Here is a 57,671-nt window from a genome sequence, read left to right on the forward strand (position 1 = left end):
GGGAGAGGGGGCAAGGCGAGGGCGTGACGCAAGTGCGGCAGCTGCGCCACGAAGGGCACCTCGTCATCCAGACAGCGCAGGTCGAGCAGCAGCCTGTCCTCGGCCACGCGGCCGATCACCGGCAGCGGCAGGCTGCGCAGGGCCGCGGCCAGTTCGTCGAGCGCGCGTCCGGTGCCCTTCTTCTGCTGCGGCTCGATGGCCAGGCCGGCCGAAGGCAGCCGCTCCACCGGCAGCGATCCGGAGCCGATCTGCCCCAGCAGCGGCACCACGCTCGCCCGAAAGCGCGGCGCCACCGCCTTGGCCACGGCGGGCAGCAGCGCCCGGGCCATGGCGTCGATGGCCTGCGCCGGCCGCGTCAGCAGGCGCAGCGTGGGCAGGTCCCGCGCCAGGCGCTCGGGGCGCAGGTACAGGCGCAGCGTGGCTTCGAGCGCCGCCAGCGGCAACTTGCTCATGCGCAGCGCACGCTTCATGGGGAACTGGCGGATGCGGCCCACCGCCTCGCGGCTGCCGACGACGAGCCCGGCCTGCGGGCCGCCCAGCAGCTTGTCGCCGCTGAAGGTGACCACGTCGCAGCCGGCCGCCAGCATCTCCTGCGGCAACGGCTCGCGCGGCAGCCCGTGAGCGCCCAGGTCCACCAGCGAGCCGCTGCCCAGGTCGGTGGCCAGCGGCAGGCCCTTCGCATGGGCAATGTCGGCCAGCGCCGCCTCGCCCACCGCCGAGGTGAACCCGTGGACCGCGTAGTTGCTGGTGTGCACCTTCATCAGGAGCGCGGTGCGTTCGTTGATGGCGCGTTCGTAGTCGTGCGGATGGGTGCGGTTGGTGGTGCCCACTTCGACCAGCGTGGCGCCGGCGGCGGCCATCACGTCGGGCATGCGGAAGGCGCCGCCGATCTCGACCAGTTCGCCGCGCGAGACGATGACCTCCCTGCCCCGGGCCAGCGCGGCGATGGAGAGCAGCACCGCGGCGGCGTTGTTGTTGACCACCGTCGCGGCTTCAGCGCCGGTGAGGGTGCACAAGAGCTCCTCGACGATCGAATCGCGGTCGCCGCGGCCGCCGGTGGCCAGGTCGTACTCGAGGTTGTTGGGGCCGCTCATCACCGCCAGCAGGTGCTGCAGGGCCGCGTCTGCCAGCAGCGCGCGGCCCAGGTTGGTGTGGATCACCGTGCCGGTGAGGTTGAGCACCGGGCGCATGCGCGGCGCGAGGCGCTGCGCCACGCGCTGCTGCAGCGCGTCGCCCAGCGCCTCGGGCGACACGGCCCGGGCGTCGAGCGAGCCGGCCTGCGCCTGCGCCCGCAGGCCCTCGAGCAGCGCACGGGCTTCGCCCACCACCAGCGTGTGGCCGTGTTCGGCCACCAGCGCGGCCACCGGCTCGCTGCGCAGCAGGCGGTCTACGGAGGGGAGGTCCTTGGCGGTGGCCTTGGAACCGTGCACCACGGATTCGTCGGGCCCGCGCATCAGGCGCCTCCCGGGTCCGGCGGCGGCTCGGCCGCCTCTTCGCCGAACAGCAGCATCAGGTTGACCCCGTGCCGCTGCTTGCCGGCTTCGGACACCAGCAGGTCGAGGGTGAGCGTGGCCAGGTCGTCGGCCACCGGCTCGACCAGCGGGTCGCGGCCGCGGTGGACGATCTTGAGGTAGTGCCCGCAGTCGTCGCAGGTCTCGGCCTGCACGGCGGCCTGGGCGGCGAGGTCTTCCTCGTCGTCGCCGGCCGGGCGCAGCGCCTGGTAGGCGATGGAGCGGGTGCCCTGGCAATGCGAGCACTTGATGCGCACCATGTGCCATTGGGTGGAGCACAGCGAGCAGTGCAGGTAACGCTGGCCCGGCGAATCGCCCGCGTCGCGCGTGATGCTGGCCGTGGGCCGGCTCGCGCAGCATGGGCAGGTGGTGGCGTCATCGGTGCGGCCGAAGGGCTGGCCGCCGCCGGTGTGGGCTGCCAGCACGGCAAGCACGAGGTGCGTCCAGTAGACCTGCAGGGCAGCGGCCACGAGCGGCGCCATGGCGAGGTCCAGCCCGTGGGGCGTGGCGTCGAGCAGCGCATCGGCCTGGGCTTCGAGCGCGTCGTCGGGCAGCACGCTCATCTCGTCGAGCACCGGCTGCATCGCCGGGGGCGCATGGGGTCGCACGCGCTGCACCAGCTGGCGCAGGCCGTCGCGCCAGGCCGGATCGCGCGGCCAGTCGGGCGGCGCCAGCGGCGCCGCGCCGGCACGCGCGGCGGCATCGAGCTGCTGCGCGGTGGGCAGCGGCACCGGCGGGTGCGCGGCCAGCCGCTGCTGCTGCGCCAGCGCCACCTCGGCCATGAACTGCAGGAAGTCCTGCATCGCATGGCCACGGCCGGCGAGCTGCCGCAGGCGCATGGCCCGCTCGGCGAACACGGTGGCGCGCTCCGGCCACAACAGGTAGGGCGTCTCGCCGCCGGCACGGGCAGCGATCTCCTCCGGCGACATCACACGGACGGTGGCGGTGGCAGTCATGCCGCGAGCTTCTCCTTGCGCTGCAGAAAACACAAGGGCGGGTGAGCCCGAAGGCCCGACCCGCCCGCCGGGGACCTTTTCACTTGCCCCGCGTCACTTCGCGATGCCACAGCGGGTGGTTCTTCGCCGCCCAGGCTTCGCTCACGTTGCCGCGCGTCATGGCGCGCAGCGTGCCCTTGACCCAGATCACGGCATACACGTGCACGATGATGCCGAGGATCAGCACCACCGCCGCCACCGAGTGCAGCAGCGACGCCGCCCGGATGGCCCAGATCGGGAAGTACGGCGCGAACCAGGGCCGCCAGAACACGAGGCCGGTGACCAGCAGCACCGCGAGGCTCCACAGCGTGACCCAGAACACCATCTTCTGCGCCCAGTTGTACTTGCCCACCGGCGGCATGCCGGCCTTGTTGCCCTTGAGCATCTCGCCCATCTTGCCGCGCCATTCGCGGTCGCCCGCGGTGAAGCGGTTGTCGCCCGCGAAGCGGATCACCATGCCGATGAAGAACACGAAGGTCAGCAGCCCGATGAAGGGATGCAGGATGCGTGTCCACGGGCCGCCGCCGAAGAGGTAGGAAAAGAAGAACAGCGACGGGTGGAAGAACGAAAGCCCGGACAGCGCCGCCAGGATCAGCAGCAGCGCCACTGCCCAGTGGTTGACCCGGTCGCCGTCGTCGTAGCGCTTGATGTAGCCGCGAGGCGTCGATGAGCTCATGTCTGCCCCTCGTCCGGCGAGTGCGCCGGACGATCCCCCGGGGGGATGCGGGCCGGCTTGGGAGCGGCCCGGCGCTCGGCCCGCTGGAGTGTCTGCCCCTCGTCCGGCGGGTACGCCGGCCGATCCCCCGGGGGGATGCGGGCCGGCTTGGGAGCGGCCCGGCGCTCGGCCCGCGACATCCAGATTGACGCAAGGTGTCTCATGTTCGCTCCTTCTCGTCTTCCTCGGCATCGGAGGGACCGACCTTCATGTAGTGGAAGAAGCCCCCCACCACCGCGCCCACCATCGCCGCCAGGGCCAGCGGCTTGGCGATGCCTTTCCACAGCGCGACCATCGGGCTGATGTGCGGGTCGGCCGGCAGGTCCTCGAGCTCGGGCTTGTCGGCATGCTTGAGCACGTACATCACGTGCGTGCCGCCCACGCCCTGGGGGTTGTACAGGCCCGCGTTCTGGAAGCCGCGCTCCTTGAGCTCCCCGACGCGCTTTTCGGCGTAGGCCACCATGTCGTCCTTCACGCCGAAGCCGATGGCGCCGGTCGGGCAGGTCTTCACGCAGGCCGGTTCGAGACCCACGCCCACACGGTCGGAACACAGCGTGCACTTGTAGGCCTTGTTGTCCTTCGCGCTGATGCGCGGTACGTCGAACGGGCAGCCCGAGACGCAGTAGCCGCAGCCGATGCAGTTCTCGGAGATGAAGTCGACGATGCCGTTGGCGTACTTCACGATGGCGCCCGGCGACGGGCAGGCCTTCAGGCAGCCCGGGTCCTCGCAGTGCATGCAGCCGTCCTTGCGGATCAGCCACTCGAGGCTGCCCTTGCCGGGCCCTTCGGGCTCGACCTCGAAGAACTTCATCACCGTCCAGGAGCTGGGCGTGAGGTCGGTCGGGTTGTCGTACACGCCGATGTTCTGGCCCACCTCGTCGCGCAGGTCGTTCCAGTTCATGCAGGCGACCTGACAGGCCTTGCAGCCGATGCACTTGGACTCGTCGATGAGCTTGGCGACCTGCGGCACGGCGGAGCGCACCTGCGGCGTGGGGGTGGTGGTGGCCGAGCGGGCCACCACATCCAGACTTTGCAGACTTGCCATGGTTCAGCTCCTCATGCCTTTTCGATGTTCACGAGGAACGCCTTGAACTCAGGCGTCTGCGAATTGGCATCGCCCACGAACGGCGTCAGCGCGTTGGCCAGGTAGCCGTTCTGCGTCACCCCCTTGAAGCCCCAGTGGATCGGGATGCCGACGTGGTGCACCTTCTTGCCGTCGACCTCGAGCGCGCGCATGCGCTTGGTGACCACGCAGGCCGCCACCACTTCGCCGCGGTTGGACCGGACCCGCACCTTGTCGCCCTGCCGGATGCCCTTTTCCCGGGCCAGCTCCTCGCCGATCTCGACGAAGGGCGCCGGCTGCACGATGGCGTTGCTGCGCGCGTGCTTGGTCCAGAAGTGCTGGTGCTCGGTGAGGCGGTAGGTGGTGGCCGCGTACGGGAACTCCTCCTTCTTGCCGAAGGCCTCGAGGTCGCCCTTGAACACCCGGGCGGCCGGGTTGCTCACCGCCTTCGGGTTGTTGGGGCACATGAGGTTCACGCCCACCGGCGTCTCGAACGGCTCGTAGTGCTCGGGGAAGGGCCCCTCGGCCATGCCGATGGCATGCAGCCTGGCCACGCCTTCCGGGTTCATGATGAAGGAGCCCACGCCCTGGTCGGGCGCCGCGTCCGCGCGCATGTCGGGCACGTCGGGGCCGGTCCACTTGCTGCCGTCCCAGCGGGCGTACGAGCGGGTCGGGTCCCACGGCTTGCCGCTCGGGTCGGCCGAGGCGCGGTTGTAGAGGATGCGCCGGTTGGCAGGCCACGAGTAGCCCCAGTTCTGGAACACGCCCAGCCCGCTCGGGTCGGAGGTGTCGCGCCGCGCGGTCAGGTTGCCGGCCTGCGGCCAGCAGCCGGCGTAGATCCAGTTGCCGCACGAGGTGGTGCCGTCGGCCTGCAGCAGCGCGAAGCCCGGCATCTGCTCGCCCGCCTTCACCGCCACCGGCCGCGGCGCCTTCGGGTCCTTCGGGTCGGGCGGCCCCAGCACGTCGGCCAGCGCGCGGCCGTTGATCTCGCGCAGCACCTCGCCGGGGTTGGGCACGTTGGCGTTGAGGTAGGGCCAGGTGAGCTTCTGCACCGGCTCGGGCAGCGCGCCGCCGTCCTTGGCATACATGTCGCGCAGCTTCATGAACAGGCGCGCCACGATTTCCGAGTCGGCCTTGGCCTCGCCGGGCGGGTCCACCGCCTTTTCCTTCCAGCTGATCACGCGGCTGGAATTGGTGAAGCTGCCGGTCTCCTCGGCAAAGCAGCTCGACGGGAAGCGGAACACCTCGGTCCTGATGTCGGCCGGGTTGGTGTCGTTGAGCGGCCCGTAGTTCTTCCAGAACTCGCTCGTCTCCGTTTCGAGCGGGTCGATCACCACCAGGTACTTCAGCTTCGAGAACGCCGCCGACAGCTTCTTCTTGTTGGGCACGGCCGCCAGCGGGTTGAAGCCCTGCACCAGCATGCCGTTCATCTTGCCCTGATGCATCAGCTCGAAGATGTGCAGGATGTCGTAGCCCGCGTCGCGCTTCGGGATCCAGTCGTAGGCGAAGTTGTTTTCCGCCGTCGCCGCGTCACCGTAGTAGGCCTTCATCAGGCTGGTGTGCCACTTCGGGAAGTTCTGGGTGAACGCCATCTGGTTCGGGCGCAGCGGCTTGCCGGTGCGCGCCTTCAGGTAGGTGTCGCGGTCGACGTCGGCATCGGTGGGGGCGCTCAGGTAGCCCGACAGCACTTCCGAGTAGGCGTTCATGTCGGTGATGCCCTGCACGTTGGCATGGCCGCGCAGCGCGTTCACGCCGCCGCCGGGGCGGCCCATGTTGCCCAGCAGCAGCTGGATCATCGCCATGGTGCGGATGTTCTGCGACCCCACCGAGTGCTGCGTCCAGCCGAGCGCATACATGATGGTCATCACGCGGCCGGGCACGGCGGTGCCGGCGATCTGCTCGCACACCTTGAGGAACTGCTCCTTCGGCGTGCCGGTGATCCGGCTCACCTGCTCGGGCGTGTAGCGGCTGTAGTGCTTCTTCAGCTGCTGGTACACGCACAGCGGGTCCTGCATCGTGTCGTCGACCTTGACGAAGCCGTCCTCGCCGACCTGGTAGCCCCAGGTCGCCTTGTTGTAGGACCGCTTGGCCTCGTCATAGCCGCTGAAGTAGCCGTTGTCGAAGGCGAACTCGGGCTTCGTGAGGAAGGTGGCGTCGGTGTTGAACTTGACGTACTCGTGGTGGACCTTGTCGTTCGACAGCAGGTAGTTGATGACCCCGCCCAGGAAGGCGATGTCGGTGCCCACGCGGATGGGCGCGTAGTAGTCGGCCACCGCCGCCGAGCGGGTGAACCGCGGGTCCACCACGATGAGCCGCGCCTTGCGGTGCTGCATCGCTTCGGTGACCCACTTGAACCCGCACGGGTGGGCTTCGGCGGCGTTGCCGCCCATGATGAGGACGAGATCCGTGTTCTTGATATCCGTCCACGAGTTGGTCATCGCTCCGCGACCGAAAGTCGGGCCCAGACTGGACACCGTCGGCGCGTGTCAGATACGTGCTTGCGTATCGAGCGCAACCATCCCCAGGCCGCGAGCGACCTTGACGGACAGGTAACCGGATTCGTTGGAGGCCGCGCTGGACATGAGGAAGCCGGTGGTGTTCCACCGGTTCACCGTCACGCCCTTGTCGTTGGCCTTGATGAAGTTGGCGTCGCGGTCGGCCTTCATGTGCCGGGCCACCCGCGTGAGCGCCTCGTCCCACGAGATGCGCTTCCATTCGGCCGAGCCGGCCTCGCGCACCTGCGGGTACTTCACCCGATTGGGGCTGTGGATCATGTCGAGCACGCCCGCGCCCTTGGGGCACAGCGTGCCGCGGTTGACCGGGTGGTCCGGGTCGCCCTCGACGTGGATGATCGACGACTGGACGTTTTTCGCCTTGTCGCCGAGCGTGTACATGACGAGGCCGCAGCTGACCGAGCAATACGGGCAGGTGCTGCGGGTCTCGGTGGTGCGAGCCAGCTTGAAGTTGCGCGTTTCGGCTAGAGCCTGCGTGGGCGAGAAGCCCATCGCCACCAGGCTGGATCCGACCAGCCCTGCGCCGCTGACCCGGAAGAACTGCCTCCGGCTGATGTCCACGAACTGACCTCCTGCGGGGTGGGTCCCGCGTCCCCTGGTTCTGGAATCGACGACCGCCCTGCAAGGCTTGCAGAGTCAAGCGGTTTTTACGCCCTGGCATAGGCCGGCGAATCAGGACGGACCCCTAGAACGGCTGTACGCATTGCGCACAACGGCATCACGCGAAGAGACGTCCACCCGGTGCCGCACGGCGCCGGTGCTGCTGTCACAACAGGGACATGCCAAAACGAACGACCGTGCTTAAACTGCCCCGCTACCAAGCCCGCGCCGACGCGTGCGGCGGCGGAGCGTGAAGGAGACAACCTCATGGACCTGAGCTTCACCGCGGAAGAACAAGCGTTCCGCGAAGAGATCCGTTCCTGGGTGCAGGCCAACCTGCCCAAGGACATTTCGCACAAGGTGCACAACGCGCTGCGTCTCACGAAGGACGATATGCAGCGCTGGGCAAAGATCCTCGGCAAGAAGGGCTGGCACGGCTGGGCCTGGCCCAGGGAGTTCGGCGGCCCCGGCTGGAATGCGGTGCAGCGCCACCTGTTCGAAGAGGAGTGCGCGCTGGCCGGTGCGCCGCGCGTGGTGCCCTTCGGCCCGGTGATGGTGGCGCCGGTGATCATGGCCTTCGGCTCGCCCGAGCAGCAGAAGCGCCACCTGCCCGGGATCATGAGCGGCGAGGTGTGGTGGAGCCAGGGCTACAGCGAGCCGGGCTCGGGCTCCGACCTGGCCTCCCTCAAGACACGCGCCGAGCGCAGGGGCGACAAGTACATCGTCAACGGCCAGAAGACCTGGACGACGCTGGGCCAGTACGGCGACTGGATCTTCTGCCTGGTGCGCACCAGCAGCGAAGGCAAGCCACAGACCGGCATCTCCTTCCTGCTGATCGACATGAAGTCGCCCGGCATCACCGTGCGGCCGATCATCACGCTCGACGGCGAGCACGAGGTCAACGAGGTGTTCTTCGACAACGTCGAGGTGCCCGCCGAGAACCTGGTGGGCCAGGAGAACCAGGGCTGGACCTATGCCAAGTACCTGCTGGCCCACGAGCGCACCAACATCGCCGACGTGAACCGCACGAAACGCGAGCTCGAGCGGCTCAAGCGCATCGCCCGGGCCGAAGGCGTGTACGAGGACGTGCGCTTTCGCGACCAGATCGCCCTGCTCGAGGTGGACGTGGTGGCGCTCGAGATGATGGTGCTGCGGGTGCTGTCGGCCGAAAAGAGCGGCAAGAAGTCGCTCGACGTGGCCGGCCTCCTGAAGATCCGCGGCTCGGAACTGCAGCAGCGTTACGCCGAGCTGATGATGCTGGCCGCCGGCCCCTTCTCGCTGCCCTTCATCCACGAAGCCATGGAGGCCGGCTGGCAGGGCGACTACGTGGGCGCGGCCCATTGCGCCCCGCTGGCGTCCACCTACCTCAACTACCGCAAGACCACCATCTACGGCGGGTCGAACGAAGTGCAACGCAACATCGTCGCGCAGACGGTGCTGGGAGTCTGACCATGGATTTCGACTTCACCGAAGACCAGGAATCGCTGCGCGACGCGGTGCGCCGCTGGGTCGACAAGGCCTACGACTTCGAGCGCCGCCGCGCCATCGTGAAGGCCGGCGGCTTCTCGCGCGAGGCCTACGGCGAGCTCGCCGGGCTGGGCCTCACCGGCCTGGCCGTGCCCGAGGCGCAGGGCGGCATGGGGTTCGGCCCCATCGAGGCGATGGTGGTGATGGAAGAGCTGGGCCGCGGCATCGTGCTGGAGCCCTACGCACAGGCCGCGCTCATGGCGCCTGCCCTGCTGAGCAGTGCGCCCTCTGCGCTGCAGTCGCAATGGCTGCCGAAGGTGGCCGACGGCTCGGCGCTTGTGGTGCTGGCGCACGTGGAACGTGCCGCACGATATCGCCTGTCGCACGTCACCACGCGGGCCACCCAGGCCGGCGGCGGGTGGACGCTCACCGGCGCCAAGAGCGTGGTGCCCGCCGGCGACCAGGCCGATGCATTCATGGTGCCGGCGCGCGTCTCGGGCTCTCATGGCGACGCCGGCGGCATCTCGCTGTTCCTGGTGGAGCGCAATGCCCCCGGCGTGGCCACGCGCGGCTACCTGCTGCAGGACGGCGGCCGCGGCGGCGAAGTGACCTTCACCCAGTCTCCTGCCGCGCTCGTCAGCAGCGAAGGCCTGCCGGCACTGGAACTCGGCGTCGACGTGGGCATCGCCGCGCTGTGTGCCGAGGCGGTGGGCGCGATGGACAAGCTGTTCGCGCTGACGGTGGACTACCTCAACACCCGCAAGCAGTTCGGCGTGCCGATCGGCACCTTCCAGGCGCTGCGCCATCGCCTGGCCGACATGAAGATGCAGCTCGAGCTCGGCCGCTCGATGAGCTATTTCGCATCGCTCAAGCTGGGCGAGGCCGCGGGCGCCCGCCGCCGTGCCGTCTCGCAGGCCAAGGTGCAGCTCGGGCAGAGCATGCGCTTCGTCGGCCAGCAGGCGGTGCAGCTGCACGGCGGCATCGGCATGACCGACGAATACGCGGGCAGCCACTATTTCAAGCGCCTCACCTGCATGGAAATGAGCTTCGGCGACACGCTGCACCACCTGGGCGAGGTGAGCGAGCGCATGCAGGACAGCGCCGGCGTGTTCGCCTGACCGCCAGGGCCCCGCTAACATGCAACGCCGCTTGGGTCGCCCAAGCGGCGTTTTTCATTGGAGGAGCATTCATGACCCTGCGCCGCCGCATCCTGCTGGCCCTCACGTCGCTCGTCTCGCTGCTGGCGGGCGGCTGCGCCACCACCGACGAGGAGCCGCCGCCGCCCATCGTGTTCGTGCACGGCAACGGCGACACCGCGGCGCTGTGGCACACGACGATCTGGCGCTTCGAGTCCAACGGCTGGCCGCGCGAGCGGCTGCATGCCGTCGACCTGCCCTACCCCACCGCGCGCGACGAGGACGACAAGCCCCAGGCCGGGCGCAGCTCCACCGCCGAGCACATGCAGCTCCTGGCCGGCGAGGTGCAGCGGGTGCGCATCGCCACCGGCGCCGAAAAGGTGGTGCTGATCGGCAGCTCGCGCGGCGGCAACGCCATCCGCAACTTCATCGCCAACGGCGGCGGCGCCAAGGTGGTGTCGCACGCCATCCTGGCCGGCACGCCCAACCACGGTGTCTGGAACAACCCGAAGCAGCTGCCGGGCAGCGAATTCAACGGCGCGAGCCCCTTCCTCACTGCGCTCAACAACCAGGGCGGCGCCGGCGTCGAGGTGACGCCCGGCGTGAAGTGGATGACGCTGCGCTCGGACGGCAACGACAAGTACGCCCAGCCCACCCTGAACGGCGTGCCCAGCAACGTCACCGCCGAGGGCCCGGCGCTCAAGGGCGCCGAGAACGTGGTGCTGCCGGCCCGCGACCACCGCGAGGTCGCCTTCCACCCGGAAGCCTTCGTGCAGATGTTCCGCTTCATCGCCGGCATGCCGCCCCTGACCGCCGCCATCGCGCCCGAGGCGCATGTGGTGCTCGACGGCAAGGTCACCGGCCTGGGCGTGAACGGCGTCGGCTCCGCTCCCAGCAACCTGCCGCTGGCCGGCGCCACGCTGGAGGTCTACCGCACCGACACCGCCAGCGGCGACCGGCTGGGCAATGCCCTGCACCGCAAGGTGATCGGCGACGACGGGCGCTGGGGTCCCTTCGTCGCCCAGCCCGACGCGGCCTACGAGTTCGTGGTCAGCGCGCCCGGCTATGCCACCACGCACATCTACCGCTCGCCGTTCCCGCGCTCGTCGAATGTGGTGAACCTGCGCGCCGAGCGGCTGGCCGAGGCCGACAAGGGTGCTGCCGCCGTGGTCACCCTGACCCGGCCGCGCGGCTACTTCGGCCTGCCGCGCGACCAGATCAGCCTCGACGGGCAGAGCCCGCCGCCCGGCATCCCGAGCGGCGTGGCGACGGTGTCGTCATCGAGGCTGAAACTCGCCGATGCGAGCCCGCGGCGCATCGTGGGCGAGTTCAACGGCGAGAGAGTCATTGCCCGGCCCTGGCCGGCCGCCGAAGGGCACGTGGTGACGCTGGAGCTGCATTACTGAGCCACTGCCCATGCGACTGTCCCAGATCCTCTTTTCCCAAGGCTTCGGCGCCCGCCGCGAATGCGAGGGCCTCGTCGCCCACGGCCTCGTCAAGGTGGCCGGCGAGGTCATCGACGACCCGCAGGCGGAGTTCGACGTGAGCCAGGGCCTGGCCTTCGAGGTCGACGGCCTGCCCTGGGTCTACCACGAGAAGGCGCTGGTCATGCTGCACAAGCCGGCCGGCTACGAGTGCTCGCTCAAGCCTTCGGCCTGGCCGGGCGTCCACACCCTGCTGCCCCTGCCGCTGCGCCGCCGCGGCGTGCAGCCGGTGGGCCGGCTCGACCAGGACACCACCGGCCTGCTGCTGCTGACCGACGACGGCCCGCTGCTGCACAAGCTCACCTCGCCCAAGCACCATGTGCCCAAGGTCTACGAGGTGACGGCCAGGCACCCGCTCAGCCAGCAGCAGGTCGACCGGCTGCTGGCCGGCGTGGTGCTCGACGACGACCCGAGGCCGGTGAAGGCAGATGCCGCCGAGCTCACCGGCGAGACCACGCTGCGCCTCACGCTCGTCCAGGGCAAGTACCACCAGGTCAAGCGCATGCTGGCCGCGGTGGGCAACCGCTGCGAGCAGCTGCACCGCAGCCGCGTCGGCGGCCTCGTGCTGCCCCACGACCTGCCCGCGGGCAAATGGCTCTGGGTGGACGACCCTTCGGCGATCTTTCGATAATCGCCCCCACCATGCGTGTCTTCCGCGGCTTCCACCACAGTGCCCTCGCTCCCGCCTGCGCGCTGACCATCGGCAACTTCGACGGCGTGCACCGCGGCCACCAGGCCATGCTCGCGCTGCTGCGCAACGAGGCCGCGCACCGCGGCCTGCCGGTGTGCGTGCTGACCTTCGAGCCGCATCCGCGCGACTATTTCGCCAGGCGCGCCGGCACGCCTGAAAAGGCGCCGGCCCGCATCGCCACGCTGCGCGACCAGCTGAGCGAGCTCGAACGCTGCGGCGTCGACCAGGTGGTGGTGCTGCGCTTCGATGAAGCCCTGGCCAGCCAGAGCCCGCAGCAGTTCATCGACAGCGTGCTGCGCAACGGGCTCGGCGCGCGCTACGTGCTGGTGGGCGACGACTTCCGCTTCGGCGCCCGGCGCGCCGGCGACTACGCCATGCTCGACGCGGCCGGCCCGGCCGCCGGTTTCGACGTCGCCCGCATGATGAGCTACGAGGTGCACGGGCTGCGCGTGTCGAGCTCGGCCGTCCGCGAGGCGCTGGCCGCGGGCAACCTGGAGCAGGCGGCCGTGCTGCTGGGCCGCCCCTACAGCATCAGCGGCCACGTCATCCACGGCCGCAAGCTGGGTCGCGAGCTGGGTGCCGACCCGGGCCGGTTCAACGGCTTTCGCACGCTGAACCTGCGCTTCCACCACCCCAGGCCGGCCGCCCACGGCATCTTTGCGGTGCGCACCCACGGGCTGGCCGACCAGCCGCTCGACGGCGTGGCCAGCCTGGGCGTGCGCCCCACCATCGAAGACGCCGGCCGCGTGCTGCTCGAAGTGCACTGCCTCGACTGGCCGGCGTCGCTGGGCCCCGAGGGGGGCTACGGTAAACTCGTCCGCGTGGAACTCCTGCACAAACTGCGCGACGAAGCCCGCTTCGAAGGCCTCGAAGCCCTCACGGCCGCCATCCGGCGCGACGTCGAGCAGGCGCGCGAGGTGCTTGCCGCACATGCAGCCGTGCGCCGCCAGACCACTCGCGATCGAATTCAGTGACTTGTGACCGGTGACCAGTGACCAGTGCTGGTCCACCGGCTGTCCCACTCGTCACCAGTCACTGGTCACCAGTCACTGTGCGCCCCCGGCGCACTCAAGCCATGAACGACAAGACCACCGAGGGTCAGGACTACCGCGCCACCCTCAACCTGCCCGACACCCCCTTCCCGATGCGGGGCGACCTGCCCAAGCGCGAGCCCGGCTGGGTCAAGCAGTGGGACGAACAAGGCATCTACAAGAAGCTGCGCGATGCGCGCTGCGGCAAGCCGAAGTTCGTGCTGCACGACGGCCCGCCCTATGCCAACGGCCAGCTCCACATGGGCCATGCGGTCAACAAGGTGCTCAAGGACATGATCGTCAAGGCCCGCCAGCTGGCCGGCTATGACGCGCTGTACGTGCCCGGCTGGGACTGCCACGGCCTGCCGATCGAGAACCAGATCGAGAAGACCTACGGCCGCAACCTGAGCCGCGACGAGGTGCAGGCGAAGAGCCGCGCCTATGCCACCGAGCAGGTCGCCCAGCAGAAGGCCGACTTCAAGCGCCTGGGAGTGCTCGGCGACTGGGAGCGGCCCTACCGCACCATGGACTTCGGCAACGAGGCCGGCGAGATCCGCGCGCTCAAGCGCCTGATGGAGCGCGGCTACGTGTACCGCGGCCTGAAGCCGGTGTACTGGTGTTTCGACTGCGGCTCGTCGCTGGCCGAGTTCGAGATCGAATACGCCGACAAGACCTCGCCCACGGTGGACGTGGCCTTCCTGTGCGCCGAGCCCGACAAGCTGGCCGCGGCCTTCGGCCTGCCGCGCCTGCACAAGGATGCCTTCGTGGTGATCTGGACCACCACGCCATGGACCATCCCGGCCAACCAGGCGCTGAACCTGAACCCTGCGCTCGACTATGCGCTGGTCGACACCGACCGCGGCCTGCTGCTGCTGGCCGAAGCGCTGGTCGAGAAGTGCCTGGCGCGCTACGGCCTGCAAGGCAAGGTGCTGGCCACCACCAAGGGCGCCAGCCTCGACCGGCTGGACTTCTATCACCCGCTCTCGCACGTGCATCCCGGTTTCAACCGCCGCAGCCCGGTGTACCTGGCCGACTACGCCACCGCCGAGGACGGCACCGGCATCGTGCATTCGGCCCCGGCCTACGGCGTGGACGACTTCAACTCCTGCATCGCGCACGGGATGAAGCACGACCACATCCTGAACCCTGTGCAGGGCAACGGCGTGTATGCGGCCGACCTGCCCCTGTTCGGCAACCAGTTCATCTGGAAGGCCAACCCGAACATCGTGCAGGCGCTGCAGGACGCCGGGCGGCTCATGGCCACCGACAAGCTGCCGCACAGCTACCCGCACTGCTGGCGCCACAAGACGCCGGTGATCTACCGCGCCGCCGCCCAGTGGTTCGTGCGCATGGACGAAGGCCAGGGCGTGTTCACCGTCGACAAGGCGCCCGGCACGCTGCGCCAGACGGCGCTGGCCGCCATCGACGCCACCTCGTTCTACCCGGAGAACGGCCGCGCGCGGCTGCGCGACATGATCGCCAACCGCCCCGACTGGTGCATCTCGCGCCAGCGCAACTGGGGCGTGCCGCTGCCTTTCTTCCTGCACAAGGTGACCGGCGAGCTGCACCCGAACACCCTCGAGTTCGTCGAACGGGCGGCGGCGCTGGTCGAGCAGGGCGGCGTCGAGGCCTGGGCCAAGCTCGACCCGGCCCAATGGCTGGGCGCCGAGGCCGCCGAGTACAACAAGAGCAGCGACATCCTCGACGTGTGGTTCGACTCGGGGAGCACCTTCTTCCACGTGCTGCGCGGCAGCCATGAAGGCGGGCGCCACGACCACGGCCCCGAGGCCGACCTCTACCTCGAAGGGCATGACCAGCACCGCGGCTGGTTCCACTCTTCGCTGCTGATCGCCTGCGCGATGGAAGGCCGCGCGCCCTACCGCGGCCTGCTGACCCACGGTTTCACCGTGGACAGCCAGGGTCGCAAGATGAGCAAGAGCCTGAAGAACGGCATCGAGCCGCAGGAGGTGAGCAGCAAGCTGGGCGCCGAGATCATCCGCCTGTGGGTGGCCGCCAGCGACTACTCCGGCGACATCGCCGGCGACGACAAGATCCTCGCCCGCGTGGTCGATGCCTACCGCCGCATCCGCAACACGCTGCGCTTCCTGCTCGCCAACACCTCCGACTTCGACCCGAAGGCCGACGCGGTGCCGCCCGACCAGATGCTGGAGGTCGACCGCCATGCGCTGGCGCGCGCGGCCGAGCTGCAGGCCGAGATCCTGGCCCACTACGAGGTCTACGAGTTCCACCCGGTGGTCGCCAAGCTGCAGGTGTACTGCTCCGAGGACCTGGGCGCGTTCTACCTCGACGTGCTGAAGGACCGGCTCTACACCACGGCGCCCAGGAGCCTGGCGCGCCGTTCGGCGCAGACGGCGCTGTGGCACATCACGCACGCCATGCTGCGCTGGATGGCGCCCTTCCTGAGCTTCACCGCAGAGGAAGCCTGGCCGATCTTCGCGCCCGGCACGTCGCCGTCCATCTTCACCGAGACCTACTGGAACTTGCCCAACCCAGACGAAGGCCTGCTGGCCAAGTGGCGCCGCATCCACGAGATCCGCGACGCGGTCAACAAGGAGATCGAAGCGGTGCGCACCACCGGCCAGGTGGGCTCGTCGCTGCAGGCCGAGATCACCATCACCGTGGGTGCCGAAGACCATGCGCTGCTCGCCTCGCTGGGCGACGACCTGAAGTTCGTGACCATCACCTCGAAGGCCACGCTCAAGCAGGGCAGCGAGCTGGTCGTCGAGGTGACCCCCAGCAGCGCCACCAAGTGCGAGCGCTGCTGGCACTGGCGCGACGACGTGGGCCACGATGCGGCCCACCCGACGATCTGCGGCCGCTGCACGAGCAACCTCTTCGGCGCTGGCGAAACCCGCAAGGTGGCCTGACAGGCGCACCCCCGGGAGCGGCTGGGGCCGCGGGTTGCATCGGCGCACACGGCCAGGCAGGCGCAACAAGCCACACTACACAGAACCGAACAATGGCAAAGAGAACCTTCAGCGCCTCAAGCAGCGGCGGCACGAGCCTCCTGCCCTGGCTGGGCCTCGCGGTCATCGTGATCCTGGCAGACCAGTTCACCAAGACGCTGATCCTCGGCTACTTCCAGCTGGGCGATTCACGCCACGTGACCGACTTCTTCAACATCGTGCGGGCCCACAACACCGGCGCGGCCTTCTCGTTCCTGGCCGGCGCTTCCGGCTGGCAGCGCTGGTTCTTCGTGGGGCTGGGCGCGGTGGCCACGATCTTCATCGTATGGATGCTCAAGAAGCACGGCCAGCAGCGCATGTTCGCCTGGGCGCTGTCGCTCATCATGGGCGGCGCGCTGGGCAACGTGATCGACCGGCTGATGCACGGCTACGTGGTGGACTTCCTCGACTTCCACTGGGGCGCGCGCCACTTCCCGGCCTTCAACGTGGCCGACAGCGCCATCACGCTGGGGGCGGTGCTGCTCATCCTGGACGAACTGCTGCGCGTGCGGCGCAGCTGAGGCTCGCCCACGGCGGTCTGGCTTGACGCAGCGCAAGCCGGCTCGCCCGGCCTCTCGTAGGCTGGGCCATGAGTTCAACGCCCACGTCCGGCACCAGCCCCTTCGATGTCGAGCTGCGGCCGCTGCGCCTCGCAGATCCGCTGCGCTGGCTGGCAGCCGGCTGGCGCGACTTCCTGCGCTGCCCGGGCCTCGGCCTCTTCTACGGCACCTGCTTCACCGTCATGGGCTGGCTGCTGGTGCTCGTGTTCCGGCATGCGCCGGCCTACACGCTGGCGCTGTCGGCCGGCTTCCTGCTGATGGGCCCGTTCCTGTGCCTCGGCCTGTATCAGGCGAGCCGCGCCCTGGAGCGCGGCGAACCCATCGACCTGGGCGACTCGCTGCTCGCCTTCGAGGCGCGCCTGGGCACCATGGGAATCTTCGGCGGCGTGCTGCTCATCCTCGAAATGGTGTGGGCCCGCGCCTCGCTGGTGGTATTTGCGCTCAGCTTCGAAGGGATGCCCGATTTCAAGGGCTCGCTGCTCGCATTGCTGGACCCCGCGAACCTGGAATTCATCGTGGCCTATGTGGCAGTGGGCGGCCTGTTCGCCGGGTTCATCTTTGCGGCCTGCGTGGTGAGCCTGCCGATGATCCTGGACCGCGACGTGGACGCGATCACCGCGTCCCTCACCAGCCTGCGGCTGGTGCTCGGGCAGCCGCGCGTGATGCTGCTGTGGGGCGCGCTGCTGACGGCCCTGGTGGTGCTGGCGATGCTGCCCGGCTTCCTGGGGTTGCTGGTGGTGGGGCCGTGGCTGGGGCATGCGAGCTGGCATGCGTATCGGCGGGCGGTGGCTAGCTAGCCAGCTAGGAAGCAACCGGGGTGAGCAACTGGAGCTTCAGCTTCGAGAACGAACGAAACCCGCGACCGAAGGTGACCGGATGTCGTCAGGAAGGTCCAGCGTCGTACGCATGGCAGGAACCCATAAATGTGGTTGGCTGCATGACTGTAGCTAGCTGGTCTTGTCCTGCTCAACCTTTCTCCAGAATCGCCTTCGCCACCCCCCGCAGGATATGCACCTCCTCCTGCGACAGGTCCACCCGGTTGACCAGCTGGTTCAGCCGGGGCAGCAGCTTCTTCGGCGCCTTCGGGTCCAGGAAGCCCAGGTGCACCAGCGCCTCTTCCCAGTGCGCCAGCAGCCCCTGCACGGCCACGCCGTCGGCCAGCTTGGGGTCGGGCGTGCGGCCCTTCACCGCAAAGCCGCCCAGCGCCTGGCGCCACTCGTAGGCCATGACCTGCACCGCCTGCGCGAGGTTGAGCGAGCCGTAGTCCGGATGGGTGGGAATAGAGAGGCAGGCATGGCAGCGGTACACGTCGTCGTTGCTCATGCCGTAGCGCTCGGAGCCGAACACGAAGGCCACCCGGTGCGGTGAGCTTGCGAGCTCCGGCAGCAGCGCACGCGGGGCATGGGTGGGCGGGCCGAAGTCGCGCGGCGTCATGGCCGTGGCGCAGGCGTAGCTCACGCCTTCCAAGGCCTCGGGCAGCGTCTGCACCACCCTGGCGCGCACCAGGATGTCGGCCGCGCCGCTGGCCATGGCGACCGTTTCCTCCTGCACCAGCACGTCGGCAAAACGCGGCGCCACCAGCACCAGGTCCGAAAAGCCCATCACCTTCATTGCGCGGGCGGCGGCGCCCACGTTGCCGGCGTGGCTGGTGCCGATGAGGACGAAGCGGGTGGTGTCGGCGGGAGGCTTGCTTGCGGAGGCGGGCATCGGTCACAGCGCGCGGAAGACGCGGCCGGTTAAAATCCGCGTCCATTATCTGGCGCCACTCCCCCCGGTCCGACCGACGAGCTGGCGCCTTGCTCTTTCCTCCCCGCCAGCCGTCCTTTCCGCAGCCCCAGGTCCCCACGCCCATGTCCCAAGCCGCCCTCCACCCCATGCTCAACATCGCCGTCAAGGCAGCGCGCGCCGCCGGGTCGATCATCAACCGGGCCGCGCTCGACGTGGAGAAGCTGCAGGTGCAGGCCAAGTCGCACAACGACTTCGTCACCGAGGTGGACCAGGCAGCCGAGCAGGCGATCATCGAGACGCTGCTGACCGCCTACCCTGGCCACGGCATCCTGGCCGAGGAAACCGGCCGCACGCATGGCGCGAAGGACAGCGACTACCTCTGGATCATCGATCCGCTGGACGGCACCACCAACTTCATCCACGGCTTCCCGGTGTATGCGGTGTCCATTGCGCTGGCCTTCCGCGGCCAGGTGCAGCAGGCGGTGGTGTACGACCCGGCGCGCAACGACCTGTTCTACGCCTCCAAGGGCCGCGGCGCCTACCTGAACGACCGGCGCATCCGCGTGTCCAAGCGCAGCCGCATGATCGAGTCGCTCATCGGCACCGGCTTCCCGTTCCGCAAGGGCGACAACTTCAAGCGCTACCTGAAGATGTTCGAGGACGTGATGCAGGTGTGCGCCGGCCTGCGCCGCCCGGGCGCTGCTGCGCTCGACCTGTGCTACGTGGCGGCCGGCTACTACGACGGCTTCTTCGAGACCGGCCTCAACCCCTGGGACGTGGCCGCGGGCTCGCTGATGATTACCGAGGCCGGCGGCCTGGTGGGCAACTTCACCGGCGAGGCGGACTTCCTGTTCCAGCGCGAGGTGGTGGCCGGCAACCCCAAGATCTACGCTCAGCTGGTGCAGATCCTCGGCCCCTACACCCGCGTCATCAAGGACGACGACACGACCAGCAAGGCCGCCGCCGCTGCGGCCACTGAAGGCTCGCCCGAGGAAGCGCTGGCCCAGGCCCTGAAGGCCGGCGAGCAGAAGGCCGAGGACAAGCCGGCGCCCGCGAAGAAGGGGCCGGTGCGCATCCGCAAGGCCGACATCGAGGCCGGCAAGGACAAGGACGCTCCGTTCTGAACGCCGAGGGGCCCGCCAGATGCTGAAGCAGACCGCGGTGGACTTCGCCGGCCACACGCCGATGATGGCGCAGTACCTGCGCATCAAGGCCGACTTCCCCGAGACGCTCGTGTTCTATCGCATGGGCGACTTCTACGAAGTCTTCTTCGAAGACGCGCGCAAGGCCAACCGCCTGCTGGACATCACGCTCACCCAGCGCGGCCAGTCCAACGGCGAGCCGGTGGTGATGGCCGGCGTGCCGGTGCATGCCCTGGAGGCCTACCTCGCCAAGCTGGTGAAGCTGGGCGAGGCGGTGGCCATTGCCGAGCAGGTGGGCGACGTGGCCACGGCCAAGGGGCCGGTGGAGCGCAAGGTGGTGCGGGTGGTGACGCCCGGCACCGTGACCGACACCGAGCTGCTGAACGAACGCGCCGACACGCTGTTGCTGGCGCTGGCATCGCATGGCCCCCAGCAGCGCTCGAGCTACGGCCTGGCGTGGCTGGCGCTGTCCAGCGGACAGCTCGGCCTCACCGAATGCGGCGAGCGCGAGCTCGCCACCTGGCTGGCACGCCTGTCGCCGGCCGAGGTGCTGTTCACCGGCGACGAAGCACCCGCCGCGCTCCGGCTCACCCGTGCCACCCTCACCCGCCGGCCGGCCTGGCAGTTCGACAAGGCGCTGGGGCAGCGCAAGCTGTGCGAGCAGCTGCGCGTGCAGAGCCTGGCGGGCTTCAACGCCCAGGACCTGCCGCTCGCGCATGCCGCGGCCTCGGCGCTGCTGGCCTTTGCCGAGCACACGCAAGGGCAGGCGCTGGCCCATGTGCACACCCTGGCGGTCGAGCGCGCCAGCGATCTGCTGGAGCTGCCGCCGGCCACGCACCGCAACCTCGAACTCACCCAGACGCTGCGCGGCGAAGAGGCGCCCACACTGCTGTCGCTGCTGGACACCTGCCGCACCGGCATGGGCAGCCGTCTGCTGCGGCACTGGCTCACACGGCCGCTGCGCGAGCGCAGCACCGCGATGGCCCGGCATGCCGCCATCGGCACGCTGATGGAACGCGGCTTCGAGCCGCTGCGCGAGGTGCTGCGCCATGTGAGCGACGTGGAGCGCATCACCGCGCGCATCGCGCTGCGCCAGGTGCGCCCGCGCGAGCTGGCCGGCCTGCGCGAAACGCTCAAGTCGCTGCCCGCGCTGCGCGCCACCGTGCCCGCCGACGCCAACGGCCTGCTGTCTGCGCTGTCGGGCGACCTCGTGCCGGATGCCGGCATCGGCTCGCTGCTGGCGGCCATTGCCGAAGAACCCGCGGTGCTGCTGCGCGACGGCGGCGTCATTGCGCCGGGCTTCGACGCCGCGCTCGACGAGCTGCGCGCCATCAGCCAGAACTGCGACGCCTTCCTGCTCGACCTCGAGACGCGCGAGCGCACCCGCACCGGCATCGGCAACCTGCGGGTGCAGTTCAACAAGGTGCACGGCTTCTACATCGAGGTGACGCAGGGACAGCTCGACAAGGTGCCGATGGACTACCAGCGCCGGCAGACGCTGAAGAACGCCGAGCGCTTCATCACGCCGGAACTCAAGGCCTTCGAGGACAAGGCGCTGTCGGCGCAGGAGCGTTCGCTCTCGCGCGAGAAGCTGCTGTACGAGCAACTGCTCGACGGCCTGCAGCCCCACCTGCATGCGCTGGGCGCGCTGGCGCGTGCGCTCGCCTCGCTGGATGCCCTGGCTGCGCTGGCCGAACGCGCCGCCACGCTCAACTGGCGCCAGCCCGAGTTCGTGCCCCACCCGTGCCTCGACATCGAGCAGGGCCGCCATCCGGTGGTCGAGGCACGCCTGGCAGAGACCGGCAGCGGGCCCTTCATGCCCAACGACTGCCGGCTCGACGCGGCGCGCCGCATGCTGGTGATCACCGGCCCCAACATGGGCGGCAAGTCGACCTTCATGCGGCAGGTGGCGCTGATCGTGCTGCTGGCGGCCATGGGCTCCTACGTGCCGGCGGCGGCCTGCCGGCTGGGGCCCATCGACGCGATCCACACCCGCATCGGCGCGGCCGACGACCTGGCCAATGCGCAGTCGACCTTCATGCTCGAGATGACCGAGGCGGCCGCCATCATCCACGGCGCCACCGAGCAGAGCCTGGTGCTGATGGACGAGATCGGCCGGGGCACCTCCACCTTCGACGGCCTTGCGCTTGCCGGCGCCATTGCCAGCCACCTGCACGACCGCAACCGCTCGTTCACCCTGTTCGCCACCCATTACTTCGAGCTGACCGAGTTCCCGGCCCGGCACGAGCGCGCCGTCAACGTGCACGTGTCGGCCGCCGAGTCGGGCGACGACATCGTGTTCCTGCACGAGATCCAGCCCGGCCCCGCCAGCCGCAGCTACGGCGTGCAGGTGGCGCGCCTGGCCGGCATGCCGGCCCTGCTGGTGCGGCAGGCACGTGCCACCCTCGAGGCGCTGGAGGCGCAGCAGCGCGCGGCCGACGCGCAGATCGACCTGTTTGCCGCCCCGCCGCCGCTGCCCGAGGCTGCCGAGCCATCGGCGGTGGAGGCCGCGCTGGCCGGCATCGAGCCTGATACCCTGTCACCCCGTGAAGCGCTGGAGGCGCTGTATCGCCTCAAGTCGCTTCACCAAGGAGCCTCGTCATGACCTACTGCGTGGGCATGCGCCTGAACAGCGGGCTGGTCTTCCTGTCGGACTCGCGCACCAACGCGGGCCTCGACCAGATCAGCACCTTCCGCAAGATGACCGTCTACGAAAAGCCGGGCGACCGGGTGATGGTGTTGCTGTCGGCCGGCAACCTGGCCATCACGCAGGCGGTGCGCCAGGTGCTGCAGGCCGAAAGCATCGAAGGCGACGACGGCCCGATCTCCATCTGGACGGCCAAGAGCATGTTCGATGCGGCGCGCATCGTCGGCAGCGCCATCCGCAAGGTGCACGCACGCGATGCCGACGCGCTGAAGAAGCACGGCATCGAGTTCAACGTGAACCTCATCTTCGGCGGCCAGATCGCCGGCGAGACGATGCGGCTGTTCAACATCTATGCCGCGGGCAACTTCGTCGAAGCCGGCATCGACGGCGTGTGCTACTTCCAGATCGGCGAGTCCAAGTACGGCAAACCGGTGATCGACCGGGTGGTCACGCCCGAGACGCCGCTGGACGAGGCGGCCAAGTGCGCCCTGGTGTCGATGGACTCCACGCTGAAGTCCAACCTGTCGGTCGGCCTGCCGCTGGACCTGCTCGTCTACAAGGGCGACACGCTCAAGGTCGACAGCGTGGTCAACATCGACGAGGGCAACGCCTACTTCCGCATGATCCGCAGCTCCTGGGGCAAGCGGCTGCGCGAGGTGTTCGACTCGCTGCCCGACCCCACCTGGCACGGCGAGGCCAGCGAATATCCGTTGACGCAGGCCCCGGTGGCGCAGCAGGCGCAGGCGATGAACCCCTTGTCCATCGTGCGCGCCCCTGATGCCTGAGCAAGACAGCAAGCCGGCGATCGTCTTTTCGCACGCCAACGGCTTCCCGGCCGGCACCTACCGCCTCATCTTCGAGGCGTGGCGTGCGGCGGGTTATGAAGTCCACGCGATCGAGAAGCTGGGCCACGACCCCGACTACCCCGTCACCAGCAACTGGCCGCACCTGCGGCGGCAGCTGGCCGACTTCGTCGAGCGCCAGTTGGGGCGCCCGGCGTTCCTGGTGGGCCATTCCCTCGGCGGCTTCCTGAGCCTCATGACGGCGATCCGCTTTCCGCAGCTGGCGCGCGGCGTGGTGCTGCTGGACTCGCCGGTGATCTACGGCTGGAAGGCGCGCGCCCTCCAGTTCGCCAAGGCCACCGGCTGGAACGAGCGGGTGTCGCCCGGCCGCGTGTCGCGCAAGCGGCGCAACCGCTGGTCCGACCCCGACGAGGTGTTGAAGCACTTCATCGAGAAGCCGGCCTTCGCCCGCTGGCACCCTGACGTGCTGGCCGACTATGTGAAGGCCGGCACCGAAGCCGACGAACACGGCCGGCGGCTCGCCTTCGACCGGCAGGTGGAGACCGACATCTACAACACCCTGCCGCACCACATGGGGCGGCTGGCGCGACGCTACCCGCCTTCATGCCCGGTGGCCTTCGTGGGCGGCACGATCTCCAACGAAGTGCGGCAGGTGGGCATGGCAGCGACGCAGCGCGTCACCCAGGGCCGCCTGTCGTGGATCGAGGGCGGGCACCTGTTCCCGTTCGAGAAGCCGGCCGAGGCCTCCGCCGAGGTGCTGCGGTGGCTGGGCGAGTTCCAGCAAGGTTCCGAAACAAGGGCCGGCGCCTGAGCCCCGAGGAGCGGCCGATATAATGCCGCTTTACCACCAGGGCATTCTCGGCTGAGGATGCTGCACGACATGACCAAGTTCGTCTTTGTCACCGGCGGTGTGGTGTCCTCCCTCGGCAAGGGCATTGCGTCTGCATCTCTGGCGGCGATCCTCGAATCGCGCGGCCTCAAAGTCACCCTCATCAAGCTCGACCCGTATCTCAACGTGGATCCGGGCACGATGTCGCCTTTCCAGCACGGCGAGGTGTTCGTCACCGACGACGGCGCCGAGACCGACCTCGACCTGGGCCATTACGAACGTTTCATCACGACGCGGATGAAACGTTCGAACAACTTCACGACCGGCCAGATCTACAAGAGCGTGCTCGAGAAGGAGCGCCGCGGCGACTACCTCGGCAAGACGGTGCAGGTGATCCCGCACGTCACCAACGAGATCCAGGAATTCGTCAAGCGCGGCGCCGCCTACGGCACGCAGGATGCCGTGGACGTGGCCATCGTCGAGATCGGCGGCACGGTGGGCGACATCGAGTCGCTGCCCTTCCTCGAGGCCGTGCGGCAGATGAGCCTGAAGCTCGGCCCCAACAACACGGCCTTCGTGCACCTCACCTACGTGCCCTGGATCGCCGCGGCCGGCGAGCTCAAGACCAAGCCGACCCAGCACACCGTGCAGAAGATGCGCGAGATCGGCATCCAGCCCGATGCGCTGCTGTGCCGCGCCGACCGGCCCATCCCCGACGACGAGCGCGAGAAGATCTCGCTGTTCACCAACGTGCCCGAATGGGGCGTGATCTCCGTGTGGGACGCCGACACCATCTACAAGGTGCCGCGCATGCTGCACGAGCAGGGACTCGACGGGCTCATCTGCGACAAGCTGCGCCTGAACACGCCGCCGGCCAACCTGACGCGCTGGGACGCCCTGGTGCACGAGGTGGAGCATCCGAAGGCCGAGGCGGTGATCGCGATGGTGGGCAAGTACACCGACCTGTCGGATTCGTACAAGTCGCTCAACGAGGCGCTGCGCCACGCCGGCATCAAGAACCATGCGCGGGTGCGCATCGAGTACGTCGACTCCGAGACCATCACGCCCGACAACGTGGGCCAGCTCGGCCGCTTCGACGCCATCCTGGTGCCCGGCGGCTTCGGCAAACGCGGCGTCGAAGGCAAGATCTGCGCGGCGCGCTATGCCCGCGAGCACCGCATTCCCTACCTCGGCATCTGCCTGGGCATGCAGGTGGCCACCATCGAATACGCACGCCACAAGGCCGGCCTCGAGAACGCCAACAGCACCGAGTTCGACGAAAGCACGCCGCATCCGGTGATCGCGCTGATCGACGAATGGCAGGACCGCGACGGCAGCATCCAGAAACGCGACGCCAACTCCGACCTGGGCGGCACCATGCGCCTGGGCGCGCAGAGTTCCGACGTGAAGCCCGGCACGCTGGCGCACGACATCTACGGCGACGTGGTGACCGAACGCCATCGCCACCGCTACGAGGCCAACGAGCATTACCTGCAGCGCCTGCAGGAGGCCGGCCTCGTCATTTCGGCCATCACCCAGCGCGAGAAGCTCACCGAAGTGGTGGAGCTGCCGCGCAGCGTGCACCCGTGGTTCGTGGGCGTGCAGTTCCACCCCGAGTTCAAATCCACGCCGTGGGATGGGCACCCGCTGTTCAACAGCTACATCAAGGCCGCGCTGGCGCATCAGGCCGCCGGTGTGGCGCAGAAGGCTGCGGCCTGAGGACACCCTATGAAGCTCTGTGGCTTTGAAGCCGGCCTGGACAAGCCGTTCTTCCTGATCGCCGGCCCCTGCGTGGTCGAGTCCGAGCAACTGCAGATCGACGTGGCCGGGCAGTTGAAGGAGATCACCGCCGCGCTCGGCATCCCCTTCATCTTCAAGTCGAGCTACGACAAGGCCAACCGCTCGTCGGGCACCTCGTTCCGCGGCCCCGGCATGGAAAAGGGCCTGGAGATCCTGGCCCAGGTGAAGCGGCAGCTGGGCGTGCCGGTGCTGACCGACGTGCACACCGAAGCCGAGATCCCGCAGGTGGCCTCGGTGGTCGACGTGCTGCAGACGCCGGCCTTCCTGTGCCGGCAGACCGACTTCATCCGCGCCGTGGCGCAGTCGGGCAAGCCGGTCAACATCAAGAAGGGCCAGTTCCTCGCCCCCGGCGACATGAAGAACGTCATCGACAAGGCCCGCGCCGCGGCGCGCGAGAAGGGCCTGCCGGAAGACAGCTTCTTCGCCTGCGAGCGCGGCGCGAGCTTCGGCTACAACAACCTCGTCTCCGACATGCGCTCGCTGGCCATCATGCGCGAGACCGGCGCGCCGGTGGTGTTCGACGCCACCCACAGCGTGCAGCTGCCGGGCGGCCAGGGCACCAGCTCCGGCGGGCAGCGCGAGTTCGTGCCGGTGCTGGCGCGCGCAGCCATCGCAGTCGGCGTGGCGGGTGTGTTCATGGAGACCCACCCCGACCCGGCCAAGGCGCTGAGCGACGGGCCGAACGCGGTGCCGCTCAAGCACATGAAGGCCCTGCTCGAAACCCTGGTGGCGCTCGACCGCGTGACCAAGCAGAACGGGTTCCTCGAGAACAACTTCAACGCCTGACGCCCGAGCGGTCCGACATGCCCAGCGCCTACATCATCGCCAACGTCACCGTCACCAACCCGACCCAATACGAGGACTACAAGAAGTTCTCGACGCTGGCGATGCAGGCCCACGGGGCCGAGCCGTGCGTGCGCGGCGGTGCGGTGCAGGTGCTCGAAGGCGACTGGCAGCCCGACCGGGTGGTCGTGCTGAAGTTCCCCTCGGTGGAGGCGGCCCGCCGTTTCTACGACTCCACCGAGTACGCACGCGCAAAGGAGGCCCGCACCGGGGCTGCCGTCATGCGCATGATCGTTGTGGAAGGGCTCTGACGAGCCCTTCTTTCCATCCACGCAAGCAGTACCAGAGAGAGACAGAGGACAAGCGAATGAGTGCCATCGTTGACATCGTCGGCCGGGAGATCCTGGACAGCCGCGGCAACCCGACCGTCGAGTGCGACGTGTTGCTGGAATCGGGCGTGATGGGCCGCGCGGCCGTGCCGAGCGGTGCGTCCACCGGCAGCCGCGAAGCCATCGAGCTGCGCGACGGCGACAAGGGCCGCTACCTGGGCAAGGGCGTGCTGAAGGCCGTCGAGCACATCAACACCGACATCTCCGAAGCCGTGCTGGGCCTCGATGCCTCGGAGCAGGCCTTCCTCGACAAGACCCTGATCGACCTGGACGGCACCGACAACAAGTCGCGCCTGGGCGCCAACGCCACGCTGGCAGTGTCGATGGCGGTGGCGCGTGCCGCGGCCGAAGAGTCCGGCCTGCCGCTGTACCGCTACTTCGGCGGCATGGGCGGCATGCAGCTGCCGGTGCCGATGATGAACGTCGTCAACGGCGGCGCGCATGCCAACAACAACCTCGACCTGCAGGAGCTGATGATCATCCCGGTGGGGGCGCCCAGCTTCCGCGAGGCGGTGCGCTACGGCGCCGAGGTGTTCCATGCGCTCAAGAAGATCCTGCACGACAAGGGCATGAGCACCGCCGTGGGCGACGAAGGCGGCTTCGCGCCCAACGTGGCCAACCACGAGGCGGCCATCCAGATGATCCTCGAGGCGATCGACAAGGCCGGCTACACCGCAGGCGAGCAGATCGCGCTCGGCCTCGACTGCGCGGCCAGCGAGTTCTACAAGGACGGCAAGTACGTGCTCGAAGGCGAAGGCGGCCTGAAGCTGAGTGCCACCGAATGGACCGACATCCTGGCGACCTGGGCCGACAAGTACCCGATCATCAGCATCGAGGACGGCATGGCCGAAGGCGACTGGGACGGCTGGAAGCACCTGACCGACAAGCTCGGCAAGAAGGTGCAGCTGGTGGGCGACGACCTGTTCGTCACCAACACCCGCATCCTGAAGGAAGGCATCGACAAGCGCATCGCCAACTCGATCCTCATCAAGATCAACCAGATCGGCACGCTGACCGAGACCTTCGCCGCCATCGAGATGGCCAAGCGGGCGAACTACACCGCCGTGATCAGCCACCGCTCGGGCGAGACGGAAGACTCCACCATCGCCGACATCGCCGTGGGCACCAACGCCGGCCAGATCAAGACCGGCTCGCTGAGCCGCTCGGACCGCATGGCCAAGTACAACCAGCTGCTGCGCATCGAGGAAGACCTGGGCGACATCGCCGTCTACCCCGGCCGCTCGGCGTTCTACAACCTGCGCTGATCGAAAAGGCCGCCGGACCGCATGCGCCTCGTCACGCTGGCTCTCGTGGCCTTGCTGGCCTTCGTCCATGTCGAGCTCTGGTTCGGCAAGGGCGGCGTGCCGCGCGTGATGGTGCTGCAGTCCGAGCTGGCGGCCCAGCAGGACAAGAACGAACTGGCGCGCCAGCGCAACGAGCAGCTGGCCGCCGAGGTGCGCGACCTGAAAGAAGGCCTCGAGATGGTCGAGGAGAAGGCGCGCTTCGAGCTGGGCATGGTCAGGCCCGACGAGATCTACGTGCAGATCGCGCCCCGGCGCTGACGAGCGCCGTCCTCCAGTACCTCACGGCGAGCGTGCCGTCATGGACACCTTCGTCGCCCTCCTGAATTCCGCTGCCTTCACCTTCGGCCCGCTCACCGCCAGCTGGGCCGAACTCGCCGGCGCCCTGCTGGGCGTGTGGATGGTGGTGTGCAACTGGCGCGTGAACCCGCTGGCCTGGCCGCTGGCCATTGCGAGTTCGGCGCTCTACTGGCTGGTGTTCTGGCAGGCCAGGCTGTACGGCGACGCCTGGCTGCAGGTCTTCTTTGCCGTGGTGGCGCTGTGGGGTTGGTGGCAATGGCTGCGCGGAAGGCAGGCCGACGGCCAGACCTTGCAGGTGCGCTGGCTCGGCCAGCGGCACCGCGCCCTCATGCTGCTGGGCATGGCCGCGCTGTGGCCGGCGATGGGCTGGTTCCTCGACCGCTACACCGACACCGACGTGCCCTACTGGGACGCCTTTCCCACCGCTGGCAGCCTGCTCGGCCAGTTCCTGCTTGGCCGCAAGTACGTCGAGAACTGGCCGGCCTGGGTGGCGGTCAACCTGGTGGGCGTCGGGCTCTTCGCCTACAAGGGTCTGTGGCTCACCGTGGGCCTGTACACGCTGTTTGCCGCGATGGCCGTGGTGGGCTGGCGCGCATGGTCCCGCCTGGCCGCCGCGAAGGACGCATGAAGACCGGCAAGGTCATCGCCATCCTCGGAGCCGAAAGCACCGGCAAGACGACGCTGGCCCACACGCTCACGCTGGAGTTGCGCGCGCTCGGCCACGACGCCGCGGTGGTGACCGAATACCTGCGGGAGTTCTGCGACCGCGCCGGCCGCACGCCGCGCGTGGAGGAACAGGCAGACATCGCCGCCGAGCAGACACGGCGCATCCAGGCGGCCGCGCGCCGGCACGACATCGTGGTGGCCGACACCAGCGCGGTGATGATCGCGGTCTACAGCGACCTCATCTTCGACGACCGGTCGTTGTACGCCGAGGCCCTGGCCGTGCACCGCGACCAGTGCGATGCGACCCTGCTCACCGCACTCGACCTGCCGTGGCAGGCCGACGGTTTCATACGCGACGGCGCGCATGTGCGCGAGCCGGTCGATGCACTGGTGCGCCAGGCGCTCGACTCGGCCGCGCTGCCCTACGGCGTGGTCTGCGGGCAGGCCGATGCCAGGACCAAGGCGGCGCTGTCGGCGCTGCAACGACTCGGGCTGGCAGCGGCACCGACAGCCGCAGAAGCGGCCGGCGAACCGGAGCCCGCCGGGCGCCGCTGGCGGGCACGCTGCGCCGAGTGCCTCGTGGCCGAGTGCGAACACCTGGCCCGCAACGCAACGCGTCCCTAGAACGCGGAAGGCCCCTAGGCCGAGGGGCCCACCTAGGGGGGCACAAGCATCGAGTCTCGCCTAGCTTGAGTAGCAGCGGCTCCCGTCACGCGGGCCGCACACCCACTCAAGGAGCCCACGATGCCCGACATTTCCCGCATGCCCAACCTCGAGGCGAGAGCCTTTGCCGGCAACCGCTTCGCCGAGGCGCTGCTGACCTATCCGTGCCCGCAACGCATCCTCATGGTGACCGACGGCAGCCTCGACTTCGGCACCGGTTTCTTCGGCCTGTCGGAGTTCGTCTCCATCGTGGCGGCGGCCGGCCACACCATCGCCACCGCGCACCGCAGCGGCGCCGGTCCCACCACCATCGCAGGCGCGTTCACCTTCGATGCCTCGGTCAACACCGCGCAGTACGACCAGCTGTGGCTGTTCGGCTTCAGCTCCGCCGCGCTGCAGCCCGCCGAGCAGGCCCGGGTCGCCCAGTTCATGAAGGACGGCGGCGGCGTCTTCGCCACCGGCGACCACGGCAGCCTGGGCAGCGGCATGGGCAGCTTCATCCCGCGGGTGCGCGCGATGCGCAACTGGGCCGGCATCCCGATGAGCTCGCCGCAGCGGCTCGACACCGTGATCGACCCGGGCAGCGACAACGTCAAGCAGTTCAACGACCAGGCCAATGCCATCGCGCAGCGGATCTATCCGGTGTTCTTCTCGAACGGCGGGCCCGACTCGGCCGCTTCGAGCTGGAACGTGCACCCGGTGCTGCGCCACCCGTCGGGCGCGGTGGACTGGATGCCCGACCACGCGCACGAGAGCGAGTGCCTGGCACCGGCGACCGGCCCCGGCACGTTCGCCGGCGTCGAGGAATGGCCCGAGCCCGTCGGCGGCGGGCCGCGCATCGCGGCTCAGGTGGTGTCGGTGTCGATCTCGGGCGGTCGCTTCATCGAAAGCGGCGCGCCCACGCCCACCGGCACCAAGCCGCCGGTCCTGCCGCGGTCCTTCGGCGGCATCTCGGCCTATGACGGCGACGCCGCACGCGTGGGCCGCATCGTCTGCGACGCGACCTGGCACCACTTCGTCAACATCAACCTCAACGGCTCGGGTGCCGGCAGCGACAGCCTGGGCCAACCGTTCGAGGGCCTGTATTCGGGCGGCTCGCCGACACCCGAGTACCAGAAGATCCAGCGCTACTACCTCAACACGGTGCGCTGGCTGGCGCCGCGCGGCCGCCGCCGCTGCTGGCCCTTCATCAAGCTGGCGCTGGCACGTTTCGATCCGGAGATGCTGGAGTTCGAGCTGCCCCACCCGCACCCGTGCCCCTGGGACCCGCTGGTCGAGCTCGGCCTGGTGGCCGAACAGGCGCTCACGCGGCAATGGGGTCCGGGCAGCGTGCCCGAACTGGTGGCCGAACTCGCCGACACCGCCGAGCTGCCGGCTTCATGGCAGGCGCTGCTGACGCCCTTGCAGGGCGGCCGCAAGGAAACCACGGCACCCTCGATGCTGCCCCTGGCGCACCTGCGGCACGCGATGCTGGGCGCGGTGGTCAACCAGATCGCCGAGACGCTGCCGGCGGACGCCGAAAAGCTGGCCGGGATGATGAAGGACCACGAGCGGCTGGCGACCGAAACCGTGCGCAAGGGGCTGCACGAGGCACTGCCCACCATCGCGGCGCACATGGAGCGCGAACTCAAGCGGCTCGAGGTGCTGCAGCGCGCGATCGCCGAGTTCAAGGTGTGAAGCGACCGCACCCCGCCTCGTACGCGATGCGGGGTGCGCCGACTACTGCGCGGCGATCGTCGCCGCGGTGCCGGCCGCTGCCGGCTTCAGGTGTTCGTCGAGAAAGCTCTCGAGCGCCCGGAAGAACGACACACGGTGGCTGTGCCGGCTGAGGTGATGGTCGCCGCCCTCGAGCTCGATGTAGCGGTGCGGCTTGCCCGCACGGCGCAGTGCGCTGGCCATCGTCTCGCTCTGGTCCACCGGCACGCGGCGATCCAGCGTGCCGTGCACCAGCAGCACCGGCGCCCGGACGCGCTCGGCCTGGCGTGCCGGCGAGGTGGCCCGCAGCTGCGCCCTGTCTGCCCACAGGCGCCCGATCGTGCGTTCGGCCGCCTGGCGGCCGCCCAGGTAATCGCTCTCGAATTCGATGAGGTCCGGCAGGTCCGACACGCCCGCAAAGCTCACCGCACAGCGGTACAGATCGGGCGTCTTCACTGCGCCCATGAGCGCCGCATAGCCGCCGTAGCTGGCGCCCACGATGCACACCCGCTTCGGGTCGGCCACGCCCTGCTCCACCGCCCATGCCACCGCATCGGTCAGGTCGTCCTGCATCTCCAGGCCCCATCGCTTCAGGCCAGCCAGCCTGAACTCGTGGCCGTAGCCGCTCGAGCCGCGGAAGTTGACCTGCAGCACCGCATAGCCCCGGTCGGCCAGGAACTCGGTCCACGGGTCGAAGTCGACGTCGTCGCGGCTGTGCGGGCCGCCGTGCGGCAGCAGCACGAACGGCAGCGGCTGCTTTGCATCGCCCGCAGGTGATTGCCCTGACGGCAGGGTGAGGTAGGCATTCAGCGTCAGCCCGTCGCGGGCCTTGATGCTCACCGCCCGCTTGCCCGCAAGCGCGGCATTGGCGAGGTCCGGGTGGGTGCTGCCCAGGAACGCCAGCTGGCCGGTGGCGCGGTCGCCTGCATAGAACCCGCCCGGCTGGCGGTTGCCGCTCGAGTAGACCAGGTAACCCTGCTCGTCGTCGCTCATGCCGAGCAGGCGGTTGCTGCGGCCGGGCAGCGCCCGGTCGATGGCCAGCATCTGCGCCCGCCAGTCGTCGGCCCACCACTCGCTGCGGGCCTCGCCCCCGTCGGACTCGGTTTCGTCGATGCGCAGGCCGATCACCTCGCCGGTGGCCGGCGCCCGTATCAGGCTGCCGTCCGTGTCGCGGTGGGGGTGCGCCAGCCGCAGGGTCCTGGGCAGCCCCGGCGCATCGAGGCGGACCGAGAATACGGCCATGCGGCCTTCGTGATCGGCCCGAACATAGAGTTCCTGCGGGTCGCGCCCGAAGCCGAGCGGCCAGACGGATTCCTCGAGCTTGTCGAAGGCCCACAGCTTGCGCCAGTTCCGGCCATCGGGGTCGCTGCCGAGGACTTCCCAGCCGCCGCCGTCGTCCAGCAGGCGGATGCCCACGCGCACCCGGTGCTGTGCGTCGGTGAACCACCAGTGCACGTCGCGCTCCGGTGCCTTGACCATGTGGCTGGCGCCCGTTTCGACGTTCACCTTGTAGACGCCGGGCAGCGGCCGGCCCGGCTCGTTGAGCTGCAGCAGCACGTGGCGGCCGTCGCCGGGCAGCCAGTCGATCACCTGGTCCTGGATCTGCTGGCTGCGCACGTTGCCCGACAGGCTGCCCGGCTGCGGCCGGTTCTGCACCAGGTTGACCAGGCCACCGCCTTCGGCCTTCACCGAAACGAGCCGGGTCTCCACCGTCCCCACGAAGTCGCGCCGCGCCGCGTAGCGGAAGCTGACCAGCAGACGCTCGTTGCTGACCCAGCGGATCCAGTTGAAGTGGAACTTCTGGTTGTCGGTCTCCAGCACGCCGCGCGGGCTGCCGCCCGCGACCGGCCGGGTGATGAGCACGGTGCGGTCTTCCCGGTTCAGCAGGGCGGCGATCTGCTTGCCGTCGCGCGACAGCGCCACGCGAGACAGGTGAGGAACGCGCGCGAAGTGCTCCACGGGGCGACGCTGCGCCGCGGGCGATGCAGCCGCGGGTGCCGAGGCCTGGGCCCACGATGCAGCGGGCGCCAGCAGGCACGACAGGCACAGAAGGGACGACAGGCCAGCAGCCACCGTGCCGCGCACGCGGCGCGGTGAGATCGGACAAGCCATGGTCAGTGCACGACCTTGGACGCGGGCGGCTGGTCGCGCTGCGGCGTGAACAGCTCGCCGACGTCGACCGCGTCGAAGCGGTACTGGTTGCCGCAGAAGTCGCAGCCGATCTCGACGTCGCCGCGTTCGGCCACGATGCTGTCCACCTCTTCGCGGCCCAGGCTGCGGAGCATGCCCGAGACCCGCTCGCGCGAGCAGGTGCACGCAAAGCGCGGCGACAGCGGCTCGAAGCGGCGCACCTGCTCTTCCCAGAACAGGCGGCGCAGGACGGTGTCGGCATCGAGCGTGAGCAGCTCCTCGCTGGTGAGCGTGGCGGCCAGGTGCGCGATGCGGTTGAAGCCTTCGTTGAGGCCGATCTCGTCTTCGTTGCGCCGGCCGCCCGCGAGGTTGCCCTCGCCTTCGACCGGCAGGCGCTGGATCAGGAGGCCGGCGGCGACCTGGTCGTTGGCGGCCAGGATGAGCCGGGTGTCGAGCTGCTCCGACTGCAGCATGTAGTGCTCGAGCACCTCGGACAGGCGCTGCAGCGGCTCGCGATGGTCGCCGTGCAGCGGCACGATGCCCTGGTACGGCTGCTGGCCGGGCAGCTTGTCCTTCGGGTCGAGCGTGATCACGCAGCGACCCTTGCCGTGCACGTTGAGCATGGCTTCGAGCTGCGCGTCGGCCGGCACCTCGCCCACCACCTTGGCGGTGGCGCGCAGCGCGAGGTCGGGCTGCACCTCGGCCACCGCCAGCTTCACCGGGCCGTCGCCGAACACCTGCAGCACCAGCGCGCCGTTGAACTTGATGTTCGACTGCATCAGCGCACCGGCCGCCGCCATCTGGCCCAGCAGCTCGCGCACCGGCTGCGGAAAGCCGCCGGCCGCCTCGCGGCGCTTGAGGATCTCGACCCACGCACCGGTGAGGCGCACCAGCATGCCGCGCACCGGCAGGCCCTCGAACAGGAACTTGTGCAGCTCCGACATCGCTTATCCGATCTTCTTGAGTTGCGCGCGATAACGCGACGCGTTGTGCACGTAGTGCGCCGCCCCATGCTGGAACGCAGCCACCTGCTCGGGCGTGAAGGTGCGCACCACCTTGGCCGGCGAGCCCAGGATCATGCTGTTGTCCGGGAACTCCTTGCCCTCGGTCACCAGCGAGCCGGCGCCCACCAGGCAGTTGCGGCCGATCTTCGCGCCGTTGAGCACCACGGCGCCGATGCCGATCAGCGAGCCGTCGCCGATCTGGCAGCCGTGCAGCATGACCTGGTGGCCCACCGTCACGTTGTCGCCCAGGGTCAGCGGAATGCCGGCGTCGGTGTGCAGCGTGGAGTTGTCCTGCACGTTGCTGTTGCGGCCGATGCGGATGAGCTCGTTGTCGCCGCGCACCACGGTGCCGAACCAGATGCTCGCGTTTTCGGCCAGCTCGACGCGGCCGATGACCTGCGCGCTGTCGGCCACCCAGGCCGTTTCATGGAGACGGGGCGCGTCGTCCCCGAGCTGGTACAGCGCCATGGCTGATCCTTCGAACTGCAAAAACCTAGAATTCTAGAGATGGACCTGAGAGCACATGCCCTGCAAGCCCTCTGCGTGGCCGAGCCCCATGCGAAGGTGGCAGCGGTGCAGGCGCTGTGGGAGGCCCGCGAAAGCCTGCCGCTGCTGCCCGCGCGCACCCTGGAGGCGGCAAGCGGCCTGCCCGGCCGGCCGCAGCGCCCCCTGCTCGTGCCGCCCGGTTCGGTGCCCCAGCGTTCGCCCTACACCCTGCCCGGCCGAGCCGCGCTGCTGCATGCCATTGCGCACATCGAGTTCAACGCGATCAACCTCGCACTCGATGCGGTGTGGCGCTTCGCCGGCATGCCCGAGGCCTTCTACCTCGACTGGCTGCGCGTGGCGCGCGAGGAGGCCTTCCACTTCACGCTGCTGCGCGAGCACCTGCGCACGCTCGGCCACGACTACGGCGACTTCGACGCACACGACGGCCTGTGGTCCATGACCGACAAGACCCGCGACGACATCGTGGCGCGCATGGCGCTGGTGCCGCGCACGCTCGAGGCGCGGGGCCTCGATGCCACACCCTTGATCCAGCGCAAGCTCACCAAGGCAGGCGATGCCCGTGCGGTGGAGATCCTCGACGTCATCCTGCGCGACGAGGTCGGCCACGTGGCCATCGGCAACCACTGGTACCGGTGGCTGTGCCGGCGCGAGGGGCTGGACCCGGTGGCCCACTACGGCGTGCTGGTGCAGCGTTACGGCGCGCCCCGCCTGAAGCCGCCGTTCAACCGCGCGGCGCGGCTTTCGGCCGGATTCACCGACGCCGAGATCGCCTTTCTCGAAGCCGAGCAAACCCTAGGTGACGCCCCCCGGGCGTGAGTTTTGCAACGCTTACACTCCGCAAGCCCGACCGGCGGGCGACACAGAATGCCGCCGGCCAACCAAGAGCAACTTCCCTCACCACTCAGGAAGACACACACCATGACGACAACCTTGATGAACACCCGCAAGTTCCTGAAGACCGCCGGCCTGCTGTGCGCCGGCGTGCTGCTCGCCGCGTGCGGCAAGCAAGGCAGCGAGACCGCTGCACCGGCTTCCGCCCCGGCCGTGGCTTCCGCCCCCGCCCCCACGCCGGCACCTCGGGTGCTGGTGGTCGGCACCGACGCCGCCTACGCGCCGTTCGAGTCGCAGAACGAAAAGGGCGAGATCGTCGGCTTCGACATCGACGTGGTGAGCGCCGTGGCCCAGAAGGCAGGCTTCGAGGTGAAGTTCGTCAACACGCCGTGGGAAGGCATCTTCAACACCCTGCAGCAGGGTGACCGCGACTTCCTGGTGTCGGCCATCACCATCACCGACGAGCGCAAGCAGACGATGGACTTCTCGTCGCCCTACTTCGATGCGCAGCAGCTCATCGCGGTGAAGAAGAACTCCAAGGTAGGCAAGTTCGACGACCTGAAGAAGCTCAAGGTCGGCGTGCAGACCGGCACCACCGGCGACGAAGTGGTGACCAAGCTGCTGGGCAAGAACAGCACCAACGTGAAGCGCTTCGAATCGACCCCGCTGGCCCTGAAGGAGCTGGAGTCGGGCGGTGTGGACGCAGTGGTGGCCGACAACGGCGTGATCATCAACTACGTGACCAACAACTCGGCCGCCGGCTTCAAGACGGTGAGCGACAAGTCGTTCGCGCCCGAGCAGTACGGCCTGGCGGTCAAGAAGGGCAACACCGAGCTGCTCGAGAAGCTGAACAAGGGCCTGGCCGACATCAAGGCCGACGGCACCTACGACCAGATCTACACCAAGTACTTCGGCGCCAAGGCGGCCGAAGGCGCCGCTTCGGCCGCTTCGAAGTAAGCACGGGGCTGGTTCGCGATGGATCTGCGCTGGGAGATCCTGTCAGGCTACATGCCCTTGTTCGTCGAGGGCCTGTGGATGACGGTGAAGCTCACGCTCGTGGCCATCGGCTGCGGGCTTCTGCTGGGCGTGGCACTCGGGCTGGTCAGCAGCTCGCGTGACGCCCCGCGACCGAAGTCGGCTGCACTGGACTGGGGGCTGCGGATCCTGCGCGTGGTCACGCGCGGCTACGTGGCCTTCTTCCGCGGCACGCCGCTGTTCGTGCAGATCCTGCTCGTGCACTTCGCGCTGATGCCCACGCTGATCCACCCGGACGGCGGCCTGCTGGTCTCGGGCGATGCGGCACGCGAGTTCCGCCAGTCGCACGGCGCGTTCTTCTCGGGGGCGCTGGCGCTCACGCTCAACGCGGGCGCCTACATCTCCGAGATCTTCCGCGCCGGCATCCTGTCGATCCACCTGGGCCAGACCCAGGCGGCCTACAGCCTGGGCCTCACGCACGGCCAGAGCATGCGCTTCATCGTGCTGCCCCAGGCCTTCCGCCGCATGGTGCCGGCGCTGGTGAACGAAGGCGTCACCCTGATCAAGGACTCGTCGCTGGTGTCCGCCATCGGCCTGGCCGAGCTGGCACTGGCCGCACGCACCGTGGCCGGGGCCTACTCCCGCTACTGGGAGCCGTACCTGGCGATCTCGGTGATCTACCTGGTGCTGACGCTGGTGCTGTCCACCCTGGCCAGGCGGCTGGAGGCCCCGGCTCACCTGCGCGGGCGCTGAGGCGGCTGGAGGCCCCCGCGCACCTGCGCGGGCGCCGGGCGCCTGCCCGGTCAGACCTCCAGGTAGCCCTTCGCCAGCTTCTCGGCCACCAGCTTCTCCTGCTCGCGCTGCGCGCGGGCTTCGGAGTCGAACTGCTTGACCTGGGTCTGGCCGCGCGAGCCGATGCGCCCGAAGGTCACCGCCACCTCGCAGCCGGTGCAGGCGATCTGCCAGAACTTGCGCGAAGGCCCTTCCGTGTATTCGAAGCGCCGCGGCATCACGGCAGCCGGCGGCGGCTCAGCGGCCGCCTGCGGCACCGGCTCCCGCTCGGGCTCCCGAGCCGGCGCAGCGGCCGGCTGCACCTCGGCCATCGGCGCCACGGCAGGCAGCTCCTCCACCGCGCCCGACAACGCCCGCTCCACCCGCGCCAGCACGCTGTCCGGCGCCTCATGCCAGTCGCGCGACAGCACCTGCAGCGTCCGCCAGCCGAAGGCCGCCAGCGCGCGCGGCCGGGCCACGTGGCGTTCGAACACGTCGCGGTTCGCATACTGCGCGGCCGTATCCACCACGATGCCCAGCGCGTAGCGGTCCGGCAGGCTCGCGTCGCGCACCGCCAGCTCGCAGCGAAAGCGCGACTGGCCGACCTGCTCGTCGACCATGTGGCCGCGCGAGCGCAATGCGGCCGCCAGCTGACGCACCACCTCGTCGGGCGTGCCGTCGCCGCTGCCGAGCGCCTTGCGCGCCAGCGGATTCAGGTTCTCCAGCAGGCGGCGCGCCGACTCGGCATCGCCGCGCGAGCTGCATTCGGCGTATCGCAGGAACTGCTTGAGCGCCGCCGCGCCTTCGTTGTGGTCGTTGGTGATGGCCTCGTGGCGGATGCTGGCGACCACCGCCATGTGGTGGCGTGCGCGGCTGAAGATCACGTTCAGGCGCTTCTCGCCTCCGCGCTGGTTGATGGGGCCGAAGTTCATCAGCATGCGGCCTTCCGGCCCCGGTGCGTAGCAGATCGACAGGATCACGATGTCGCGCTCGTCTCCCTGCACGTTCTCGAGGTTCTTCACGAACAGCCCGCAGAACTGGTCGTCCTCCTCGCGCAGGTATTCGGCCTCCAGGCGGGCCGCGAAGCCGCTGTCGGCGGCGGCCAGCGCGTCCAGCGCTGATTCGATTTCGCTTTGCTGGGCCTCCGAGAAGGCCACGATGCCCAGGCTCTGTCCGGTATGGCGGGCCAGCAGTTCGCGCACCAGTTGCGCAATGCAGGCCGCCTCGGCCTCGTTGCGCCGCTGCGCATACACGCCGCCGGCCACGAAATGGTGACTGATCGGCCGCGCGAGCAGCGCATCGGCCTGCGCCGCCACGGCCGACGGTGCGGTTTCGCCGGCATTCAGCACGATGGGGCTCAGCTGCGGTGCCGGCAGGCCACGATCGGGGATGGTGTAGAGGTTGCCGGCGTAGAACGCTGCATTCGAGAACCCGATCAGGCACTCGTGGCGGCTGCGGTAGTGCCAGGCCAGCAGCGTGGCGGGCAGGTTGCGCGCGGCCTGGTTGAGCAGGCTGTCGGCGTCCAGCACCACCGCCACGCGCTCGCCTTCTTCCTCGATCGCCAGGGCCGCGTCGTCTTCGTCCTGCGACGACGACGAAAAGAAGCTGGTGGGCGGCAGCTGCATTTCGTCGCCCACCACGATGACCTGCGGCGCACGGTACAGCGCCGGCACCGCCTCTTCCACCGGAATCTGGCTGGCTTCGTCGAAGATCACCACGTCGAACAGCCGCGCATCGAGCGGCAGCGTGTCGGACACCGACAACGGGCTCATGAGCCAGACCGGCTTCATGTCGCGCACCACCCGCCCGCTGTCGCCGCTGGCGAGTTCGCGGATGGACTTGTAGCGCATGGACTTGCCGAACTCGTGCTCCAGCTCGCGGCGGCCGGCGGCGTATTGCTTCTTGAACAGCTTGCCTTCGGCATCGAGCTGGCTCGCCGCCAGCGTGGAGCGGTGCACGTTGTCGCCAAAGCGCCGCCGCACGCCGGCGCGCAGCGCCCGGGCGTTGACCTCGAGCAGCTCACGCTCGGCGGCATCGAGCCGTTGCGCATGCCGAGCCAGCTGCACGCCGTCGAAGCGCGGCAGCCAGCGCTCGCTGCGGTACACGCGCGCCAGCGCCTCGTGCGCGACTGCAAACTCGAGGGCCTCGGTCGACAGCGGCAGCGTGCGCAGCGTGTCGGCAAAGCCGGCGTCCGCATCGGCCAGTTCCTGCAGCAGCGGCAGCAACTCGGGCAACTGGTCGGCGTTCTCGCGCAGGTCTCGCAGCAGCTCGCCCAGCGACTCGAAACGCAACCTGGCCGGCGCATGCAGCAACTCGCCCAGCCACGGCTCCAGCCGATCGAGCTCCGGGGCGATTTCCGCCAGCCGCTGCACGCGGCCGCGCGCAGCGGCTGGCTCGTCGGCCAGCAGCCGGCGGTGCCAGTCAGCCAGCGCCGGCCGTCCCTGCGCGGCCTCGCGCAGTGCCTGCAGGCGTTGCACCAGCTGCTGCGGCTCGCGCAGGCCGAAGGAGGCCTCGGCCTCTTCGCATGCCGCCTGCAGCCGAGCCTGTGCCTGCTGCTCGGCTTGCAGCGCCGCCAGCACCTGGCTGGGCGCCGGCGCCACCGCATGGGCCGCGAACCTGTAGCGGCGAGCGAGCTCGCCGCGCAGGCGCCACCACGACGGCGACAACCAGCGCAGCAGCGAGCGCTCCTGAGCGCGCGCTTGCGCCAGTGCAGCGACAGTGTCGGTCGCAGAAAGCTTGTCCTGCCAGTGCACGGTCGCTTCGGCTGCCGCCGCCAGCGCCCGTTCGGCCGCCTCCACCTGATCGCATGCCGCAGTCAGCGCGCGGCTGGTGCCGCTGAGCGGATCCAGCAGGGCGAGCTGGCCACGCGCGGCGGGTTCGGCCAGCTGGCGCGCCTGCGCACCGAGTGCCAGCACATCGCCGAGCAAGAGCGTGCCCAGTTGCTCCTGCAGCACCTCGGCCACTACGTCACCGCTGCGGTCGAGAGCGGATTCGGCGCGATCGGCAAGCTCCAGCAGGCGCGTCAGCGGCCGCTCGTGGCGCACCAGGGCCAAGCCCAGATGCGAGAAGACGTGCTGCGCCAGGGTGGCTGCACCGGTGGTCTCGGCCACGGCACGCTGCAGGCGCTCGGCCAGTCCCGCATGGCGCAGCCATACATCGTGGCCCGGCAGCGCCTCCGCCTGCGTGGGGCCGAGGCGCGGATCGTGCTCGCGCAGCAGCACCAGCCGCTGCAGGAGTTCGCGCACCGCCACGCCGGCCTGCGCCGGCACCGCAAGCATGGCGGCATCGAAGCGCAGCAGTGCGTCCAGGTCCTGCGCCATCGCCTCGGCCATCTGGCCGCGCCGGCGCAACGCTTCGTCGAGCTCGTCGGGCGTTGCCAGCCACTGTTCGTAGGTCTGCCGCAGGTTCTGCACGAAGGCCTTCTTGTCGGCCTGCGAGTCGTGGATCATGCAGCACAGCTCGTCCAGCCCCTGCTGGCGCAGGCGATGGAACACCACGTCGATGGCGGCCCGCTTCTCGCAGACGAACAGCACCCGCTGGCCGCGGCCGACGTAGTCGGCGATCAGGTTGGTGATGGTCTGGGACTTCCCGGTGCCCGGCGGGCCCTGGATGATGTAGCTGGCGCCGCCGCGGGCCAGCGCCACGGCCGCAGCTTGCGTCGCATCGGCGCGCACCACCGCCCAGTGGTCGCCGGGCGCCAGCGGCGGCGGCGGATCGGTCTCGACCGCCCGCGGCTGCAGCGAGAACACCCGGTCGAAGGCCGGGTTGGGCAGGTCCGCCTCGATGAGCGCGGAGTAGTCCCGCACCAGCGACATCTTGCGGTAGTTGAAGTTGCCCAGCGTCACCGCGGTGAGGTCGACGTCCCACCGGTACGGGTTGGCCGCGCTGTCATGCAGCGCATAGGTGGTCCGCTCGATCAGCTCCGGCGTGGAGCTTGCCCCGCTCATCTGCGGATGGCGCGGCGCGGGCGGCGCGCCCACTGCGTCGCGCAAGGGCAGAGGTGTCGGCCTCACCTTGTCGTGGAACAGCTGCAGGCCGAGCGGGCGGAAGTCGTCGGCGGCATAGCTGTAGTCGTAGGCCGCCACCGGCGTGGCACGCGGCTCGCGCACGCGGCGCCGGCGCCTGAACTGCTCGAGCCGCTGGCGCGCCCGCTGATGGATCAGCTCGATTTCCGGCTGCGCGAGCAGGCGCAGCTGCACGCCGGGCTCGCTGGCCTGGATCTGCCGGAGCAGATCGCGGTGGAAGTCCTCGATCGTCGTGCTGCGCAGGTCCACCGATTCGGGCAGCTCGATGCCGTAGAGCTGCCGCAGCTGATGGCGCAGCGCCGGGTTGACCTCGGCCTCGCTGCCGGGCGCCTCGAGGATGTACTGGTCGCGCACGCCCTTCTTGCGCGAAAGCTCCACCGGCAGCAGCAACAGCGGAGACACCACCCGCTCGTCGCGTGCCTCCTTGAGGTTGTGCCAGCGCAGGAAGGCCAGCACGAGCGACAGCTGCGAGAAGCCGTATTCGGCGCGGTCGCGGCGCGCCTCCTGGATGATGTGGTCGAGCGCAGCCGGCAGATAGGGTTGGTCCTCGAAGCGCAGCCAGCGCGCCATCGCGATGCGTTCGCCCGCGACCACCTCCTCGGCGAAGCGCCCGCCCCAGACGCACAGCTGATCGAGCCGGATGCTGTTGAGGTCGACCACCAGCGGCACGCTGGCCACCGTGAGGTTGACCGACGACTGGGTCGGCCGGAAGTACAGCAGCCGGTTGCGCCGCGACAGGTCGAACAGGCGATCGCGCAGATGCTCCTGCACCGCGCGGCGGCGCTGCTGCGGCGCGCCGCCCGCGGCCACGCGCCCGAGCGCCAGGTCGGCCGGCTGGTCGCGATAGGTCTCCAGGCGGCGCACCAGCGAGGGCAGGTCGCGCGCGCGCATGTGGCGGTCCAGCGCCGTCATCTCGACGATCACGCCGGCCACCACCGGATGCAGGCGCTCGCGCAGCGTGAACAGGTTGTCGCGATGCGCAGCGAACAGCTGCAGGTCCTCGGCGGAGGTGAAGTCCAGGCCGCAGGCGAGGCTGGCCACCACCTGGCCGAGGCAGAGGATGTCGGACAGCTCGTCGTGGTGGTCGAGCCTGTGTTCCCAGGCGCGGTAGCCGGTCAGGTATTGCGGGCGCGCGAGCGGCGCGCCGGCGGCTTCGTCGTCCGCAGACACCGACAGGTCTTGCCACAGCGGGCCGGCTCCGCCATCGGCGCCCACCTCGGTGTCGATGCGCGACTGCCCCACCACCCGCAGCACCGAGGTCGCCGGTACGGCCAGGCGTTCGATGGCAGCGCGGTTGTCGCGCGGTGCCCGGCCCTCCGGGCGCGTCAGGCGCAGGCCGCCGTCTTCAGCCTGGTCGTAGGCCTCCACCCCGTCGAGCTGCGCCACGCGCGCCTGCTCGTGCAGCGCTGCCACCTGCCGCAGCAGCGGCAGCACCAGCGCCAGCACGTCGTCGGTCTGCAGGCCGCCTTCGGCCAGCCCGGCGTCGAGCACCCGCAGCAGCGCGGCACCGGTCTCAGCCATGCTCGGCCTCCGCGCGCGCCAGCAGCCCGGCAGCTTCCTGCTTCAGCCTGGTCAGGCTGCGCCTGGCCAAGCCGAGCTGGCGTTGCGCCAGCGGCTCGAAGGCCTCGCCGATGCCGAGCCTGTGGGCCAGCTGCAGCGCGGCCGCCAGCGGCACATCGTCGAGCTCGCGATCGCCGGCAGCGAAGTCGAGCAGCAACCACGCGAGGTATTCATGCGTGCCGCCGGAGGCGGCGACTTCGGCATCGAGCGCCACATCGCTGCTGCCCGCGCCGGCAGGCTCGAAGTCGGGAAAGAAGCGCCGTGCCTGAGCCAGCAGGGCGGGCGAGCGCAGGCAACGCGGCGCCAGCAGCTGCGCCAGCACCCTGCGGGTCAACGAGGTGAGCCGCTGCTGTCCGAGCAGGTCCAGCGTGTCCAGCGCCAGCGGCCCCTCGATCAGCGCCGCCAGCCGCTCATCGGCACCGGCGGCGCCTTCCACCCACAACGCCAGGCCGTGCGCGCGCACGAAGGCTTCGGGGTGGCTTTCACCGGCCGAGCGCCCGGGCGGTCTTTCCAGCACCTCGGCAGCCTGGCGCAGGTAGCTCTCGGCGCTGACTTCGGCCAGTCCGGTCTGCGTCTTGATCAGCGCACCCACCGCCGGCAGCAGCGCGCCGCAGGCGACGCAGCCGCCCCGGTCGGCGAACATCTCGGTATAGAGGCGATACAGCCGGGCCGTGTGCAGATGGCTCGCCCCGGCACGCGTGTCGGCCGCCGCTGCGCCGAGCACGCGGTCAGCGGTGTGGTAGTCGCCGCCGTCGCGCGTCCACAGGTGGTAGTGAGACAGCTCATGACCCAGCAGCGCTTCAAGCTCGCCGCCCTGCAATCTCTCGTGCACCGGGCCGGACAGCACGATGTGCGCCTCCCCGGGGACGAAATACAGCGCCGCATTCATGGCGCCATCGCCAGCCTGGTACAGCGTGACCGGCACATCGAGCTGCAGCCGGGCGGCGGCCTGCGCGCAGCGTTCGTGCAGGTCCGGATGCGAGTCGGCATCCAGCCGGTAGGTCCCCTTGAGCAGCTCGCTTCGCACCCATTGCGCATGCTCGCTGCGGGCTTGCGCCGAGGCGGCCCATTGCCAGACTTGCGGCTCCTCCTGCTTCAGATAGCGCACCACGGCCTGCTGGTACGGCAGTGGCGTCCAGCGGTCGAACGCGGTGGGCGCGAAGGTCGTCGGCATCGTGGCGGGCGAAGCTGCGAAGGCTGCATGCTATGCCAAGCTCCGGTCGCCGACCGCGGCTTCTGCGCTACAGCGTGCCCACGAAGTAGCGCTTCAGGCCCGCCAGGACCATCTCCACCGCGATCGCGGTGAGCACGAGGCCCATCAGCTTCTCGAGGGCCGACACCATCGAGTGCCCCAGCAGCTTGCGAATGCGGTCGGCCGCCAGCAGCACGATGCCGCTGACCGCCATGGCCGCGGTCAGCGCGCCGAGCCATTCGGTGATGCGGTCGGGCTGGCGCGAGGCCAGCAGCAGCACCGTGGCCATGGCCGAAGGGCCGGCCAGCAGCGGCACCGCCAGCGGAAAGATGAAGGGCTCCCGCGCACCGCCGTCGGAGCTGTAGATCTCGGAGCCGGACGAGAAGATCATCCGGATCGCGATGATCAGCAGGATCACGCCGCCGGCCACCTCGAGCGAACGTTCCGACAGGTGCATGAGGCTCAGGAAGCCCTGGCCGGCAAACATGAAGGTCACCAGCACCCCGAAGGCGATCGCGACCTCGCGCACCGCCACGCGGGTGCGGCGCGCCGGCTCCACCCCGCGCAGCACCGAAATGAAGATGGGCAGGCTGCCGAACGGGTCGAGCACGAGGAGCAGCAGCACGAAGGCTGAAACGAAGCTGTGGTCCATGGGCGGCGATTGTCGCCGGGCCGGCGCGGCGATTGCCTCCTGCGCCGACGCGTGAAGTGCATCACGACCCGCCCCGCCGCCCTCGATCCGCGAGGCCGCGTTTGATTTCCGTCAATCAAGTCGCTGCCGCGCGTGCCGACTATCCGGTCGTGCGTCTGCGACGGCTCGGAGGGTTCGAAGCCGCGACAACAGGCGGACGTCGAGGGAGAAAGAGCATGACGCATGACCTGCGGGCAAGGTGGGGAAGATTCTCCTTGCCGCTTCTGGTGCTGGCCGCGGGTTCTGCGCTGTCGATGGCTGTGGGCCGCATCGCCGGGGAGGAGATCGAGCACCGCGCACAGACGCGTGTGGACGTGGCGGCCCAGGAAGCCGCCTACAAGGTCCGTGAGCGCTTCGACGCCTACACCGAGGTGCTGGTCGGGCTGCGCGCCCTGTTCAACACCGCGGAAACCGTCACGCCGGCGCAGTTCCGGCAATACGTCGAGGGCCTGAGCCTGGACAGCAAGTACCCGGGCTTCCAGGTGCTCAACTATGCGGCCCATGTGCCGGCGGCCGGCAAGGCGGCCTTCGAGCAGTCGCGCGGCATGCGCCTGGCCGGCGATCGCGCCGAATACTTCCCGCTCGTGCTGATCGAGCCGCTGGCCGGCAACGAGGCGGCGCTCGGCAAGGACCTGGGCACCGCGCCCAAGACGCTGGAGGCGCTGCAGGCGGCGCGCGACAGCGGCAGCCTCACCGCGTCGGGCCGCAAGATCCTCATCAAGGACAAGCAGTCGGACATCGGCCTGGCTGTGCGCCTGCCGGTCTACCGCACCGGCCACCCCACCGGCACCGTGGAGCAGCGCCGCGCCGCCTATATGGGTTCGGTGGGCGCCGGCTTCCGGGTGGCCCAGGTGATGAACGGCATCACCCAGGCCGGCGGCCCCGGCCTGCGCGTGCGCCTTTTCGATGCGGGGCCCGCGGGCGGCGGGGTGCGCGTCAGCCCGAGCAGCTCGGCCCCTTCGCCGCGGGAACTGCAGGCGGAGCACCTGCTGTTCGACAGCCTGCAGCCAGGCGCGTCCGCCCCGGCGAACGCCTTCGAACGCGTGCTGACGTTCGAGCTCGGCAACCGGACCTGGGCCATGCAGATCGACGTCGGCGCAGACACCGTCATCAGCCCGTTCGACCGGGCGCTGCCGTGGCTGCTGGTGGCCTGCGGCGTCGCCATCAGTTCGCTGGTGGCCGGCATCCTCTATTCGCTGATGACCTCGCGCCGGCGCGCACTGGCGCTGGCGCAGTCGATGACGCGGCACCTGCGCCGCAGCGAGCAGCACCTGGAAGAGGCGCAGCGCCTGGCCTCCCTGGGCAGCTGGGTGCTCGACCTGGACAGCGGCACGCTGAAGTGTTCGGACGAAGCGCGCCGCATCTTCGGCTTCGCCGGGCCGGCCGATGCCAACCTGGCCAGGCTTCTGGAGCGCGCCCCGGCCCAGGAGCGCGCGGCCATGGAGCTGCACTTCGCCTATGCGGCGCAGACCGGCCAGCGCAGCGAGTTCGAACAGCAGCTCAGGCTGCCCGACGGCACCGAACGGTGGGTGCACGTGATCGCCCAGCGCAGTGACGAGGACGACCAGCCCGAACTGCGCGGCACGGTGCGCGACGACACCCATCGCCGCAAGGGCGCGCAGCGGCTGCGGCTCGAACACGAGATCGCGCAGCTGCTGGTGAGCGACAGCGAGCCCGACCTCGTGATCGCGCGCGCGCTCGAAGCGGTGTGCTCCTACCTGCGCTGGGACTGCGGCGCCTTCTGGAGCGTCGAGGACGGCCTCGCGCAATGCACCGGCTCCTGGCACGGCGGCAGCAACGCGGCGCTCGACCAGTTCGCCCGCATCAGCCGCTCGCTCAGCTACCGCAGCGACGAAGGCGCACTCGGCCGCGCGTGGGCCAGCGGAGCCCTCACCACCGTGGACACCACCACCCAGGCGCGCGAATACACCCGCGAAGCACTGGCCGCGCAGGCCGACCTGCGCAGCTGCCTGGTGGTGCCGACCCAGCTGTCGGACAGCAGCGTGACGGCGCTGGAGCTGCACAGCCGCGCTCCGCTGTCCGACATCGACCCCGACACGCAGGAGTCGCTGCGCGCCATCGCGCTGCAGCTGGCGCAGTACCTGCAGCGCAAGCAGGCCGAGCAGCAGCTGCGCTACGTGGCCAACCACGACGCGCTGACCGGCCTGGCGAACCGCGCCGCCCTGCAGCACGACCTGACGCGCGCCATCAAGCGCAGCCAGCGGTGCCAGAAACGGGTGGCGGTGCTGTTCCTCGACATCGACCGCTTCAAGCACATCAACGACACGCTCGGCCACGGAACCGGCGACGCGATGATCAAGGCCTGCGCCCAGCGCCTGTCCGCGGTGCTGCGCGATGACGACGTGGTGGCGCGGTTCGGCGGCGACGAATTCGTGCTGGTGCTCGAGAACCTCTCGCAGGCCAGCGATGCAGCGGTGGTGGCCGACAAGGTGCTGGCCTGCTGTGCCGAGCCCTTCGTGATCGACGGGCGCGAGCTGCACATGTCGGCCAGCATCGGCGTGAGCATCTTCCCCGAGGACGGCAGCGACGGCGAGACGCTGCTCAAGAACGCCGACGCCGCGATGTACCGCGCCAAGGACAAGGGGCGCGGCAACTACCAGTTCTATGCCGCGCAGATGAATGCGCAGGGGACCGAGAGGCTGATGCTCGAAAGCGGCCTGCGCCGTGCCGTCGAGCGCGGCGAGCTGGAGCTGCACTACCAGCCGAAGATGGACCTGCGCAGCCAGCGCATCGTGGGCGTCGAGGCCCTGATGCGCTGGCGGCATCCGGTGCTGGGCATGGTGTCGCCGGCGCAGTTCATCCCCATTGCCGAGGAGACCGGCCTCATCGAGCCGATGGGCCGCTGGGCCCTGGAAGCCGCCTGCCGCGACGCCCGCAGCTGGCAGGACCGCGGGCTGCCGCCGGTGCAGATGGCGGTGAACCTGTCGACGCGCCAGCTGAGCAGCCCGACGCTGCTGTCCGACATCGCGGCGGTGCTGCAGGCCAGCCGGCTGGACCCGGCTCAGCTGGAGCTGGAGATCACCGAGAGCGCGATGATGAAGAACCCCGAGCATGCGGCCGCACTCCTGCAGCAGGTGCGCATGCTGGGCGTGGGGCTGGCCATCGACGACTTCGGCACCGGCTACTCATCGCTGTCGTACCTGAAGCGCTTCCCGCTTTCCACTGTCAAGATCGATCGCAGCTTCGTGAACGACCTGTCGCAGGACAAGGACGCGCAGGCGCTCACCGACGGCATCATCACCCTCGCCCACGGCCTTCGCATGAAGGTGGTGGCCGAAGGCGTGGAAACCGTCGGCCAGCTCGACTACCTGCGCGCGCGCGGCTGCGACGAGATCCAGGGCTACTGGCTGTGCAAGCCGCTGCCCGCCGAGGAGGCGTGCAAGTTCATGGCACGCCACCTGCGCAACCAGTTTGCTTCGCCGGTGGCGGCCTGAAGGGCCCCGGGTCCGCCACGGTCAGGCAAGACGCAACCCGGAGCGGTCGCGCCGGGTGCAACACACCATGGGAGAAACCATGACTCTTTCGAGCACGAGCAAGACACTGGAACAGACCCTCGAGGCGATCCAGGCAATGGACCTGACGCTGATCAAGTTCAAGGCCACCCGCGATGAAGACGGCTACGGCTGGTCGCCCGCCTACGCAGACGAGCTGGAGCTGGCCTACAAGCGCTACCTGATCCTGCATGCCAAGTACCCCGACCTGATGCTGGCGCCAGAGCGCGACGTCGATCGCTTCTGGCACATGCACATCCTGGATACGCGCAAGTACGCCGCCGACTGCGAAGCCGCCTTCGGCCGCTTCCTGCACCACTTCCCCTACCTCGGCCTGCGCGGCGAAGACGACGCCAAGGCGCTCGACGACGCCTTCGAGACGATGCAGCAGCTGCACCTGAAGGAGTTCGGCGAACCCATGGGCCAGCCGCGCGAAGCCGCGGCGGCCTGCGGCGCCCAAGTGGCGTCCGCGTGGTGCGGGGTGGAGCCGTCGGTGCAGGCGCAGGCGGCCTGGTGCGGGGTGGAGCCGCAGCAGAAGGCCCATGCCGCGTGGTGCGGGGTCGAGCCTTCGAAGCAGCAGGCCCGCGCGGCCTGGTGCGGGGTCGAGCCGCAGCAGGCCAAGGCGGCCTGGTGCGGCGTCGAGCCTTCGACGAAGTCGTAGACACGCCAGCCAGCCCACCCGGGCACGTCACACCAAGAATCAAGATCCAGGGAGAGTCGGGGTCCGGCGGCGAGCGCCGCCGGATCGCCGGCAGCAGTTCAGAAGATGGCGACCCGCCGCTGCCCGCTGGCATCGGCCGCGGCGCGGTACATGCCCTCGCAGTTGAACGGCATCGCGATGTGTCCGCCCGCGTCGACGGCGATCACGCCGCCGCTGCCGCCGAAACGCTTCAGCTCGCCCAGCACCACCTCGTCGCAGGCCTCGGCCAGGGCGGCGCCATGCCGTACCCGCGCCGCGATGTCGTGGGCCGCCGCGCAGCGCACGAACCATTCGCCATGGCCGGTGCCCGACACGGCCACCCGCTCGTCGGCCCAGGTGCCGGCGCCAATGACCGGCGTGTCGCCGATGCGCCCGGCCCACTTGGCCGTGCGCCCGCCGGTGGAGGTGGCCGCGGCGAGGCGGCCCTGCCCGTCGAGCGCCACCGCGCCGACGGTGCCGTGTTTCACCGATTCGGGCACGCCCGCGTCGCTGCCGCCCGCGCGCAGGCGGGCCAGCTCGCTTTGCAGCGCGATCCAGCGCGACTCGGTGCGGAAGTACTCGGGCGGCTCGAGCGCCAGGCCCTGCGCCGCGGCAAACGCCTCGGCGGCCTCGAAGCCCAGCGTCACATGCGGGCTGTGCTGCATCACCGCGCGCGCCAGCAGCACCGGGTTGCGCACCCGCCGCAGCCCGGTCACGCTGCCGGCGGCACGGGTGGACCCGTCCATCACGGCCGCTTCGAGCTCGATGAAGCCCTGGTCGTTGAACACCGCGCCGCGGCCGGCATTGAACAGCGGGTCGTCTTCGAGCGCCACCACGGCAGCCTGCACCGCGTCGAGCGCGGCACCGCCTTGCCGCAGCACGGCCAGGCCGGCATCGAGCGCGGCTTCCAGCCCGGCACGGTAGGCCGCCTCCCGCTCGGGCGTGAACTGGCTGCGCAGCAGCGTGCCGGCGCCGCCGTGGATCGCGATCGAGAAGCGGCTCATCGAGGCGCCAGCAAGGCCTGCAGGTGCCCGCGGATCTGCTGCACCGTGGGGGCATGGTGGAAGTACTCCACATGCGAGACCGGCGAGGCGTTGTAGCAGGCCGCACCCATCATGGCCGACTGCAGCGGAATGAGGCCGTCGCCTTCGGCCTCGAAACCGCCGAAGTCCTCGATCACATGGCGCCACAGGTTGCTCGGCCAGTCGGCCGCCAGGCCGGCGCGCCATTGCGAGCCCCAGGCCGCGACGATCTGCGGCGGCAGCGGCTCGCCGTTGGCACGCTCGCGCACCGCGTCGGGCGTGAGGTCCTGGAAGCCCGGCGGAATGTCGCCGGCCATGCCGCGCTCGAGGTTCTTCAGCTTGGCCATCTCGTCGCGGTCGAGCAGGCCGCGGGCCACCCGCCCCAGCAGGCCGACCGCACCGGCCAGGCCGACCCAGCGCTGGCCGACAGTGCCGAACACCGGCGTGCCGTCGTGCGGGGCGCCGGCGGTGAGCGCGCGGAAGTCCCAGTTCGGCCAGCGGTCGATGAACTGGGGGAGTGCGAAGCGCACCACCGCGCCGCCGCGCGAATGAGTGAGGAAGACCATGCGCCCGCGCGGCGCCTTGCCGATGACGTGCTGCTCCAGCAACTCGGCCAGCGCGGCGATGTTCTCGTCCAGCCGCACGAAGCTGTCGTGCTCGAAGCGCCAGGCGCAGGCCGTGTCGAGCACGTCCATGCCCGACCATGGCGTGCCGACATGCCCTTGCGCCTCGAGCGCGAGCCAGGCCTCGAAAGCGCCGCGCGCAGAGCTCAGTCCGCCATGCACCAGCACGACGTGGGTGCCGGCATCGACACCGGCGGCTTGCGCACCCTGCACCGGCCGGTAGGCGACCGCCGGCACCGAGGCCGGGGCCACGCAGGCACCGCGCTTCTCGACCTGCTTCCACTTGCGGGCGTCGATCGCCGGGGCCGGCAGCACCTGTGACCAGTAGGCCTCGTCGCCCTTCAGGCGCGAGATGAAGGTCGGGTCGCGGTCACGCCGCACGCCGCGCAGCCGGTCGACCCAGTTCATGACGAACTGCACCGCCTTCGCCAGCGGGCCGATCGGGCGCGGCAGGCGCTCGTACAGGATCACCGGCACGGCCACCAGGAGGCCGACGCCCGGGCGCAGGCTGCGCACGATCGTAGGCGCGGTGGCCTTGTCCGGCGGCGTGACCCAGCGCGGCACTCCGCGGTCGATCTCGATCAGCGGCTCGGCCAGGCCCACGCCGTCGCCGCGCAGGCTGCACGGTGCCCACGGCGACAGGTCATCCGGGGAGCGCGCGCCCCAATAGATGCGGGTTTCGATTTCGAGCCGCACACGCACGCGCTCGCGCTTGCGCCACGCGGGAGGGCAGTGCTCGAGCAGCGCTTGAGCCACCGCCTCCGGCGTGGCCACGTGCGGCAGGCGCAGGCGCAGCGTGCCGGCGCGCTCCCGCAGGATGGGAGCCATGACCCACAGCGGCGGGTGCCAGTCGGCCGCCGTGTCATGCCGGCCGGGAGTCGACGTGGCCGACCCCTTGCCCTGCGCGTCCCAGGCGCCGCGATGGTCGGTGCCCGGCAGGCCGCCCAGGCGCGCGCTGGCGCGGGCTTCCTCGTCGAGCAGCCGCGCGATGCCCTCGCTCTCGGCCATGTGGCCGGCAAACCAGCCGGGGCGGTGGGCCTTGAAGCGCTCCAGCACTTCAGCCGCGGTGAGCGGCGCATGCACCGAATCGACGGGCGTGCGCGCTGCGGCCATCAGGGGCGCGGCGCGCGTGGCCTCGGCGTCGGCCGCGCGGCCGTCGAAACCGGGGGCGTTGTCCTCGAAGCCGAGTTCCAGATCGAGCAGCAGGGTGTGTTCGGCCATGCGCGTCACCTCACGCCGAGTTTGAAAGCGATCATCGCGCGCAGCTTGTTGGGCACCACCGGCTTCACCAGCAGGTGGAAGTCGTGGCGCCGGGCGTCTTCTTCGTGGCCGCTCATGGTGCTGCCGGTGACCATGATGGTGGGCACCGGCCCGAAATGGCCGCGCAGCGCGACGATGGCATCGATGCCGGTGCTGCCCTCGGGCAGCCGGTAGTCGACGATCAGCAGGTCGGGCTTCACACGCAGCGGGTCCTGCGCGAGGGCCCAGGCGCGCGCATTGGTCACCGAATCGAAGCTCACCACGCTGGCGCCCCAGCCCTTGAGCAGCACTTCGAGCGCCTCGCTCACGGCCGGCTCGTCCTCGACCACGACGATCAGGCGGTGGTCCAGCGTGAGGCCGATGGGCCCCTTGGGCGCGGCCGCCGGCCCGGCAACCCGCGGCGGCGAGCCGATGGGCAACACCAGCGTGAACACACTGCCGCGGCCGGGCACCGAGCGCACCGACAGTGGCGCGCGCATCAGGTCGGCCAGGCGCTTGACGATGGCCAGCCCCAGGCCCAGGCCCTTGCGGTGGTGCGCCTCGAGCGGCCGGCCGCCCTGCACCTGGTAGAACTCCTCGAAGATGCGGCTGCGTTCCTTTTCGGCGATGCCCACCCCGGTGTCCCACACCTGCAGCTTGAGCTGGCCGCCGCTGGTGCGGCAGGTCACGAGGATGCCGCCATCTTCGGTGTATCGGATGGCGTTGGACACGAGGTTGCGCAGGATGCGCTCGACCAGCAGCGGGTCGGCGTGCGCGTAGTGGCGCTCGCCGCGGAAGTCCAGCACCAGGCCCTTCTCGAACGCGGTGGGCTCGAAGGTCAGGCGCAGCCGTCCGAAGATGTCGCGCACCGAGAAGTCCTGCGGGTTCGGGTCCACCCCGCCGGTGTCGATGCGGGTGATGTCGAGCAGTTCGCTGAACAGGCCCTCGAGCGCATCGACCGAGCTGTTGATGCTGTTGACCAGCTGGCTCACCTCTGCGTCGTTGCGGCTCTTCTGCCGCAGCGCTTCGGCGAACAGCCCCAGCGCATGCAGCGGCTGGCGCAGGTCGTGGCTGGCGGCGGCGAAGAACTGGGTCTTGGCGCGGTTGGCCACCTCGGCCTGGCGGCGTGCCTCCTCGGCGGCGATCTTCTCGGTGCGCAGCTGCTCCATCAGGTGTTCGGTGCGGACCTTGAGCTCGACGATGTTGTCGTACACCTTGCGGTAGTTGCGGCCCATGATCGCCGCGATCATGAAGACGAACACGATCATGGCCGCCAGCTCGATGTCGCTGACACCGCCGCTGTAGAGCACGCGCGCCGCGATGGGCAGCAAGGTGGCCGCGGCGAAGACGTGAAAGACCGCGCCCTGGTGTGCCAGCAGCTGGATGGCTCCGAGCGTGTAGGCGTAGACGGTGACGATGAGCGCCGTCTTCTGCGCGGTGTCGCCCCACTCGTAGAGCAGCCACACCCCCACGCCCCAGAACAGGCCGCTCACCACGGTGAGGGTGTTCCACTGCCTGCGCCAGCGCAGCAGCGCGTCGATGCCCAGTTCGGCCACCTGGGGGTAGCGGCGATAGAGCAGCCAGCGCAGCAGCATGAGCCCGAAGAAGGGCACCAGCCACGCCACCATGTTCACCGCCGGCGTGGCGCGCCAGAACATGCCGTAGATGAGCAGCACGCCCACCGTGTTGGCGATCAGCGAGGCGGGCGTCTGCTGGTACAGCCCGCGGATGTCGTCCTGCAGCCGGCCCTGCTGCACGGGGGCCGGGGGTGTCGTGGTCTTGAGGGGCAGGCTAGCTGACACGTGTGATCTCCGGGGGCACGGCGGTGTTGAACGCGATGGCGGACTTTACGCGCGCCTGCCCGGGTGCGAGCACTTTCTGAGGACTGCTGCGCCAACCCGGCAGCAGTCGGCCGCCGTCGTCGGTGACCAGCGTGGGGCTCAGCAGGTCGACGCGCTGCGCCTCGGAATCGAAGTCGCCACGGCTGAAGGGCACAGTCTCCGGCGGCGCCAGGTCGGTGCCTGCCACGAAGGTGCGCCCGGGCGCGGGGTAGAACCCGGTCGTGCACATGTCGCCCACATCCAGCAGCGACGCGGTCCAAGAGCGGCGATGGCGCAGCAGCCTCGGCAGGTCGTGCGCCAGCTTGGCGAGGCGGTGGCGCGGCGCGTAGATCTGCTGCAGGGTCTCGCGGTAGGCGTTCACGAAGCGATCGAGCGGCGAGCGCTGCGGATCGAGCACCAGCGTGTAGCCGTTGAAGTCGTTCAGGTTGGCGTTGGGCAGGAACTTCGGCGGGTCGCCGGCCGCCATGCGATGGAAGAACGGCGTGCCTGGGAACGGGGTCTCGAACGACACGAAGCTCGGCACGTGCAGGCCGCAATCCCTGAGGTGTGCAGGCAGCGAACGGATGTAGTCCTCGTCGTCGTGCACCGGGCTCACGAGCAGCCCGGCGATCACCAGGATGCCTTCCTGAAGGCTCTGCTCGATCGCCTCGCCGATCTTGGCGATGTTGTTCTGCGGCTTCGCAATGTCGGCCAGCGTCTGCGGGTTGAAGGTCTCCAGCCCGACGAACACCGAGCGGCAGCCGCTGTCGTACATCAGCTTGAGCAGCTCCCGGTTGGCGATGACGTTGAAGGTGAGGCAGGCTCCCCAGCGAACGTCCAGCGGCTTGAGCGCGTTGCACAGCTCGCGGAACCACTTCAGGTTGCCGGCCAGGTTGTTGTCGTAGAACATGACCAGCCGGCCCTTCCAGTCGGGCACGCCGGCCTGTCGCAACGCCTCCCTCGCGGCCCGCACGTCGCGCACCACCGATTGCACCGGCCGCAGGGCATGGCCGTTGCCCAGCGCGGTCAGCACGCAGAAGTCGCAGGTATAGGGGCAGCCGCGGGTCGCCTCCACCGCCAGCGGAAAAAGCTGCTGGGCGGCCACCGGCGCCACGTCGGGCGTGGGCACGAGACCGGGCTGGTAGCCACCCGAGCGGTACACCGGCCGCAGGCAGTTGGATCGCACGTCCTCGGCGATGCGCGCCACCGTGTCCTCCGGCTCGCCGATCACCACCGCGTCGAAGTAGGGCTGGCACAGATGGGTGTAGGTCGAGGCCATCGCACCGCCGAGCACCGTGCGGGCGCCGCGGCGGCGGTAGTAGTGGCTGATCTGCCTCGCCCGGTCGAAGTCGGAGTGCATGCACGACAGGAACACGAGGTCGTAGCTCTTCGACCAGTCGGGGTCGTCCCAGGTGTCGTTGACGATCTCGACCTCGCACCAGTCGGGCAGCAGCGCGGCGATCAACGGCCCGATCTGCGGCTGCAGCGCGCCGCGGTGATGCGCCCCGCGGCGGTGGTAGTCGACGAACACCGAAATGATGGCCACCCGCATGATTGACTGCCCTCGCGTTGCCCAGCACCACGGCGGCAGGCGAAAGCCCCGCCTGCCGGCACTGCCCCCAATGGCCCTCAGGCCGTCACTTCGAACCGGACCGGCTGCCGCTGCTTCTCACTTGCGAAGCGATCGGCCAGGGCCCTGGCCACCGCTTCACCCGATCTGGCCCCCGATTCGTGAAACCCATCGTCGGTCCAGGCGCCGCAGAACCAGGTGTTGCCGGTTCCCTGCAAGGCCGGCAGGCGCTGCTGCGCGCTGGCCGTCGACAGGTCGAAAACCGGGTGGTCGTATTCGTGGCGGGCCAGCACGTACCGGCCGTCGATCGGGCGGCACGGATTGAGCGAGGCAAACACCGGCGTGTCCAGGCCCAGAGGCTGCAGGCGGTTGAGCCAGTAGTGGACGCACGGACCGCGGGCATGCACTTCGTCGGCCGGGCCCACACCCTGCTCATAGTTCCACGCGCACCATGCCGACTTCGGCCCGGGCATGACCGAGGCGTCGGTGTGCACCACGCTCTCGTTGCGCCGCCACCGGAAGGCGCCAAGCACGGCGCGCTCGCCGTCGGTGGCGTCCTGCGCCAGCAGGCGCAGCGCGTGGTCGGCATGGCAGGCGAACACCACGTGATCGAAATGCTCCTGGCGACCTTTCACCTCCAGATCGACCCGCGTTTCACCGGCACGCAGCACCCTGCGGACCGCGAGGACCGGGGTCTCGGGCTGCACGCGGTGACCGAGCTCGCGCAGCCTTTGCACGACCCGCCTCACGTAGGTCCTCGACCCGCCGAGCACGGTGGACCAGGGCTCCTTGCTGCCCACGTCGAACAGGCCATGGAGATGGCCGAAGCGCAACACCAGGGCCGCCGGAAACTGCGCCATTTCGCGCAGCGCGCAGCCCCACACGCTGGCCAGCATGGGCAGCACGAAGCAGTCGCGCAGCGTGGCGCTGAAGCGATGACGGGCAAGGAAGTCGCCGAACGTGCCCTGGCCGCCGGCCTGCAGCGCCGCTTCGCGGGTGGCCTCGCGCTGGAAGCGCAGGAACTCCGCCAGGGCGCGCCAGTACCGCGGCCGCAAGAGGTTGCGGCGCTGGGCAAACACCGCATCGAGACCCGGCCCCGCCCAGACCAGCCGGCGCCCGGGCACCTGCACCGAAAACGACAGCTGCTGGGGAACCACCTGCACGTCGAGTTCAGCGAACAGGGTCAGCAGCGTGGTGTAGCTCTTCTCGCTCAGCGAACTGAAGGCGATGTCGGCCTCGACCGGCCGGCCGGCCACGGACAGGTCCACGGTGTGCGCATGACCGCCGAAGTCCGCCGAGGACTCGAACAGCGTGACATGGGCATGCGCGGCGAGGCGATACGCAGCGGTCAGGCCGGAGACGCCGGCACCGACCACGGCCACGCGCCTCATGCGGCGGCACGGCCCGCCAGGCGCCGTGCGGACTTCAGAAGAGCAGGCATGGAAGGCCTAACGGCTGGGTCGCCAGGCCGAAAAACCGCCCTGCTGCGTCATCTGGCTCACCGCCAGCACGGCTTGCGTCCGGGAGCTGACGCCCAGTGCGCGCAGCACCGCAGCGACGTGGTCCTTCACGGTTTCGACCGAAAGATTGAGCTCGCGGGCGATGAGCTTGTTGGGCTTGCCCTGCAGCAGCAGCGCCAGCACGTCGGTCTGGCGCGGCGTGAGGCCGAGCGAAGCCAGCGGCGGCGGCTTCTGGAAGTCGCTGGCGGAGGCCTCGCGGCGCACCACCCGCAGGTACCCCGGCGTGGTGTCGGTCTCCTGCACGGACGGCGCCGTGCCGCTGCCCATGGTCATGGGCGGCACATAGATGCCGCCGGACATGACCAGGCGCAGCGCCTCGAAGAGCTGTTCGTTGCTGGCGCGCTTGGGCACGAAGCCCATCGCGCCCATGTCGATCGAGCGGATGACGTCGCTGGTGCGGTCGGAGGCCGACACCACCACCACCGGCAGGGCGGGATAGGTCTCGCGCAGGTCGGCCAGCAGGTCGAAGCCGTTGGCGTCGCCCAGTTGCAGGTCGAGCAGCACGAGGTCGAAATCGGAATC

43 protein-coding genes (1 of these 43 running past the window's edge) are annotated in these 57,671 nt (G+C 69.6%); 25 read left to right on the forward strand and 18 right to left on the reverse strand.

The genetic code is table 11. From position 1 onward, the window contains the following. The 5 genes from selA to fdnG all read right to left on the reverse strand — a co-directional run. Positions 1–1,454 (reverse strand): L-seryl-tRNA(Sec) selenium transferase (gene selA, locus E8D38_RS15115; RefSeq protein WP_140632343.1); only part of this gene is annotated, 1,454 nt, incomplete at its 3' end. After that, on the reverse strand, positions 1,454–2,467 hold the full coding sequence (fdhE, locus tag E8D38_RS15120; protein WP_140632347.1) for a formate dehydrogenase accessory protein FdhE: 1,014 nt from the start codon (positions 2,465–2,467) through the stop codon (positions 1,454–1,456). The genes selA and fdhE, both read right to left, overlap by 1 nt. 79 nt (positions 2,468–2,546) lie before the next feature. Further along, on the reverse strand, positions 2,547–3,182 hold the full coding sequence (locus E8D38_RS15125; protein ID WP_140632352.1) for a formate dehydrogenase subunit gamma: 636 nt from the start codon (positions 3,180–3,182) through the stop codon (positions 2,547–2,549). A gap of 199 nt (positions 3,183–3,381) precedes the next feature. After that, entirely contained in the window at positions 3,382–4,266 is an 885-nt protein-coding gene (gene fdxH / locus E8D38_RS15130; RefSeq protein WP_140632357.1) for a formate dehydrogenase subunit beta, read from the reverse strand. 11 nt (positions 4,267–4,277) lie between these two features. Further along, a complete protein-coding gene (gene fdnG, locus E8D38_RS15135) occupies positions 4,278–7,358 on the reverse strand; it encodes a formate dehydrogenase-N subunit alpha (protein ID WP_140632362.1) in 3,081 nt (1,026 codons plus the stop codon). A 306-nt stretch (positions 7,359–7,664) separates the two neighbouring features. Here fdnG and E8D38_RS15140 point away from each other — a divergent pair, with 306 nt between their 5' ends. From E8D38_RS15140 to E8D38_RS15175, 8 genes are all read left to right on the forward strand, one after another. Beyond that, positions 7,665–8,846 (forward strand): acyl-CoA dehydrogenase family protein, encoded by a 1,182-nt coding sequence (locus E8D38_RS15140; protein WP_140632368.1) that lies wholly within the window; start codon positions 7,665–7,667, stop codon positions 8,844–8,846. Between the two features lie 2 nt (positions 8,847–8,848). After that, entirely contained in the window at positions 8,849–9,982 is a 1,134-nt protein-coding gene (locus E8D38_RS15145) for an acyl-CoA dehydrogenase family protein (RefSeq protein WP_140632371.1), read from the forward strand. A 71-nt stretch (positions 9,983–10,053) separates the two neighbouring features. After that, the gene (locus E8D38_RS15150) at positions 10,054–11,406 is read left to right on the forward strand and encodes an alpha/beta fold hydrolase (protein WP_140632376.1); all 1,353 of its coding nucleotides are present in this window, start codon (positions 10,054–10,056) and stop codon (positions 11,404–11,406) included. 10 nt (positions 11,407–11,416) lie between these two features. Then, the gene (locus tag E8D38_RS15155; RefSeq protein WP_140632379.1) at positions 11,417–12,115 is read left to right on the forward strand and encodes a pseudouridine synthase; all 699 of its coding nucleotides are present in this window, start codon (positions 11,417–11,419) and stop codon (positions 12,113–12,115) included. A gap of 11 nt (positions 12,116–12,126) precedes the next feature. Next, the gene (locus E8D38_RS15160) at positions 12,127–13,149 is read left to right on the forward strand and encodes a bifunctional riboflavin kinase/FAD synthetase (protein ID WP_140632384.1); all 1,023 of its coding nucleotides are present in this window, start codon (positions 12,127–12,129) and stop codon (positions 13,147–13,149) included. A 101-nt stretch (positions 13,150–13,250) separates the two neighbouring features. After that, positions 13,251–16,094 carry an isoleucine--tRNA ligase gene (gene ileS, locus E8D38_RS15165; protein WP_140632387.1) on the forward strand — a complete coding sequence of 948 codons (2,844 nt, stop codon included), beginning with the start codon at positions 13,251–13,253 and terminating at the stop codon, positions 16,092–16,094. Between the two features lie 92 nt (positions 16,095–16,186). After that, positions 16,187–16,693: a signal peptidase II gene (lspA, locus tag E8D38_RS15170; RefSeq protein WP_140632390.1), complete on the forward strand. Its 507-nt coding sequence runs from the start codon at positions 16,187–16,189 to the stop codon at positions 16,691–16,693. A gap of 68 nt (positions 16,694–16,761) precedes the next feature. Then, positions 16,762–17,529 (forward strand): DUF2189 domain-containing protein, encoded by a 768-nt coding sequence (locus E8D38_RS15175; RefSeq protein WP_140632393.1) that lies wholly within the window; start codon positions 16,762–16,764, stop codon positions 17,527–17,529. A 169-nt stretch (positions 17,530–17,698) separates the two neighbouring features. Here E8D38_RS15175 and E8D38_RS15180 read toward each other — a convergent pair whose 3' ends face one another. After that, on the reverse strand, positions 17,699–18,439 hold the full coding sequence (locus E8D38_RS15180; protein WP_140632396.1) for an RNA methyltransferase: 741 nt from the start codon (positions 18,437–18,439) through the stop codon (positions 17,699–17,701). Positions 18,440–18,582: 143 nt separating this feature from the next. On the opposite strand from E8D38_RS15180, the gene E8D38_RS15185 reads away from it, so the two are divergent. The 12 genes from E8D38_RS15185 (at position 18,583) to E8D38_RS15240 (ending at position 31,460) form a co-directional block, all read left to right on the forward strand. Further along, entirely contained in the window at positions 18,583–19,584 is a 1,002-nt protein-coding gene (locus E8D38_RS15185; protein ID WP_140632399.1) for an inositol monophosphatase family protein, read from the forward strand. 19 nt (positions 19,585–19,603) lie between these two features. Then, a complete protein-coding gene (gene mutS / locus E8D38_RS15190) occupies positions 19,604–22,207 on the forward strand; it encodes a DNA mismatch repair protein MutS (protein WP_246099512.1) in 2,604 nt (867 codons plus the stop codon). After that, positions 22,204–23,034 (forward strand): proteasome-type protease, encoded by an 831-nt coding sequence (locus E8D38_RS15195; RefSeq protein ID WP_140632402.1) that lies wholly within the window; start codon positions 22,204–22,206, stop codon positions 23,032–23,034. The genes mutS and E8D38_RS15195 overlap by 4 nt, the downstream gene beginning before the upstream one ends. Beyond that, on the forward strand, positions 23,027–23,863 hold the full coding sequence (locus E8D38_RS15200) for an alpha/beta fold hydrolase (protein WP_140632405.1): 837 nt from the start codon (positions 23,027–23,029) through the stop codon (positions 23,861–23,863). Before E8D38_RS15195 ends, E8D38_RS15200 begins: the two co-directional genes overlap by 8 nt. A gap of 69 nt (positions 23,864–23,932) precedes the next feature. Next, complete coding sequence (locus E8D38_RS15205) at positions 23,933–25,600, forward strand: CTP synthase (protein ID WP_140632408.1); 1,668 nt, start codon at positions 23,933–23,935, stop codon at positions 25,598–25,600. A gap of 9 nt (positions 25,601–25,609) precedes the next feature. Further along, a complete protein-coding gene (gene kdsA / locus E8D38_RS15210; RefSeq protein ID WP_140632411.1) occupies positions 25,610–26,467 on the forward strand; it encodes a 3-deoxy-8-phosphooctulonate synthase in 858 nt (285 codons plus the stop codon). 17 nt (positions 26,468–26,484) lie between these two features. Beyond that, positions 26,485–26,775: a DUF1330 domain-containing protein gene (locus tag E8D38_RS15215; protein ID WP_140632414.1), complete on the forward strand. Its 291-nt coding sequence runs from the start codon at positions 26,485–26,487 to the stop codon at positions 26,773–26,775. A 56-nt stretch (positions 26,776–26,831) separates the two neighbouring features. Continuing rightward, positions 26,832–28,118: a phosphopyruvate hydratase gene (gene eno / locus E8D38_RS15220; RefSeq protein WP_140632417.1), complete on the forward strand. Its 1,287-nt coding sequence runs from the start codon at positions 26,832–26,834 to the stop codon at positions 28,116–28,118. Between the two features lie 21 nt (positions 28,119–28,139). Then, the gene (gene ftsB / locus E8D38_RS15225; protein WP_140632420.1) at positions 28,140–28,415 is read left to right on the forward strand and encodes a cell division protein FtsB; all 276 of its coding nucleotides are present in this window, start codon (positions 28,140–28,142) and stop codon (positions 28,413–28,415) included. Between the two features lie 40 nt (positions 28,416–28,455). Beyond that, entirely contained in the window at positions 28,456–29,082 is a 627-nt protein-coding gene (gene pnuC, locus E8D38_RS15230; protein WP_140632423.1) for a nicotinamide riboside transporter PnuC, read from the forward strand. Then, a complete protein-coding gene (locus E8D38_RS15235) occupies positions 29,079–29,744 on the forward strand; it encodes an AAA family ATPase (RefSeq protein ID WP_140632426.1) in 666 nt (221 codons plus the stop codon). Before pnuC ends, E8D38_RS15235 begins: the two co-directional genes overlap by 4 nt. Before the next feature lie 120 nt (positions 29,745–29,864). Next, positions 29,865–31,460 carry a hypothetical protein gene (locus E8D38_RS15240; protein ID WP_140632429.1) on the forward strand — a complete coding sequence of 532 codons (1,596 nt, stop codon included), beginning with the start codon at positions 29,865–29,867 and terminating at the stop codon, positions 31,458–31,460. A 42-nt stretch (positions 31,461–31,502) separates the two neighbouring features. Here the strand turns inward: E8D38_RS15240 and E8D38_RS15245 are convergent, their stop codons facing one another. Genes E8D38_RS15245 through E8D38_RS15255 form a run of 3 tightly spaced genes read right to left on the reverse strand, consistent with a single transcriptional unit; the run spans position 31,503 to position 35,080 of the window. After that, positions 31,503–33,590: an alpha/beta hydrolase family protein gene (locus E8D38_RS15245; RefSeq protein ID WP_140632432.1), complete on the reverse strand. Its 2,088-nt coding sequence runs from the start codon at positions 33,588–33,590 to the stop codon at positions 31,503–31,505. Between the two features lie 2 nt (positions 33,591–33,592). Next, positions 33,593–34,552 (reverse strand): Hsp33 family molecular chaperone HslO, encoded by a 960-nt coding sequence (gene hslO / locus E8D38_RS15250; protein ID WP_140632435.1) that lies wholly within the window; start codon positions 34,550–34,552, stop codon positions 33,593–33,595. 3 nt (positions 34,553–34,555) lie between these two features. After that, positions 34,556–35,080 carry a gamma carbonic anhydrase family protein gene (locus E8D38_RS15255; RefSeq protein WP_140632438.1) on the reverse strand — a complete coding sequence of 175 codons (525 nt, stop codon included), beginning with the start codon at positions 35,078–35,080 and terminating at the stop codon, positions 34,556–34,558. 39 nt (positions 35,081–35,119) lie between these two features. On the opposite strand from E8D38_RS15255, the gene E8D38_RS15260 reads away from it, so the two are divergent. The 3 genes from E8D38_RS15260 (at position 35,120) to E8D38_RS15270 (ending at position 37,678) form a co-directional block, all read left to right on the forward strand. Continuing rightward, on the forward strand, positions 35,120–35,935 hold the full coding sequence (locus E8D38_RS15260) for a ferritin-like domain-containing protein (RefSeq protein WP_140632441.1): 816 nt from the start codon (positions 35,120–35,122) through the stop codon (positions 35,933–35,935). Between the two features lie 102 nt (positions 35,936–36,037). Further along, the gene (locus E8D38_RS15265) at positions 36,038–36,907 is read left to right on the forward strand and encodes a basic amino acid ABC transporter substrate-binding protein (RefSeq protein WP_140632444.1); all 870 of its coding nucleotides are present in this window, start codon (positions 36,038–36,040) and stop codon (positions 36,905–36,907) included. Between the two features lie 18 nt (positions 36,908–36,925). Then, positions 36,926–37,678 (forward strand): amino acid ABC transporter permease, encoded by a 753-nt coding sequence (locus E8D38_RS15270; RefSeq protein ID WP_140632447.1) that lies wholly within the window; start codon positions 36,926–36,928, stop codon positions 37,676–37,678. A gap of 50 nt (positions 37,679–37,728) precedes the next feature. Here E8D38_RS15270 and E8D38_RS15275 read toward each other — a convergent pair whose 3' ends face one another. From E8D38_RS15275 to E8D38_RS15285, 3 genes are all read right to left on the reverse strand, one after another. Further along, a complete protein-coding gene (locus tag E8D38_RS15275; protein ID WP_140632450.1) occupies positions 37,729–43,242 on the reverse strand; it encodes a DUF4011 domain-containing protein in 5,514 nt (1,837 codons plus the stop codon). Next, positions 43,235–44,455, reverse strand: coding sequence for a M48 family metalloprotease (locus E8D38_RS15280; RefSeq protein ID WP_140632453.1), 1,221 nt, complete (start codon positions 44,453–44,455; stop codon positions 43,235–43,237). The genes E8D38_RS15275 and E8D38_RS15280 overlap by 8 nt, the downstream gene beginning before the upstream one ends. Positions 44,456–44,522: 67 nt before the next feature. Beyond that, entirely contained in the window at positions 44,523–45,125 is a 603-nt protein-coding gene (locus tag E8D38_RS15285; protein WP_140632456.1) for a MarC family protein, read from the reverse strand. Positions 45,126–45,379: 254 nt separating this feature from the next. Between E8D38_RS15285 and E8D38_RS15290 the strand changes: the two genes are divergently transcribed. Both E8D38_RS15290 and E8D38_RS15295 read left to right on the forward strand, forming a co-directional pair. Next, positions 45,380–48,619, forward strand: a complete 3,240-nt coding sequence (locus tag E8D38_RS15290; RefSeq protein WP_246099513.1) for a bifunctional diguanylate cyclase/phosphodiesterase — start codon at positions 45,380–45,382, stop codon at positions 48,617–48,619. Positions 48,620–48,698: 79 nt separating this feature from the next. After that, positions 48,699–49,337 carry a glycine-rich domain-containing protein gene (locus tag E8D38_RS15295; protein ID WP_140632462.1) on the forward strand — a complete coding sequence of 213 codons (639 nt, stop codon included), beginning with the start codon at positions 48,699–48,701 and terminating at the stop codon, positions 49,335–49,337. Between the two features lie 98 nt (positions 49,338–49,435). Here E8D38_RS15295 and E8D38_RS15300 read toward each other — a convergent pair whose 3' ends face one another. From E8D38_RS15300 to E8D38_RS15325, 6 genes are all read right to left on the reverse strand, one after another. Continuing rightward, the gene (locus tag E8D38_RS15300; protein WP_140632465.1) at positions 49,436–50,359 is read right to left on the reverse strand and encodes an isoaspartyl peptidase/L-asparaginase family protein; all 924 of its coding nucleotides are present in this window, start codon (positions 50,357–50,359) and stop codon (positions 49,436–49,438) included. Further along, positions 50,356–52,221: a lipase family protein gene (locus E8D38_RS15305; protein WP_140632468.1), complete on the reverse strand. Its 1,866-nt coding sequence runs from the start codon at positions 52,219–52,221 to the stop codon at positions 50,356–50,358. Before E8D38_RS15305 ends, E8D38_RS15300 begins: the two co-directional genes overlap by 4 nt. 5 nt (positions 52,222–52,226) lie before the next feature. Further along, complete coding sequence (locus E8D38_RS15310; protein WP_246099514.1) at positions 52,227–54,041, reverse strand: ATP-binding response regulator; 1,815 nt, start codon at positions 54,039–54,041, stop codon at positions 52,227–52,229. Next, positions 54,031–55,611 carry a B12-binding domain-containing radical SAM protein gene (locus E8D38_RS15315; RefSeq protein ID WP_140632471.1) on the reverse strand — a complete coding sequence of 527 codons (1,581 nt, stop codon included), beginning with the start codon at positions 55,609–55,611 and terminating at the stop codon, positions 54,031–54,033. Before E8D38_RS15315 ends, E8D38_RS15310 begins: the two co-directional genes overlap by 11 nt. A 77-nt stretch (positions 55,612–55,688) precedes the next feature. Further along, a complete protein-coding gene (locus E8D38_RS15320; protein WP_140632474.1) occupies positions 55,689–57,020 on the reverse strand; it encodes an NAD(P)/FAD-dependent oxidoreductase in 1,332 nt (443 codons plus the stop codon). Positions 57,021–57,077: 57 nt separating this feature from the next. Continuing rightward, a protein-coding gene (locus tag E8D38_RS15325) for a response regulator (protein ID WP_140632477.1) crosses the window boundary here: on the reverse strand, positions 57,078–57,671 show its 3' portion. Its footprint extends 132 nt past the window's final position; 594 of the gene's 726 nt are visible here — the last part of the coding sequence; its start codon lies off the right edge, out of view — the gene reads right to left on this strand; the stop codon is at positions 57,078–57,080.

The sequence above is a fragment of the Methylibium rhizosphaerae genome, assembly GCF_006386545.1.
GTDB lineage: Bacteria > Pseudomonadota > Gammaproteobacteria > Burkholderiales > Burkholderiaceae_C > Pseudorivibacter > Pseudorivibacter rhizosphaerae.

Coding starts and splice junctions, on each gene's coding strand:
- fdhE (WP_140632347.1), bottom strand. CDS start 2,467: ATGACTGCCACCGCCACCGTCCGTGTGATGTCGCCGGAGGAGATCGCT.
- E8D38_RS15125 (WP_140632352.1), bottom strand. CDS start 3,182: ATGAGCTCATCGACGCCTCGCGGCTACATCAAGCGCTACGACGACGGC.
- fdxH (WP_140632357.1), bottom strand. CDS start 4,266: ATGGCAAGTCTGCAAAGTCTGGATGTGGTGGCCCGCTCGGCCACCACC.
- E8D38_RS15140 (WP_140632368.1), top strand. CDS start 7,665: ATGGACCTGAGCTTCACCGCGGAAGAACAAGCGTTCCGCGAAGAGATC.
- E8D38_RS15145 (WP_140632371.1), top strand. CDS start 8,849: ATGGATTTCGACTTCACCGAAGACCAGGAATCGCTGCGCGACGCGGTG.
- E8D38_RS15150 (WP_140632376.1), top strand. CDS start 10,054: ATGACCCTGCGCCGCCGCATCCTGCTGGCCCTCACGTCGCTCGTCTCG.
- E8D38_RS15155 (WP_140632379.1), top strand. CDS start 11,417: ATGCGACTGTCCCAGATCCTCTTTTCCCAAGGCTTCGGCGCCCGCCGC.
- E8D38_RS15160 (WP_140632384.1), top strand. CDS start 12,127: ATGCGTGTCTTCCGCGGCTTCCACCACAGTGCCCTCGCTCCCGCCTGC.
- ileS (WP_140632387.1), top strand. CDS start 13,251: ATGAACGACAAGACCACCGAGGGTCAGGACTACCGCGCCACCCTCAAC.
- lspA (WP_140632390.1), top strand. CDS start 16,187: ATGGCAAAGAGAACCTTCAGCGCCTCAAGCAGCGGCGGCACGAGCCTC.
- E8D38_RS15175 (WP_140632393.1), top strand. CDS start 16,762: ATGAGTTCAACGCCCACGTCCGGCACCAGCCCCTTCGATGTCGAGCTG.
- E8D38_RS15180 (WP_140632396.1), bottom strand. CDS start 18,439: ATGCCCGCCTCCGCAAGCAAGCCTCCCGCCGACACCACCCGCTTCGTC.
- E8D38_RS15185 (WP_140632399.1), top strand. CDS start 18,583: ATGTCCCAAGCCGCCCTCCACCCCATGCTCAACATCGCCGTCAAGGCA.
- mutS (WP_246099512.1), top strand. CDS start 19,604: ATGCTGAAGCAGACCGCGGTGGACTTCGCCGGCCACACGCCGATGATG.
- E8D38_RS15195 (WP_140632402.1), top strand. CDS start 22,204: ATGACCTACTGCGTGGGCATGCGCCTGAACAGCGGGCTGGTCTTCCTG.
- E8D38_RS15200 (WP_140632405.1), top strand. CDS start 23,027: ATGCCTGAGCAAGACAGCAAGCCGGCGATCGTCTTTTCGCACGCCAAC.
- E8D38_RS15205 (WP_140632408.1), top strand. CDS start 23,933: ATGACCAAGTTCGTCTTTGTCACCGGCGGTGTGGTGTCCTCCCTCGGC.
- kdsA (WP_140632411.1), top strand. CDS start 25,610: ATGAAGCTCTGTGGCTTTGAAGCCGGCCTGGACAAGCCGTTCTTCCTG.
- E8D38_RS15215 (WP_140632414.1), top strand. CDS start 26,485: ATGCCCAGCGCCTACATCATCGCCAACGTCACCGTCACCAACCCGACC.
- eno (WP_140632417.1), top strand. CDS start 26,832: ATGAGTGCCATCGTTGACATCGTCGGCCGGGAGATCCTGGACAGCCGC.
- ftsB (WP_140632420.1), top strand. CDS start 28,140: ATGCGCCTCGTCACGCTGGCTCTCGTGGCCTTGCTGGCCTTCGTCCAT.
- pnuC (WP_140632423.1), top strand. CDS start 28,456: ATGGACACCTTCGTCGCCCTCCTGAATTCCGCTGCCTTCACCTTCGGC.
- E8D38_RS15235 (WP_140632426.1), top strand. CDS start 29,079: ATGAAGACCGGCAAGGTCATCGCCATCCTCGGAGCCGAAAGCACCGGC.
- E8D38_RS15240 (WP_140632429.1), top strand. CDS start 29,865: ATGCCCGACATTTCCCGCATGCCCAACCTCGAGGCGAGAGCCTTTGCC.
- E8D38_RS15245 (WP_140632432.1), bottom strand. CDS start 33,590: ATGGCTTGTCCGATCTCACCGCGCCGCGTGCGCGGCACGGTGGCTGCT.
- hslO (WP_140632435.1), bottom strand. CDS start 34,552: ATGTCGGAGCTGCACAAGTTCCTGTTCGAGGGCCTGCCGGTGCGCGGC.
- E8D38_RS15255 (WP_140632438.1), bottom strand. CDS start 35,080: ATGGCGCTGTACCAGCTCGGGGACGACGCGCCCCGTCTCCATGAAACG.
- E8D38_RS15260 (WP_140632441.1), top strand. CDS start 35,120: ATGGACCTGAGAGCACATGCCCTGCAAGCCCTCTGCGTGGCCGAGCCC.
- E8D38_RS15265 (WP_140632444.1), top strand. CDS start 36,038: ATGACGACAACCTTGATGAACACCCGCAAGTTCCTGAAGACCGCCGGC.
- E8D38_RS15270 (WP_140632447.1), top strand. CDS start 36,926: ATGGATCTGCGCTGGGAGATCCTGTCAGGCTACATGCCCTTGTTCGTC.
- E8D38_RS15275 (WP_140632450.1), bottom strand. CDS start 43,242: ATGGCTGAGACCGGTGCCGCGCTGCTGCGGGTGCTCGACGCCGGGCTG.
- E8D38_RS15280 (WP_140632453.1), bottom strand. CDS start 44,455: ATGCCGACGACCTTCGCGCCCACCGCGTTCGACCGCTGGACGCCACTG.
- E8D38_RS15285 (WP_140632456.1), bottom strand. CDS start 45,125: ATGGACCACAGCTTCGTTTCAGCCTTCGTGCTGCTGCTCCTCGTGCTC.
- E8D38_RS15295 (WP_140632462.1), top strand. CDS start 48,699: ATGACTCTTTCGAGCACGAGCAAGACACTGGAACAGACCCTCGAGGCG.
- E8D38_RS15300 (WP_140632465.1), bottom strand. CDS start 50,359: ATGAGCCGCTTCTCGATCGCGATCCACGGCGGCGCCGGCACGCTGCTG.
- E8D38_RS15305 (WP_140632468.1), bottom strand. CDS start 52,221: ATGGCCGAACACACCCTGCTGCTCGATCTGGAACTCGGCTTCGAGGAC.
- E8D38_RS15315 (WP_140632471.1), bottom strand. CDS start 55,611: ATGCGGGTGGCCATCATTTCGGTGTTCGTCGACTACCACCGCCGCGGG.
- E8D38_RS15320 (WP_140632474.1), bottom strand. CDS start 57,020: ATGAGGCGCGTGGCCGTGGTCGGTGCCGGCGTCTCCGGCCTGACCGCT.